The organism is Rothia mucilaginosa, assembly GCF_901875305.1.
Lineage (GTDB): Bacteria > Actinomycetota > Actinomycetes > Actinomycetales > Micrococcaceae > Rothia.
The window spans coordinates 461,374-518,457 of the sequence record NZ_CABFLY010000001.1 but is presented as its reverse complement, the minus strand read 5'-3'; the positions used below and the strand labels follow the sequence as shown (position 1 = coordinate 518,457).

Sequence of the window (57,084 nt, the reverse complement as noted above, 5' to 3'; positions counted from 1 at the left end):
AAACAGTATTCGGTTTACGGCGGATAGTCTCCACCGCCGGGGAGTTGCTTCCAATGCCACAGCCAGCCAACCCAGCCCCACTGCGCGCACGCACCCGCCACCAGCAACGCCCAGCGATAAGCCCGCGAACGACTCAGCGCCGCAACCACCACAACCAGCGGGAACAGCGGCAACAGCAGACGGAACGTCGACGACTGCGGGTTCAAAAACAGAATCAAGTAGGCAAAGTAGCATGCGCACCACAGATTCAGCGGAGCGGCCAAAACACCCCGAGCCACCGGGCTCAAGCACAGCGCAACAAAGCCCAGAATCAGCAAAACCAGCAGAATCGGGGCCGCGTACCCAAAGTAGATGTACCCCTGCGTCAGCCACGGCTCAATCGGCGCCAGATGCGTGCCTCGCCAAGCCGTCTCGGTGGCCGTGTAAGCATCCACACGGCCGGTAGCCCACCACGCAATCGCGGGCCATACCAGCGCGCACGCACACACCAGCAAGGCGCTCACCAGCTGCCCCGCGTGGCGCACAAAGGCCGTACCGATACCCATAACGCGGCTCGACCGAGCCCAACACGCAAACCACCACAGGCCCGCAACCGCACCCAGCGGAACACCCACCGGGCGGGAAAGACACGCCAGGGCCGCAACCGGCACCAGCCAGCCGTAACGCCCCTTCACAAGGCACAGTAGCGCACCGGCCAGGAACACCAGGTTCAGCGACTCGGCGTAAGGCGCCTGAAGCACGGGAGCCACCGGCAGGAACGACACCAGGGCCACACCCCACAAAGCCAGCGTGGAGGCGAGCTCCGCATCAGCGGAGTCAGACCCGGAACGCGCGAGGCGAACCGCCTTCACCGAAGCATCAAAAAGCAGGTAGATAATCCAGGCTGCCGCAAAACCGGCCAGCAGAGCGACAGCGGCGGCCACCGGGTAGTAGGCGATGCCCGTCAAGCGGCTGATCCCTTGAGAGAGCAGCGGAAAGATGGGATAAAACGCCCACTGATTCTGTTGAACAGCCCCCATCGCGTTGATCGGCAGCTCGCTCGGGTAGCCGTTGAGCGCAATCTGCTCGTACCAGCCGGCATCCCAGGTGCTGATGAAGGAGAGGTAGCTCAGGTGCTCGCCCCAGGGGCCGCGCAGCTGCTGCTGTCCGACCACGGCGAACACTACGTAGCCCCACACACGCGAAATCCCGTAGATGAGCAGCACCGAAAGCCAGGCGGGCAGGGCGCTCAGGCGCTCCCCCGCTCGGCGCAGACGCTCGGCAGAGGAGGTGTACATCCATGTCAGGGCTTCGTCGAAGGATTCGGACCGGTTCTGCTCGGCGCGGGATGCGGTATGCTCCGCCGGCTCGCTCGGCTCAGTGAGCTCGGCGCGTGCGCTCATCGGGCCTCCCCGCTCTGCAACTTCTCGGCGGAGGAGACTACAGAAGCGCCCGTGGGCTTCTCCACGTGGTGTTCCACGAAGTCGTGGGCGCTCAGGGTCCGCTCAACCTTACCGGTGTGCGGCACGGCCAGCGGGAGAGGCTCCGGCTCTTCCTGCACGGGGCGGGGGCCCTCGGCGGGTACGGCCTGCGGCGCGGGGGCCATGAAGGGCTTGGCAATAACACCCAGGTCGTCGACAGTGTCGAAGACTCCCAGGCCGTCACGGCCCACGGCGTTGAAGAACGCGGCGCCTGGTACGGCGCGGTGACCGCCGAGCGCAATTACCGTGAGCGAGGCGATAACCAGCAGAATCAGGGCGAGCAGAATCAGAAGAATATTCAACTCTGTCCTCTCGAATAACGTGTATGGGTACTCTCCATCTTAGAAGAGAGATGCGTCCTCTCCCCTTCTATGACGCAGTGACTATGACGCGCCGGGTTCGGCACGTAGCGGGGATGCGCCGATTAGTCCTCGTCGTCCTGATCGCTCAGTAGCCAGGCACGCAAATCAGCGTGGCAGCGGGTCAGCTGACTAAAGCTCACATGCTCATTATCGGTGTGGGCCAGCAGGGCGTCGCCGGGGCCGAAGTTCACGGCGGGGATTCCGATTTCGCTCAGGCGCGCCACGTCCGTCCATCCGTACTTCGGCTGGGGTTCCTGTCCCACGGCCTCGATTAGGGAGGCGGCCAGCGGAGTGTCCAGGCCGGGGCGGGCCGCCGGGGAGAGATCCACGAAGTCCAGCTCGTACCCGGCGAACACCTCATGCACGTGGGCGACCGCCTCGTCCAGGGTCTTATCGGGGGCGAAGCGGTAGTTCACGTGCATTGCCGCCGCGTCGGGAATCACGTTACCGGCCACGCCACCAGAAATCTGCACAGCGTTCAGACCCTCACGGTAATCCAGGCCCTCCACGGCGATAGTTTTCGGCTCGTAGGAGGCGAGCGCCGCCAGCGCGGGCGCCAGGGCGTGAATCGCGTTCTTGCCGCGCCAGGCCCGGCCCGAGTGGGCAGCCAGGCCGCGGGTGCGCACGAAGAAACGCATGGTGCCGTTGCAGCCGCCCTCAATGGTGCCGTTGGTCGGCTCGAGTAGCACGCCGAAGTCTGCGTCGGTGATGAGCTCGCCATGATTGCGAATCAGGCGTGCCAGCCCGGAAAGTTCACTCGCGACTTCCTCGTGGTCGTAGAAGATGTAGGTCAGGTTGTAGTCGGTGTCCCGCGCGGTCAGCTCGGCGGCCAGCTTCAGCTGGACGGCCACGCCGCCCTTCATGTCGGTCGCGCCGCGGCCGTAGAGCACGTACTCGCCGTCTTCCTCGCGGACGGTGGCCGGCACGGTGCCGAGGGACCCCTCGACGGTGGGCAGGGGCACGGTGTCCAGGTGACCGGCCAGGATAATGCGGGTGCGCTCCCCCTCTTCGCCGGGCAGCGGCGGGAATTCGGTGCGGGCGATGATGGCGTCCCCATCACGGGTCAGGTGCAGATGCGGGTAGGCCTCGAGCGCCGTGTATACGGCGTCGGCCAGGTCCTTCTCGTGATCGGATACCGATTCATAGTCGAGCAGGGTACGGGTCAGCTCGGGCGTGGATACGTTCAGGTCCAGGGGTGCGTGGTGATTCGGGGAAACAGTCATCCTTCCACGATACAGGTTGGGGGCGCCCCGCATCCCCGACGCCGCCCTTCTGTTCGTGAGACGAACGCCTGCGGTTCTGACGCCCGGTGTGCTACGGCCCATATAATGGTGTGCATGTCTGAAAACACTCCCCGTTACGCCTCCGGCGTCGCACTGGTTAATGTTGTTGTCTCTGGCGAGCACGCCGGCACCGTCCTGGATGCCTGGTTCCCCGCCCCTTCCCTCACCCAGACCCCCGACCTGTCCATCGCGGACGAGCTGGAGGAGCTGGCCGCCGAGCATCCGGCGCGTAATGCCCGCACTGAGGTGCGCACCGCATCCATCAACCTGGATGAGGCTCCCGAGGATGCCGTGGACGCCTACCTGCGTCTGCATCTGCTCTCCCACACTCTGGTCCGCCCGAACGAGCTGAACCTGGACGGTCTGTTCGGTGCCCTCGCAAACGTGGCGTGGACTAATCACGGCCCGGTGCTGGCTGCCGAGTTCCAGAAACTCGCGATTGGCCTGCGCAAGCTGGGCCACCTGAGCGTGAGCCACATTGATAAGTTCCCGCGCATGGTGGACTATGTTGTTCCTGCTGGTGTGCGTATTGGTGACGGCGACCGTCTGCGTCTGGGCGCGCACCTGGCGTCCGGCACGACCGTGATGCACGAGGGCTTCGTGAACTTCAACGCCGGCACCCTGGGCACCTCCATGGTTGAGGGCCGTATCTCGCAGGGCGTTGTGGTGGGCGACGGCTCGGATGTGGGCGGCGGCGCCTCCACGATGGGCACCCTCTCGGGCGGTGGCAAGAAGCGCGTGTCCATTGGTGAGCGTTCCCTGCTGGGTGCGGAGTCCGGCATCGGTATTGCTCTGGGCGATGACTGCGTGGTTGAGGCGGGCCTGTATGTGACGGCCGGTTCGCGTGTGAGCGTTCTGCTACCCGGTCAGGAGCCTCATGTGGTGAAGGCTGCGGAGCTGTCCGGTGTGTCGAACTTGCTGTTCCGCCGTAATTCGCTGAGCGGCGCGATTGAGGTTTTGCCGCGTGCCACGAATAGTGTGGAGCTGAACGAGGCGCTACACCTGAACTAGCCTGTACCTGGACTAGTACTGGTTGCCCTAGCGAACTTTTAGGGGCCGGGATGTGTGAAGCATCCCGGCCCCTTTTCCGTCAGGGCTTACGCTCTGCCTCTGGGGGGGGGCACGGCCTGAAACCCTTGATATGCCGTCACGTGGGAACATCGGAGTGCACAAACGCACAGCGCGTAAGGCCCCTCTGTTGCTTCGGCCCCTGTACCATTAGATACAGCTCAACAGCACTAGCCCTGTCCGGAGTCCTCCGGAACTTTTGCTCGAAAGGACATCATGAAGGTACTCGTTACCGGCGGTGCCGGTTACATCGGCTCGCACACCGTACTTGAACTGCTCAAGGCAGGCCACGACGTTGTCGTCATGGATAACCTCGCAAACTCTTCCGAGGAGTCCCTCAAGCGCGTCGCTGAACTCGCTGGTCGTGCCCCCGAGTTCCACAAGGTTGACCTGCTCGACCTTGAGGGCATGAAGGCTCTCTTCAAGCAGGTTCGCCCCGACGCTGTGATTCACTTTGCGGGCCTGAAGGCTGTGGGCGAGTCCGCTGAGAAGCCGCTGTGGTACTACCAGACCAACGTGGCTGGCACCCTGAACCTGCTGTACGCCATGGATGAGACTGACTGCCACTCCATCGTGTTCTCTTCCTCCGCTACCGTCTACGGCGAGCCCGAGTCCATGCCGCTCATCGAAAAGATGAACATGGATGCGCAGTCCTGCTATGGCCGCACCAAGGAACACATCGAGGATATGCTGGTTGACCTGGCTGCTTCCGATTCCAAGTGGAACATTGCTCTGCTGCGCTACTTCAACCCGGTGGGTGCGCACGAGTCCGGCCGTATCGGTGAGGACCCGGCGGGCATCCCGAACAACCTGGTGCCCTTCATCGCACAGGTTGCTGTGGGTCGCCGCGACCACCTGAACGTGTTCGGCAACGACTACCCGACCGTTGACGGTACCGGCGTGCGCGACTACATCCACGTGGTTGACCTGGCTGACGGTCACCTGAAGGCACTGAACTACATTGTCGAACACGGCGGCCTGCACACCTGGAACCTGGGTACCGGTAACGGCTACTCGGTTCTGCAGGTTCTGCACGCGTTCGAGGAAGCATGTGGCAAGGAGCTGCCGTACAAGATTGTGGATCGCCGCCCCGGTGACGTTGCGGTCTCTTACGCTGATCCTTCCTCCGCCTTGGCTGACCTGGGTTGGAGCGCTACCCGCGACATTAAGACCATGGTTCGCGACCACTGGAACTGGCAGAAGAATAACCCCAACGGTTACGAAGCTTAATCTGTTGTAGCCCCGCCCAGCGGGGTGTTGATGAGTGCCCGATAGGTGTCGTCTCACCTATCGGGCATTTTTATGTGCTTTTTCAAATTTTTTAGTGGCCTACGTTTGGCCGCCCGAAGAAGGGTGATGCCTCGTGGATGTGTACGATACGCTCAGAACGTTTCCCCTAGTCAGAACGTTCTGAGGGAATAAAGTGTGCCCCAACCGTATTTTTACGTCAAAAATACTATAACTATGCATTAAAGCTCAAAAATTCACAGTGTTTCACGAGGGAAACGAATAATTTACACGGGTGTTACATGGAGCACGTAAGCTGAAAACTCACCATTTTTGCAACCCGCATCATAGATACATCTCACATGAAAGGGTTAGTGATGTCCGCACAGGCAACCCCCGCATCGCCGAAAAACCTCGTTGAAATTCATGATGTCAACAAGTACTACGGCACGAACCACGTTCTGAAGAACATTAACCTTTCCGTGGGTAAGGGCGAGGTCATCATCCTCCTCGGCCCGTCGGGTTCCGGCAAGTCAACCCTCTGCCGAACCATCAACCGCCTCGAAACCACCTCCAGCGGTTCTATCAAGATTGACGGGCAAGAACTGCCCAAGGAGGGTCGCGCCCTCGCCAAGCTCCGTGCCGAGGTCGGCATGGTATTCCAGTCGTACAACCTCTTCGCCCACAAGACCATCCTGGACAATGTGACCCTCGGCCCCCGCCGAATCCGCAAAATCTCCAAGTCAGAGGCAGAAGCAGAGGCCATGAAGCTACTCGCAAAGGTGGGCGTTGACTCGCAGGCCCACAAGATGCCGGCTCAGCTTTCGGGCGGCCAGCAGCAGCGTGTCGCCATCGCCCGCGCCCTCGCCATGAAGCCCAAGGTCATGCTCTTCGACGAGCCCACCAGCGCCCTCGACCCCGAAATGGTCAACGAGGTGCTCGACACCATGGTCTCCCTCGCAAAGGAAGGCATGACCATGATCGTGGTGACCCACGAGATGGGCTTCGCCCGCAAGGCCGCCGACCGCATCGTATTCCTGGCCGACGGCGAAATCGTCGAAGAAGCCCACCCGGACGAGTTCTTCACCAACCCGAAGAGCGAGCGCGCCAAGGACTTCCTGTCCAAGATCATCGACCACTAGTCCGGAGGCTGACATGAAAAAATATTCACGCAAGCTCGCCGCATTGGCGGCAGCCGCCTCCCTCGCGCTGACCGGCACACTCGCCGGCTGCTCCAGCAGCGGTAGCGACCACAAGATTCGCATCGGCATCAAGTTCGACCAGCCCGGCCTCGGTTACCAGGACGGTAGCCAGTACACCGGCTTCGACGTGGAGGTAGCCCGCTACGTCGCCGGCAAGCTCGGCTATTCCGAGAACCAGATTGAGTTCGTCGAATCCCCCAGTGCCAACCGTGAGAACATGCTCAATAACGGCCAGGTCGACATGATTTTTGCGACCTACTCCATCACCGACAGCCGCAAGAAGAGCGTGGACTTCGCTGGCCCCTACTACACCGCCGGGCAGGATTTGCTCGTGCGCGCCGATAACACCGACATCAAGGGCCCGGACGACCTCAACGGCAAAAACCTCTGCTCCGTAACCGGCTCCACCAGCGCCAAGAAGGTTCAGGACAAGTTCGCTAAAAACGTGAACCTCGTCAAGCAGAACAGCTACTCCGACTGCGTGGTCGCCCTCAACGGCGGCGTGGTGGATGCCGTCACGACCGACGACATTATCCTCGCCGGCCTGGCGGCCACCAAGGCCAACAAGGGCAAGCTGAAGGTGGTCGGTGCCCCCTTCACCACCGAACGCTACGGTGTGGGCCTGCCCAAGGGCACTGACAAGTGCGAAGCCGTGAACAAGGCCATCAACGAGATGGTCGCCGATGGCACCTGGGAGAAGCTCGTCACCAAGTACACCGAGGGTACGGGCTACCACTACAACACTAAGACCAACCCGCCGTCCCCAAGCGCCTCCTGCGCCTAGGTTGAGAGAGGTATACGAATGTCATTCTTTGACCAACTCGGCGCCCTCCTGGCCAAGTACGATGTGCTCGGCGCCTTCATGACCAATATTGAGCTGACCTTCTGGGCGGCTATCGGTTCCTTCGTCATCGGTAGCGTGCTGGCGCTCATGCGTATCAGCCCCGTCCCGTCCCTACGGTGGGTAGGTACCGCCTACGTGCACCTGGTGCGTAACACTCCGCTGACCATTCTGATGACCCTGGCAATTCTGGGCGTGTGGACGCAGTTCCAGCTGTCCTTCTCGCACGATTTCGACACGAACTTCTTCGTGTACGCGGTGATTGTGCTGTCGATTTACCACGCAGCATTCGTCTGTGAGGCAATCCGTTCGGGTGTGAACACCGTGCCGAAGGGCCAGGCAGAAGCAGCCCGCGCTATCGGCCTGGGATTCTTCGACACCGCCCGCTTGGTGATTTTCCCGCAGGCTCTGCGCGGTTCCATCACCCCGCTCGGTAACACTCTGATTGCTCTGGCGAAGAACACGACCGTGGCTTCTGTGGCGTCGGTGGCTGAAGCCTCCGGTTTGATGAAATCCATGATTGAATTCGACGCAAATATGGTGCTTGCTATCTTCATCATGTTTGCTCTCGGCTTCGTCATTATTGTTGTCCCCATTGGTCTGCTGACCACTTGGTCATCCCGAAAGCTGGCGGTGAAGCGATGAAAAACCCTTTTATCAGTAATGAAACCCGTGCCGCTTCTTCGGTGCTTTTCGATGAGCCGGGCCCCATTGCTCAGCGTCGCACCCGCATCTTCAATATTGCGGCTCTGGTCGTCTTCGCTATTTTTGCGGTGTATGTGCTGATCGTGATGGGTGAGAAGGGCCAGCTGGAGGCAGAGAAGTGGACCGATTTGTTCACCGCTCGCGCCTGGACCTCCTACTACCTACCGGGCCTGGTTTCGACCCTGTCGGCGGCAGCGATTTCGGTGGTCACCTCCATCGCATTCGGCCTGGTCTTCGGCGTCGCACGTCTGTCGCAGTACCGCGTGTTCCGCTGGATTGGCACAGTAGTCGTGGAGTTCTTCCGTGCCGTGCCCGTGCTGATTATGATGATTTTCTTCTGGCTGTTTTTGGGAAAGTACAGCGGCCTTCCGCCGGCTCAGTTGCCCTTTATCGCTGTGGTGGTGGGTCTGACTCTGTACAACGGTTCGGTGATTGCCGAGCTGCTGCGTTCGGGTGTGAAGCAGCTTCCCCGTGGCCAGGGTGAGGCGGGTCTGGCAATTGGTCTGACCCCCAGCCAGACGCTGATTCAGATTCTGATTCCGCAGGCATTCACCGCGATGATGCCCTCCATGCTGAGCCAGTTCGTGGTGATTCTGAAGGACACCGCACTCGGTTACATCATCTCCTACCCGGAGCTGCTCGCTTCAGCACGCCGTATCGGTTCCGGTGATGGCAACGTGCTGCAGACCCTGCTTCTGGCGGCTGCACTGTTCGTGATTGTGAACTTCATCCTGACGGCTGTGGCAACCGGCATCACTGACCGCCTGGCATCGCGCACCTCTGCGAAGGTGACCCGCGAGCTGATCCCCGGCGAGTTGGACAATCCGAACCCGCCGACCGTTCAGATGTTCGTTCTGCCCGGCGGCCGCAAGTAGCCACTCCCCTTTGTCGTTCAGGCACTCCTGCCATTGCGACAAGCAGATACAGCAAGGCCCCCGCGTTTCCTCCCTAGTGGGAGGGCGCGGGGGCTTTTGCTACCCGGATTGAGTTGTTTACCGGGCTTACTTAGCGGCGGCCTTGAGGCGCTCGGCGGCCTTCGCCACGGCCTCGTCAGAGGCGGTCAGGGCGATGCGCACGTAGCCCTCACCGTCCTCGCCGTAGAATACACCGGGGCCCGCAATGATGCCCAGCTCGGCCAGGCGGCCGATGGAGTCCCAGGTGGACTCGCCGAAGGTGGTCCACAGGTACAGGCCAGCCTCGGAACCCTCGATGCGTCCGCCGGCGGCAATAATCGCCTCTTCAAGTACCTCGCGGCGGGCACGGTACAGGTCCTTCTGCGCCGCAACGTGCCCCTCATCACCCAGAGCGGCAATCATAGCGGCCTGCACGGGTGCGGGAACGATCATGCCGGCATGCTTGCGGCTATTAATCAGGTTCGGCATCAGTTCGGGGGCACCAGCAATGAACGCGGCGCGATAACCGGCCAGGTTCGACTGCTTGGACAGCGAGTACACGGCAAACAGGCCGGTGAAGTCGCCGTCGCATACGCGCGGATCCAGGATGGAAGGCACGGACGCACCGCCGCGGGCCTCATCCCAGGCACCCCAGCCAAGCTCTGCGTAGCATTCGTCAGAGGCCACCACGGCGCCGATTTCGCGGGCCTGCGCCACGATGTCACGTAGCTGCTCCACGGTGCGGACCGTGCCGTTCGGGTTGGCCGGAGAATTCACCCAAATCAGCTTCACGCGGCTACGGGTGTCTGCATCCAGCTCATCCAGGCTGTCGGCGGGCACGGACTCGGCGCGGGCGAAGCGGGCACCCATATCGTAGGTGGGGTAAGCGATGCGCGGGTACACGACCACGTCGCCGGGCCCCAGACCCAGCAGGAAGGGCAGCCAGGCCACGAGTTCCTTCGAACCAATGGTGGGCATGATGGCCTGCGGGTCCAGGCCCTTCACGCCGCGACGGCGCTCAAACCATTCGGCAATGGCCTCGCGCAGGGCGGGGGTGCCGTGGGTGGCCGGGTAGCCGTGGGCGTCAGAGGCCTCGGCGAGCGCGTTACGGATAAGCTCGGGGGTGGGGTCCACAGGGGTGCCGATGGACAGGTCCACCGGGCCGTCGGGGTGGGCCGCGGCGGTAGCGCGGTAGGGGGCGAGCGCCTCCCAGGGGTATTCGGGCAGGTTCAGGCCGTAAGTCATTGTGTCACCTGGTTATTTGGGGATTTTTTCGTCATTTCAGTCTATCGCCCGGGGCTTCGGGCTGACTAGAGGAAGAGCCCCCATCCCAGCGCCTAGACAGTTCGTCCAGGGGCTCACCGTGTACGGTGGGCGTTGGCTGGGTGGGGGCTCGCGCATCCGGTGACGCCCGGTTACGATGCGGACGGCGGATACTTCAAGTGTGGGGGTTTAGTTGCCCTGCGGGGGCAGTGCCGCGATGAAGGGCACGTCCTTGCCGGTGGGGCCGAGCTTTGCGGCACCGCCGGGGGAACCCAGGTCGTCGAAGAAGTCGGCGTTGGCGCTCACGTATTCGCTCCACTCTTCGGGAACGTCGTCTTCGTAGTAGATGGCCTCAACGGGGCAGACGGGCTCGCAGGCACCGCAGTCCACGCACTCGTCGGGGTGGATGTAAAGGGTACGGTCACCTTCGTAGATGCAGTCCACGGGGCATTCTTCAACGCAGGCGCGGTCTTTGACGTCCACGCAGGGAAGCGCGATAACGTAGGTCATGGGTCGGTGCCTTTCTCGATGCTGTGCGCCCTGTGCCCGCCGGTCTGCGGGTCGCCTTCTCCAGGGCAGGGTCTGCAGAGTAAACCGCCGAGCGTGTGGTACCCGGCGGGGAAGTCTTTGTATAGTCTATCGCGCGCTCGGTGTTTTATCGTATTTTCGTGGCGCATTAGACAGTGAATGACGGCAGGCAGGAGCCTATTTTTTAGGCAAGCCTGGCCTGCCGCCATTCATTATTTCCCCTAGTCAGCAAGATATAAAAATACCCAACTCATAAAAATGAAATCTTCGTCACATTAATATACGGGTGGGTACATCCCTTTTTCCACCTGAGGAGAAACACGCAATAACGCATACTTTTTCTTCGCTATTTATCCCGGCTCTCAGCCTTAGCACGCGCACGCTGATGCGCCGAACGGGCCGAGAAGTAGCGCGCATCCTTCACCCGGTTACGCGTGTACGCAAACATGCCCAGCATCGCCGCAACCGGCGCACCAAACCACCACAGCGCACCATACAGGCCGATGGCCGAGTGCCCCGGATTCACGAGCACGAAGGGCGAATCCGGGCGGCCGTAGGCCAGCCAGTACACGGTCACGAAGGCCACGGAACCCACGATAGCCGCCGTCATACCGCGGCGCAGTGCAAGCGCACTCCACAGAGATGCAAAGAAAATCGTCAGGTACGCGATGAACAAACCCACAGGCAGGGCAACATCACCCGCGTACACGACCCATGCGTGGTAAATAGAACCGGCCACAGCCGCCACGGCACCCAGAATTACGCCGGTCAGCACCGTGGAGACAAGCCCCGCCTCCTGCGGCTTCGGGTTGACGGTGCGGGTGGGGTCGCCGTCGAGCACGCGGTAGGTCTCGACGGCAGAAATCTTCTGCGGCACTTTATTCGAATACTCGAAGGTCTTATCATCCAGCACCGTAATCTGAGTGCGGTGCGCCTCCATGGCCTTTCGTTTGGCGGTGCCGTCGCCGAAGATGGCGGCCTGCACACGGGTATCCTTGGGGTCATACTCACCCTCGATGCCCCAGGTGAGCAACGGCCGGTCCTCGTCATCACCCAGAATCTCCAGAGCGCGCTTCACGATCTCGTACACGCGCACGTGATCGGGGTGGCCGTAGCCGCCATCGGCGTCGTAGGTGACCAGCGCATCCGGCTGAATCTCGTGAATCGCGGCAACCAGGGCCCGAGCCTGCGGCTCGAGAGGCTGCGCAGTCAGCGAAGAATCGCTCGAAACAGGGTTAGCGATGGGTTTGCCGTTCGGTCCCCAGGCCATGCCGGAGTCGCGGTAGAGGGCCGGCACACCCTCAGCGGTGGCCGGTTCCTGACCGAGGAAGAGGTGATGGTGCACGCCCAGGGCCTCAAGGGCGCCGTTCAACTCGCCCACGCGGTACTCCCCCAGTGCCTCGCCGTTGTCGGTGCATCCGGGTTTGCCAACCTCCAGGTGCTGCAGCTGCGGCGGGATAACCTCGCCCAGCTCACCGCGGGTCGCGGTGATGAGGTACACCTCAGCGCCCTTCTGGGCGTAGTGGGCCATCGTCGCGCCGGTTGAGGAGGTTTCGTCGTCGGGGTGCGCGTGCACAAAGAGGATGCGCGCCTGCTCCGGGGCATAGTTCTTGGGCAGTAGGTCGCGCTTGGCGCCGGATGCGATGCGCTCACCCTGCGTGGGGTAGCTGGGGGTCGCGGCTTCCTGCGGGCTGTTGTCGGATGCGGACACGGGAATTCCCTCTCATAACGCACGGACTGGGATGTGTCTAGGATTCACGCCTCACCCCGCGCGAAGGGCGCCTACTGGGGTGTGCGCTGTCTCAGCACACGGTTTTATCTTACATGGCGGTGGGGGTTGAGGAAGGCTTGCTTCAGCCTTGAACGGTCTCTTCTTCGCACTCCGACCTGCCCGAATACGCCAAGCCGCCGCCCTCTTCCTTCCAGAAGGTGGCGGCGGCTCTCCGAAACGCTACAGCCCGTAGGCTGTATCGTCAGCGCAATTAGTTGGCGCGGGCGCGGCGGCGGAACTCGCGCACACGCTCGTTGGAGTCAAGGATGACCTTACGGATGCGGATGGCCTCAGGGGTCACCTCAACGCACTCGTCTTCACGAGCGAACTCGAGTGACTCTTCCAGGGTCAGCTTCTTCGGCGGGGTCAGGTTTTCGAAGTTGTCTGCGGTCGAAGAACGCATGTTGGTCAGCTTCTTTTCCTTGGTGATATTCACTTCCATGTCGTCGGCACGGGAGTTCATACCAACGATCATGCCCTCGTACACCTCGGAGGTGGGCTCCACGAAGAAGGTGCCGCGCTCCTGCAGGTTGATCATTGCGTAGGGGGTGACAACGCCGGCGCGGTCCGCAATCAGCGAGCCGTTGGTGCGGTACTCGATGTCGCCAGCCCAGGGCTCGGGATCAATCGAGTAGGAGGAAGAAATGCCGGCACCGCGGGTCTCAGTCAGGAACTGAGTGCGGAAACCAATCAGACCACGGGCGGGAACGGCGAACTCCATGCGGACCCAACCGGTACCGTGGTTTGCCATGTTCTCCATGCGGCCCTTACGGGAGGCCATCAGCTGGGTGACGGCACCCAGGTACTCCTCGGGCACGTCAATAATCATGTGCTCCATGGGCTCGTAAACCTTGCCGTTGATGGTCTTGGTGACCACCTGGGGCTTACCCACGGTCAGTTCGAAGCCTTCGCGGCGCATCTGCTCCACGAGGATGGCCAGGGCGAGCTCGCCACGGCCCTGAACTTCCCAGGCGTCCGGACGCTGGGTGGGCAGAACCTTGATGGACACGTTACCGATGAGCTCGCGGTCCAGGCGGTCCTTCACCTGACGTGCGGTGACCTTTGCGCCCTTGACGCGGCCAGCCAGCGGGGAGGTGTTAATACCGATGGTCATGGAGATTGCGGGATCGTCCACCTTGATCAGCGGCAGGGGCTTGGGGTTCTCGGCGTCGGTCAGGGTCTCACCGATGGTGATGTCCTCGATACCGGCCACCGCCACAATTTCACCGGGGCCGGCAGACTCTGCGGGCACGCGGTCCAGTGCCTTGGTGGCCAGTAGCTCAGAGATGCGAACGTTCTTAATCTCGCCGTCGTGACGTGCCCAGGCGACGGTCTGGCCCTTCTTCAGGGTGCCGTTGAAGATACGGACCAGTGCCAGACGGCCCAGGAACGGGGAGGAGTCCAGGTTGGTCACGTGCGCCTGCAGGACCTCGTTGGGGTCGTAGGTGGGGGCGGGCACGTGCTCGATGATGGTCTTGAACAGCGGCTCGAGGTCGTCGTTGTCGGGCAGCTGGCCGTCTACGGGCTGGTTCAGGGAGGCGGCGCCGGCCTTACCGGATGCGTACACCACCGGAACGTCCAACACGGCGTCGAGGTCCAGGTCGGGGACCTCCTCGGCCAGGTCGGAGGCCAGGCCGAGCAGCAGATCCATGGACTCGCTGACAACCTCGTCGATGCGGGAGTCGGGGCGGTCAACCTTGTTGACCACGAGGATCACGGGAAGCTTAGCGGCCAGTGCCTTACGCAGCACGAAGCGGGTCTGGGGCAGCGGGCCTTCGGATGCGTCCACGAGCAGCACAACACCGTCAACCATGGACAGGCCGCGCTCCACCTCGCCACCGAAGTCGGCGTGGCCGGGGGTGTCGACCACGTTGATGGTGATGGTGTGACCGTTCGCGGAGGGGCCGTTGTAGAACACGGTGGTGTTCTTCGCCAGAATGGTGATGCCCTTTTCCTTTTCGAGGTCGCCGGAGTCCATGACTCGGTCTTCAACATCTGCGTGGTCAGAGAAGGCGTGGGTCTGCTGCAGCATCGCGTCGACGATGGTGGTCTTACCGTGGTCAACGTGTGCCACGATAGCCACATTGCGGAGGTCGGGGCGCGAAGCGGTGTTTTCAGACATGCGTAAAGTTTCTCGCTTAAATCTAGGGGATAGTCCTGCCAACGGCTGATGCGCTCGGAGCGCGAGGGTGCTTGGGACAATCTTCAGCTGGAAAAATCTACCCTGTTCGCTTCTGCCGACTGTACCTTCAGGTGTGAAACCCCCGCTGTATGCGGGCACGGCAAAAGGGACCCCCTCCGTTGGGCTTAGCTACCAGTGTAGCACTAGGGCTTTTCTGCGAGCCACTCATCGAGCATGCGGCGGGCGACCGCATTCGTGCCGGGTAACTCCAGCTTGGCGGGTTCGTCCTGCCCACTGTTGCCGTGTTCCTCCGAGATGGCTATCGCCTCGCGCAGCTGCTCGGCGGTGAACCAGCGGGCGATGCGAATTTCACCGTCGTGATGGACAATGGGCTCGTTCTCATCCACGGTCACTCGGTAGCCGATCATGAGCGAGCGCGGGAAAGGCCATACGTCACTCATGCGGTACTCGGTGCTGAGAGTGTGCAGGCCGGTCTCTTCGTAGACTTCACGAGCGATTGCCTCCTCAAGGTTTTCGCCCGGATCGACGAACCCGGCGATGAGGGCGAAACGATTGGGGTGCCACTGGCGGTTATTGGCCAGCAGTACGCGTTCGCCGTCGCGGCTCATGACCAGGCCCATGACGGCGGGTTCAATGCGGGGGAACACCATTTCGCCGGATGCGGTGCGGCGGATTCCCCGGCGACCGATGGGGGCTTCTTCACCAGTGTAGGCGGAGTACCGCATTTCGATGAGGTAGTCGCGGCGGGCCAGAGCTGCGGCGTAGCGGGCGCGGCCGAGCGGGTCGCGGTGCACCGGGTAGTAGCGGAATCCGCTGGTGGAGGCCTGCACGGGTCCCTCCGGACGGTTCGGTTCGGCGGCATTGAGCTCCTCGGCGATGGTCTGAAGGGTGTCGTCCTCGCAGTAGAGGGCGTGCACCTCTGCCCCGCTATTCTTCTCCGCGTCAGTGCTGTAAGCAGCAGGGCGAATCACGCTGCGCGCCAAGATAGCGTCCTCAGCCAGCGGCTCGGCAGTATCGCTACCGGTCAGGTAGTGCAGGGTTCCGGCATCGTTGAGGAGGGTTTCCCCTTCGCGGGAGATGAGCAGGTAGCGCGGTGCGTGAGTGTCAGCGGGCGTGTGTTCAGGTGAAGAAATCATAGGTTTCACTCTACATCTTGATACTGCAAGGCCCACAATAGCGTGCCAGGTTTCAATTTTTTCGCCGTATCGTCCCATATCACTCTCAAAAGAGGTGACAGAGGCACCCGAAAATAAGAGAATGGAACCATGACTACTTCTATTGACCCCACGACCACCTCTGCTTGGTCGGCTCTGTCCGCTCACCACAAGGCTCTCACTCCCAATCTGCGCGAGTGGTTTGCCGCCGATTCTGCCCGTGCAGAGAAGTTCAGCTTCACCGCTGACGAACTGCATGTCGACCTCTCCAAGAACCTGATTACCTCCGAGACCGTTGAGCTGCTACTCAAGCTCGCCGAAGAGGTCAAGCTGGAGCAGGCTCGCGAGGCAATGTTCTCCGGTAAGCACATTAACGTCACCGAGGATCGCGCCGTACTGCACACCGCGCTGCGCCGCCCCGAAGGCTACACCCCCGCGCTGACCGTTGACGGCCAGGACGTAGACGCAGACGTTCACGCCGTACTGAAGAAGATTTACGCATTCGCTGAGCGCGTGCGCAACGGCGAGTGGACCGGCGTGACCGGCAAGCGCATCGAGACCGTCGTGAACATCGGTATCGGCGGCTCCGACCTGGGCCCGGTCATGGTGTACGAGGCTCTCAAGCCCTACGCTGATGCAGGCATCACCGCACGCTTCATCTCCAACATTGACCCGACCGACGTGGCCGAGAAGGTCTCCGACCTGGACCCCGAGACCACCCTGTTCATCGTCGCATCCAAGACCTTCGGTACCCTCGAGACCCTAACCAATGCACGCGTGGCACGCGAGTGGCTGCTTTCCGCACTGGCTAAGGCTGGCGCGCTGGAAGGTAAGGAAGCATCCGAGGCTGTGGCTAAGCACTTCGTGGCTGTCTCCACCGCACTCGACAAGGTTGCCGCATTCGGTATTGACCCCGAGAACGCTTTCGGCTTCTGGGACTGGGTTGGCGGCCGCTACTCCGTAGACTCCGCTATCGGCACCTCCCTGGCTATCGTTTTCGGCCCGAAGGTTTTCGCTGACTTCCTCGCTGGTTTCCACGCAATGGATGAGCACTTCCGCACCGCTCCCCTGGCTCAGAACGTGCCCGTTCTGATGGGTCTGCTGAACGTGTGGAACGTGAACTTCCTGGGTGCTGAAACCCACGCGGTTCTGCCCTACGACCAGTACCTGCACCGCTTCCCCGCATACCTGCAGCAGCTGACCATGGAGTCTAACGGCAAGTCCGTACGCGCCGACGGCTCCTTCGTCAACTACGCAACCGGTGAAGTGTTCTGGGGCGAGCCCGGCACCAACGGCCAGCACGCCTTCTATCAGCTGATCCACCAGGGCACCCGCCTGATTCCCGCGGACTTCCTGGCCTTCGCCAACCCGGTCCACCCGACCAAGGACGGCGAGCAGGACGTTCACGAGCTGTTCCTGGCTAACTTCTTCGCTCAGACCCAGGCCCTGGCCTTCGGTAAGACCGAGGAAGAGGTCCGTGCAGAGGGCACCGCAGAGCACGTGGTCAACGCCCGCATCTTCAGTGGTAACCGCCCCTCCACCTCCATCATGGCACCGCGCCTGACCCCGCGCGTCCTGGGCTCCCTGATTGCCCTGTACGAGCACATCACCTTCGTTCAGGGTGTTGTCTGGGGTATCGACTCCTTCGACCAGTGGGGCGTTGAGCTGGGCAAGAAGCTGGCCCTGGACCTGGTTCCCGCTATTGAGGGTGACCGCGAGGTTCTGGCTCGTCAGGATTCTTCGACCGCTTCGCTGATTGACTACTACCTGAAGAACCGCACCAAGTAGTAGCTTGAGCCTACAGGCGCCGGTTGTATAGCCCGGCTGTGTAGGCCCAGCGCCAATAACTCAGCGCAAATGCATAAACCGCCGGATAGGCTCCCACTTCGGGAGGCTATCCGGCGGTTTCGTTATATCTTCTGAGTTCTGGCTACGCCCCGTGCCGCTACTCCGCTACAGGCAGGGTATCCGAGGCGATCTCGGCGATAATGCGCACCACGGTGGATTCGGGCAGCTGCGGGATGCCCTGCTCGTCGCGGACCACGCCTCCGGCGTCGCGGTGGGCGGTTATCTCAACACCATCGGTCGCATCTTCACCGTCGGCGCGGGTTGCGGGCACGTGCACGAACCCGGCGGGGATGCTCAGCCCCAGCTCGCGGCTGATGCGCTGGCCCTCGTAGAACACGTGGTTGCACACGTAGGTTCCTGCAGTGTACGAGATTTCGACGGGCTCCCCCGCCGCACGCAGACGCTCAAAGCTGGCGCGCACCGGCAGGGAGGAAAAGTAGGCTTCCCGGCCGCCCTGCGCAATCGGCTCATCGCAACGTCGATCGCCGTCGTTATCTTTGATACCTGCGGAATCCAGGTTAATGGCGACCTGTTCGAGGCTCACAGCGTCGCGGCCGACCGCCACGCCCAGGCTGATGAGCGCGTCAGGACGCACCTCTTGCAGGGCGGCGCGTAGGGCGGTGCTGGAGCCATTGTAGCTGACGGGCAGTTCGCGGGCCACGACGCGCAGGTCCGGGCGCATCTGAGCCAATAGGCGCTGCACACCGGCGGCAAGCGCCACAGTAGGGTTCACGGGCACGCCGGGGAACGGCCCGAAGAAGGTCAGTAGCAGGGTGCGGGCCATCTGTTTAGCTTTCTGCGTTGGTCTTCTGAGCGGCGCGACGCTCCAGATCCTTGGCGAGCGCATCCAGAAGCTCTTCGGGGGTGGTGGCAATGATGAGCTCGTTCAGGTAACCCTCATTGAGCAGACCGGTGGAGGCCATGTAATGCATTGCGTCGATGAGCTTATCCCAGTAGCCGTTGACATTCAACAGCGCAACGGGCTTGGAATGGATGCCGAGGAACTGCCAGCTGAACACCTCGAAGAACTCCTCGAGGGTACCGGGACCGCCCGGCATGGCGACGAACGCGTCAGCCTTCTCAATCATGGCGATCTTGCGCTGGTGCATGGTATCCACGATGTCGAGGGTGGTCTGGCCGGGGTAGACGCCCTCCAGGCCGACCAGCTTGTGGGTGACCACGCCGTACACAAAACCGCCAGCGTCGAGGGTAGCACCGGCGACGGTACCCATCAGGCCGGTACGGCCGCCACCGTAGACCACGCCGATATTGTTCTGAGCGCAGAGGGTACCCAGCTCACGGGCACGCTTAGTAAAGAGCGGATCATTACCGGAACGGGCGCCGCAATAGACGGCGAGATTGTACACAGTCTCTTTCATGCTTCTCCTTGAGTCGTGTAGCGGGTGCGCGGCGTTGCGCCCCGCCTTCTACGGGTTGTCTGTTGTTGAGGGTACCGGATGCACCTGTGTACCGCATGTGTACCGGTTAGTCCTGTGGATAGGGCCGATAATTTGAACTACCGGGTCCGCCGCCAAATAAGCTAATCCCGCGGAGCCGGCGTGGCCGCCAGCAGCGGGAAAATCTGCTCGGTATTCAGCGGCGCCTGCGCGGCAACGTCCGAGGGACGAGTCATGGCGGGGTCTACCCAGCGTAGCTCAGCAATCTCCGCGTGGGGGCTCAGGGAGGCCAGGTGAGCGCGCTGCTCCTCGGTGGGGGCGTATTCGAAGGTTTCAGCCCGCACCGTGAAACCGGACTCGTTGAGCGCGGCGGCCTCCAGCGTGCCGAGGTAGTGCATCCGGGTAGGGTCGGGGGTCAGGCCGATCTCTTCACTTACCTCGCGGCAGGCGGTCTGCACGGGGCTCTCCCCCAGCTCGGGCTTGCCTCCGGGCATCATGAACCCGTCACTGCTCTTCTTGCGTACGGTCAGCACATACCCCCGCTCGTCACGGATGGCTACAGCACACACGTTGACGACGCGGTGCACGCTATCAATGGCGGTGTGTTCGGTAACGGCCGGTCGCCCGGTTTGCTGGGCAGTATGCCGGGCGGGAGTATTCGGGGGTATCTGCATATTCTCCACCCTAGCACCTGAACGCTATCAAATTCTTAACCTACCCCTTAGCTGAAAATACTCACATCCTAGATGAGGAAATTTCTGCATAAGATGAGCCGCCGACTCCCCCGTTTAGGGGGAACCGGCGGCTTTTTACGTATCAGCTATTTCAGCTGGCAGAGTCTATCAACCAGCTCAAGCGCGTATTACTTAGAGGGCTTAACCTCAATTCCGCTCACGTCCATTTCCTCTAGCGGAACCAGGCGGTCACGGGTCACGATGCGGTGGCCCAGCCACACGGCCACCACGACGGGCAGACCAATGTAGGAGCTCAGAACGCCAAACCAGTCACCGCTGATGATGGCCTCGTAGTTCTGGCCACCAATAACGACCAGGCACATAAGGAACGCGATAACCGGGCCAACCGGGAAGAACGGCGCCACGTACGGCAAGTCCTTGAGGCTGTGCCCCTGCTTCAGGTAAGCGCGGCGGAAACGATAGTGCGCCACAGCAATACCCACCCAGGTGATGAAGCCTGCCAGACCCGACACGTTCACGAGCCACAGGTACGCACCATCGGGCGAGAGTAGCGCGGCGATGAAGCCGATGGCGCCCACAGCGGCAGTAGCCAGCAGCGCGTTCATGGGCACGCCACCGGAATTGATGCGGGTGAACATCTTCGGTGCCTTACCCTCCTGCGCCAGGGAGAAGAGCATACGAGCCGAGACGTACAGGCCGGAGTTACCCGCCGAAAGCACGGCAGAAAGAATCACGGCGTTCATGACGGCCGCCGCGAAGGCGATGCCTGCGCGCTCAAAGATGAGGGTGAACGGGGAGATGTTCACGTTGCCATCCGCTGCGGTGAGCAGGTTCGGGTCAGTGTAGGGAATCAGGAAGCCGATGACGACCATCGCACCGATGTAGAAGAGCATAATGCGCCAGAACACGCTGGTAAGCGCGCGGGGCACATCGCGGCGGGGGTTCTTGGATTCACCCGCTGCCACACCAATCATTTCGGTGCCTTGGAAGGAGAAGCCAGCAACCATGAAGATGGCCAGCACGGCGGGGGCGCCTCCCACGAAGGGTGCCTCACCCACGGTCCAGTTGGAGACGCCCGGGGAGTTACCACCCAGGACACCAAAAATCATGGCGATACCGGCAATCAGGAAGACGACCACGGTCACGACCTTGATGGTAGCCAGCCAGAACTCGCTCTCACCATAGGAGCGTGCCGAGAGGGCGTTGATGCCGGTCAGCAGCACGAGGAATCCTGCCGCCCAAACCCAGGAGGGCACATCCGGCAACCAGTACCTCATCACTTCACCGACGGCGACGAGCTCGGCGGCCACGGTAATTGCCCAGTTGAACCAGTAGTTCCAGCCCATGGCGAATCCAAAGGACGGGGACACGTAGCGTGCCGCGTAGGTCTGGAAGGCGCCGGGCACGGGCAGGTGTGCGGCCATTTCACCGAGGGACTGCATGAGGAAGAGCACCATGACGCCGATGAGAGCGTAGGCGAGGATTGCGCCGCCGGGGCCGGCGGTGGAGATAGTCTTACCGGAGGCAACGAAGAGGCCGGTGCCGATTGCGCCACCGATTGCGATCATCTGCATGTGTCGGGCGGAGAGGCCTCGTTTGAGCTCACCCTCCGCGGGGATGGCTTCCGATGCAGCGCCGGAAGTCTCTGTAGGCTGTGCCATATCAAGTCTTCTTTCTGAGGCTATTGCTTCGTGCGTTCGCTAGGTGGCTTATCTGCCGACTAGTCAGCCTAGCTTTGCCGCTGGTGCGGCTGCTGAAGGTTGTGCCCGGAGTTAAGAAATCTTCAATCTTAAGGATTTCTTACGTATCGTAAGTTTTCCTAATCTGAGGCTCAATGCTACCCGCTTTCCCCGCCCTTTTCCACCCCAAAACCACAAGAACACAGAAAAACCCTCCCGCGCTGCTTCATCACAAACAGCGCCGGAGGGTTGCACATCAGGCTTTTAGCTCACCCAGCTTATTTAGTCTGCCAGGTTATGGAAGGAAACGTTCGTGGGGTGCTCCACGGTGCGGGAGACGGTGCAGTCCTTCTGCTCGCTGAGCTGAATCAGACGGTCCACCATCTTCTGCGCCTTGGCACCCTGCTCATCCTCAGGGAAGCGCACGTCAAAGTCCACCTCAACGTCGTCGAGGCGCACCGCACCGTCCTCGGTCTGCTTCAGTGCCGAGGCGAGCACCTCGAACACCTCGGGGGTGGAGCGACGGGAGGTGCCCGCGTCCACATCCACGGAGGAGCAGCCGGCAATCGCGGCGAGTAGCAGCTCGACGGGGGTTAGCAGCCCCTCACCCACACCGAATTCGAGGGTTGCGCCGTTGGCGCCGTAGGCACGGTAGCGCAGGCGGTCGATGCGCTCGATCTTGGTCTGACGGTAGTTGTCGAGTTCGCGGCGTTCCTGCTGGCGCTCGTACACCTTCTTCTTCTCTTCGGTGTTCTGGGAGGCGTTGTTCTGCTCAGCCATTGAGGATCCTTTCGGGTTGTCTGCACGGTCGCTAGGTTATTCAGCGCCGCGCTGTTTAGTGTCACTGACTATAAGCGTATTTCTCATATTTTATTCCCAGACTCTTTTTCTCGACGGTCAGCCAAGCGCTCCTATACACTGGAAAACCGCGGCGGAGCTTCGAGGCCTCTCGCGCACACAGCAGATTTTTTGAAGAGCACAACGCACACAAGGAACTCTTTTATGGCACAGACCCCCGGCGCTGAGCGTACGAACACGCAGAATGATATCCGTCTGGCTATGGCGGATTCTTCCGTGGTGATGCTCGGTATCGCGGTGCTGGGTTTGGGTTTGGGTGTTGTTTTGAGCGCGCACCATATGCCTTTTTGGACGGCACCGCTGATTTCTTCACTGGTCTATGCAGGGTCGGTGGAGTTTTTGATGGTGGGCATGATTTCTGGTGGTGCTTCTATTGCCTCAATCGCGTTGACGGTGTTCCTCGTGAATGCCCGCCACCTGGTGTACGGCATCTCCTATCCTCTGCACAGGATTAAGGGTTTCTGGGCGAAGCTTTTCGCCATTCACACTCTCTGTGATGAGGCGTTTGCTCTCAACTCCGGCCCTGACCGCAATGAGCGTTCCGGTGCACGCATCCTGGGGGTGAACGCGCTGATTTACGTCTCATGGATTCTGAGCGTAATCCTCGGGTATGTGCTCGGTGCAAGCTTCTTGAGCGATTTGAAGGGCGTTGATTTTGTGATGGCAGCGCTCTTCACGGTGCTTGCCATGGACGGCTACCGTACCAACCCGGATCGTGTGGCAGCACTATTTGTGGCAATTTCTGCCACGGTAGCCCTAATTTTTGTGCCGTCCTCATTCCTGGTGGTGGCATTGGGTTCGTATGTGGTGTTGCTGTTGGCGCGCTTCCCGGTAGCGAAGCGCCGCGGCACCCTGCCGCATCGTACTGTGTATGGAGAAGCAGCCGAGAGCAGCGACACCACCACTACCGCTGATGCGCCCACTTCCACACAGCAGTAAGAACGTTACATATGTGCTTAAAACCCGTTAGGATAGATGAAGAGCACAGCTCTCCCCTCTTTCTATTTCTAGGATTCGAAAGACGCCTCCACGTGCGAACCTGCACGGAGGCCCCCAGAGGTTGAGGTACCCATGACTCAGATGAAAGACACCGCTAAGGAAACTAGCGACGCAGAACGCTGTGCCGCCCCGGAGTAACACCGCACCGGGAGCGGCATCACCCGAGGTCATGCGAGAACTAGCGACGCGCACAACTAAAATGCCTGCTCTCGCACAGGAGGAACGCCCCTCCGCCTCACTATTCGCGGCTTTCATCAACTCACGTACCTACCGCACTACTTAACGCCTTCTCTATGAGTGGGCTCTCCCTACCCTTTTCTTTCGCGGATGTTTTCGCGGCACCGGCAGAACGGCTCTGGCAGAACGGCAACCGTGCAATTCCCGCCGTTCGCGTCCTGCCACTCGCGACTCCTTGGGGGTAGTGCAGAAAGAGAAAATCTTCATGAACAGTGAAGTAACCACCGAATATATTCTTGCTGCGGTGTTCGTTGCTGCTGGCATTACTTTTCTGTTGCGTCTGCTCCCCTTCGGTCTGAAGAAGGCTCTGGCTGGCTCCGAACTGTTGGATGCGCTCAGCCACTGGATTCCGCTCGGCGCGGTGGCGCTACTGGCCATCTATGCGGTGGCAAAGATCAATTATTCGTCGTTCGCTACGGCGGCACCGTACCTGGCGGGCCTGGTGGTGACCGTGGGCGTGCACCTGTGGCGTAAGAACATGGTGCTGAGCATGGTGGCCGGCACCGTCACCTGCGTTGTGCTCGCTAACTGGGTTTTTTAGGGGCACACGATGAGCATCTCTAAGAATTCTGCTTCTTCCCCCGACGTTTCTTCTCAGCCCGCACCGCAGCAGGCGAGCCAGGCAACACCTCAGCAGGCAACTCAACAACAGGTGGATCAGGTGATTGCTTCTGCGCTTCCGCTGACCGGCATGATTCCCGTGGTTGAGGCGCCCAGGGACTCTTCGGACTCGCAACAGCAGCGTGGGAGTGGCTTCGCTGAGGCGATGCGCGTAGCCGGCGTCATTATGCTGGGTTTGTTCTTTGTCGGTATTGGTTTGGGAGTGCTTGTCCACAGTTACCATCTGCCGTTCTGGGTAGCGCCTCTGCTACCTGCCGTTGTTTTTGCTGGCTCAGTAGAGTTCGTGCTGATCGATATGGTGTCGAATCATGCTTCACTGTTCTCTATCGCCGTGATGACTCTGCTCATTAATTCACGCCACCTCATGTATGGTCTCTCGTATCCGATTGAGCGGGTGCGTGGCGGTTTGGCGAAGTTCTACACCGTGTACACGCTCATCGATGAGGCGTATGCGCTCAATACAGGCCCGGATCGTCACCAGTTGCGCGCCTCCCGTATTTTATGGATTCATGTGGGCCTGCATCTAAGCGTGTTGACGAGTGCAACGCTCGGCTATGTGCTGGGTGCAAGCTTCTTGAGCGAGCTCAAGGGCGTCGATTTTGTGATGACGGCGCTCTTTGCGGTGCTCGCCATCGATGCTTATCAGAGCTCAAAAGACCATACCACCGCGGCTATTGCAGGTGTGTCTGCGGCCGTTGGTTTGGTGTTGGCGCCTCAGTCGATGCTACTGATTTCTATGGTGGTGTACCTGCTACTACTTGTCTCTCGTTTTGTGGTGGCGAAGCGCCGGGGCACCCTCCCGGATCATATGCTCGTAGCTGATGAAGAGGCGTCAGAGTCTCCTTCATCCTAAGCTCGGCCATAGAAAACGCCCCACCCACCCGGTAACTTCGGGTAGGTGGGGCGTTACGCTGTCGCCAGCCGCATGTGTGAGGTGAGACCGTATTCGTACGGTGTAGCGTTCGTATCTGTTGTGTCGTGCACCGCGCGAGAGAAATAACCGCGCGGCGGTCATCACCATTTTAAAGCACCCCGGGCGCAAACCAGGGGTATGCGCGCCGGGGCGTTGGGATTCAATTGCTCATTCGCGAGGCGAACGAAATGGAGGCTACTTGATGGCGGCGAGTGCTGCCTCGTAGTTAGGCTCGTTGGTAGTTTCGGGAACCAGCTCGGTGTAGACAACCTCACCGGCGGGGTTCACAACAACCACGGAGCGTGCCAGCAGACCAGCCAGGGGGCCGTCCACGAGCTTCACGCCGAAGTCCTCACCGAAGGAGGAGCGGAAAGCGGAGGAGGTCTGAACGTTTTCAATACCCTCGGCTGCGCAGAAACGGCCGATTGCGAAGGGCAGGTCGTTGGAGACGCACAGCACGACGGTGTTCTCCAGGCCTGCAGCCTGCTTGTTGAAGGTGCGGACGCTGGTTGCGCAAACACCGGTGTCGACGGAGGGGAAGATGTTCAGCACCAGGTTCTTACCTGCGAAATCTGCGGAGGAAATCTCGGAGAGATCAGCCGCGAGAACCGAGAATTCGGGTAGCTTTGCGCCGACTGCGGGCAGGTCACCGTTGGTGTGGATTACGAGTTCATTCTGTAGAGTTACTTCAGCCATGCCTTCATTGTCCCTTGGATGCGGCGGGTGTGCAAGGGGATACAGGATCTAGCGGGTGGAGTTTCCGCATAGCTGATTTCCCGCTACGATGCTTCGCTTCCTCTGGCTCTGCTGTAGCAGCTGTCTAGCGGGGAGCCCGGTCGGTAGCTCCACGGTAACGGACGGCACTGACCGCGCGCACCACGTGTTTGCCTCTTTTTCCCTATACTGGACAAGTTCACTATTCGCTTCATGACCAGCACCGATGCGCGTTGCCGCGTATCTTCAGGAGTACCCATGTCTTCTACTCGCCGCCGCTTCACCGGCCGTACCGCTTTGACTCTACCCGCGTTGGGTGCCGCTCTAGCTCTTGTGGTGACGTCCTGCTCGGCAAGTACTGACTCTGCTGTTTCGGGCACTGTGGTGTCTTCTTCTGGCAGCGCATCCGCTTCGGCTTCGCCGAGCTCCTCCTCGGCTCTTTTCCCCACGGCTTCGGCTTCACCCTCGCCGAGCGCTTCTGCTTCTGCTTCTTCGCCCGCTCCGGCTCCGTCGGTGGTGACGATTACGGTGAACCCCGAGCCGAGCGTTACGACCGTTCCCGCGAAGTCTGATTCCGCGGGCGATAAGAAGAGCTCCAGCTGCTCCACCGTGTCGGCTTCTTCCACGGTCTCGAAGGCTCTGAGCGAGATGAAGAACAAGAGCAAGTGGGACCAGTGGACGAACGTTTCCCGCACGTATGAAGGCTTCGATCCCTGCGCCGAGCTGTCGTGGATTGATGCGATTCCGGGCTCATCCCCGTCTGATTGTTGCATCTCTTCGATGGCCCACCATATTCTGCTCTTCCACTACGGCAAGTTTATTGGTACGGCAACCTATGAGCCGTACTCGTTCTCGCCTTCCATTACCCGTGTTTCTGACAGCTCGATTAGCGTGACCTACCGCTACATGAAGGATGACGAGAACCCGGCCAACGCGAGCGGCCGCACGACGGCAGAGTTCAGCTGGAGCTCTTCGCAAAACAAGGTTGTGATGACTGGTGAGGTTCCGCCGAGCGAGTAGCCTGTTCACCTCATAGGTTGCGCGCGTCCATAGGTTTACGCGCTTGAGGCGCACAAGCTGGGTATACGAAAAACCCGCCGTCTCGCATATGGTGACATATGTGAGACGGCGGGTTTTCGTTGCTTAAGGATATGTAGAGTGCCCGAGGGCTAACTGTTTAGGCAGCGAACTTCTTGTAGCCGAAGTATGCAGCGCCTGCCAGGATAGCGATGAACAGAATCTTCTTCATGGTGTACTCCTCTGATTGTTCTGAAAACACCCGGTGCTCTACTCATTTCGCCTGTTTTCCCGAGGGGAAAGGCGAGCAGAGTATTGTCCGCGCGCGGTGTTGTTAGTTCCGATTGTACTGTCTTTTGAACATTACATGCCTGTTTTGTTGATATTGTCCGCATTTTAGACTGCCAAACGCGCATCGCTAAAGTAGCTTTGCAGGCAAGAATATGCCCGTGACGGGCGCATAATGGGGGCATGAGTATTTTTAAGAAGAAAGAATATAATGTTGAGCGCTCGGCAACTCGTATGGCTCGCGCCCTCGCATTCATGGGTGCGCTACACTTTGCAGCCCCTCAGCCCTTCGACTCGATCATTCCGAAGTACCTGCCCGGCCCGCCTCACGCATACACCCACGGTTCTGGTGTAGCTGAGCTGGGTACCGCCGCTCTGCTGGCCAACGAGAAGACCCGCCGCCTCGGTGGCTTGGTGGCTGCTCTGCTGTTTGTTGCAGTGTTCCCCGCAAACATTCAGATGGCTGTGGATGCGCGTAAGCAGTCCACTCAGCGTAAGGCTATTGCGTACGGCCGTCTGCCCCTGCAACTGCCGATGATTTGTAGCGCTCTGAAGATTTGGCGTAAGTCGAAGTAGTCGCTTCCTTCGTTGGGAACGGCACCTCAGTGTTTTACACGTAAAACATTGAGGTGCCGTTTACTTTAACATACCTACTATTAAGCTTTCCGTAACGACCATTGCCTACACTGGAACTAACACATCACCTGTCACCGCGGCAGGTGTACAACCTTTGGAGACAACAATGGACGCTCTTATCGGCACCATTATTACCGGCGCGATTATCGGCGTGATTGCACGATTCTTCATGCGAGGCCGCCAGAACATTTCGATTCTTTGGACCATTGTCTGCGGCGCTATCGGTGCGGCTGTCGGTAACTGGGCGGCAGTTCAGCTGGGCGTTGCCGCGACCGCAGGCATCGACTGGATGCGCTGGATTCTTTCGGTCTTCGCGGCGATGCTGACCATTTCCCTGTACCTGGGCATGACCGGCAGGAAGTAACGATTCGACATATTGAGGGCTCGCGGAGTCCCTCATATACAAAGGCGGCACCTCCCCTAGCGTGAGCTAGTGCGGGAGGTGCCGCCTTTTCTGCACCTCACAGGAGGCGTTTTATGTTTTTAGCTTCTATCGCCTTCGCTTATGCCTTCTTGACGACGGAGGACTTCAGGTACATCTGGCCTGCGCCGGGGACCTTCGCCTCAATATCGTGGCCGTTGACGGGGGATTCGAGCAGGCGGATGCCGCGCACCTTGGTGCCTGCCTTGATGTCTGCGCCGCCCTTGACTTTCAGGCCCTTGACGATGGTGACGGAGTCGCCGTCGACGAGCTCGTTACCGACGGAGTCGAGAACCTTGGTGCCTGCTTCTTCTTCGGTTTCGTCTGCTGCGGTGCGTTCCCATTCGTGGCCGCACATGGGGCATGCCCAGAGTTCACCCATTTCGTAGGTGTAGTTTTCGTTGCATTCGGGGCAGGCGGGTGCTTCAATTTCGTTGAGGTTTTCGCTCATGGTTCCTTCTTCGATCTGTGCTGATTCTGTCTGTGCGGATGCGCCGCTCCCCTACGGTGGGTGGCTGCGGCGTGTGGGCGCGCGTCAGCCAGGCAGGGGGTGCGAGGGTGGAGGGTGCGAGGGTTCTCGCGTTCGTGCTGACTATACCATTTGGCGGGTGTGATCCGCATGTGTGGGGCTGGTTTTTGCCGGTCTTTTGGGGTGGGTTTAGGGTGTGGGTGAAGCCGAAAATAAAATTTGCATGGTTTATGCGTAATATTTCGGTTGGAAGGTGCTTCTGAGTGGCGGCGGTGTGTAGAGTGCTTAGAGTATTTGTACGTTTTGAGTAGTGAAAGGCACGACTTCATGAAGCTTTCTGCACGTAACCAGTTCGCTGGCAAGGTTGTTGAAATTACTGAGGGTGCGACTAACGGCATCGTTAAGATTGAGATCGCTCCGGAGGTTGTTATCTCCGCTTCGATCACCAACGAGTCCATTAAGGAACTGGGTCTGAAGGTTGGCGAGACCGCGTACGCAGTGATTAAGGCGTCTAACGTGATGGTTGGTGCTGACGACTAATCCCGGTCGATAAGGCTTAAACTCGGGCGGCTGCCTGTTGTGGCGCGCGAGGATTAATAGGGCGGAGCCCCGCACTACAAACTGTAGTGCGGGGCTCCGCTTTTATGTTTTTACCGCTTAGACGTTGAAGCGGAACTCCACCACGTCATCATGCATCAGTATTGTTTTGTTTTTCCTCAGTTATTTCTTCCGGTGGAGGGGTAAGCCAATCTCTAGCATCCCTAGCTGTTTCGATAAATTGAGGATGCCTATCTACTACACATTTCTGATGCTCGCCAGAGATTTCAAGCTTCTCCAGGACAGCAAGAGTTATAACTGCTCTTGTTACTTTGATTATCGCAAGTAGCTCATCAACCGAATGTTCATCAGTTGTTCCCTCATGAGTAAGTTTATTCCGAGCTTTCACAGTTCTACTCGCCCAATACGGAATATCAGGAATCAACAGCGGTGAAGCATCCTTAATAAACGTCGATGCAAGCTCAACAAGACGCCCTTTCAGATACATCGTATCAGAAATATTGAGGTTTTTATGCAACACTTCAGCGGTTCCAGTAACCATCAGAAGACTATTTTCAACAAATGGCATAGGTGCAAAAATCTGAGCCATAATCATATTAATTGAAACTCGCATATCCCTATAAAGACCAATCCATCTAGGTACTATAAGTTCAAAAGGGATTGATTCGCACGTAAACAGAAAACGGCGAGGGTCAATACATTCTAAATCATATTTCCCAATTCCCATTAGTGAGGAAATCACGTCAACCCGACGAGGGGGTAAAGGCGTACCGTTAGGAAGTTCGCTTTCTGTCCCAGCAACCTCAAGCTGAATCCAGATAACTCCCGCAGCACGACAAGTTGCAAAAGACAATAAGTCCTGAAGTATCTTCACTTCTCCCAAAGCTTTGTCGAGAGAAAATAGCGAAGGCGAGCTAACTTCCCAGAAATCTTGCACGCGCAAATTTCCAGAGCTTTCACCTTTTTTAAAGTCAACAGAAGTACTCACGTCCCCCGATACGATTTGATATATTTTTCCATCAACTTCTACAGGGACAGGATTATTTTTTACGACGAAAACACCGTACTCTTCCGAATCATCGACACTATGCGTTGGGATTCTAGATGAAATCTCAGAAGCTCCATTCCAGCAGTTAGTATCTTCAATCGAAACACGTAACTTACTAAATGCTTCATAGTCCCGATTTTCCACATGAGCTCCAATAATTACAGAATCAACTTTATATGAGACACGATGAGGAAACCTTGCAGGAATAGATTTAAGATTAAGGCCAGCCCTTACACCCAAAAGAGTAATCTCTTGCGCTCCAGAAGTTCCATGTATAACTTCATAGTTTCTGGCTACAAATTCACTATTCCGAGAATCAATATACAGCTCAAGAGTTATACCGCCAGATCCATCATGTTTCAGGCTCCCCAAAACCTTTCCTTCAAAAGCATCTGGTATACTCCATTCGCCTAACCACTCATTTTTCTCCGCGAGATTCAAAGGTTTATCCAACAACATATCCTCCAAATAAATACTCTCAAAATTCTACAATGAAACAATCCAATGCGTTACCTATAAATCTTTCAACTATAAGTCAAAATTGACGACAACGGGTTAACTCATTTTCACCCATTTATTTCATTCGAAAATAATATACCCCGCTTCCCCTAGAACCACCTCAGACAAATCACCTTATTCAATTAGCGGTTTACATTACAATCTAAGGGTACAAAAAATCCGGTGACAGTGAGATGAATTTCGTCATCCCTCCGTCACCGGATTCTCAAAGTCCTATCGACCCGCCAGCTTTAGACGTTGAAGCGGAACTCCACCACGTCGCCGTCCTGCATGATGTAGTCCTTGCCCTCCATACGGACCCTACCGCGAGCCTTCGCCTCCGCCATGGAGCCAGCCTCATCCAGGTCCTTGAACGACACAACCTCAGCCTTAATGAAGCCGCGCTCAAAATCAGAGTGAATCACGCCAGCAGCCTGCGGCGCAGTATCACCCTTGTAAATAGTCCAGGCGCGAGCCTCCTTCGGGCCAGCAGTCAGATAAGTCTGCAAACCCAGAGTCGAGAAGCCCACACGAGCCAGCTGGTCAAGGCCAGACTCATCCTGACCGTTCATCTCCAGCATCTCGCGAGCCTCCTCCTCAGACAGCTCCACCAGATCAGCCTCCAGCTTCGCATCCAAGAACACAGCCTCAGCCGGCGCCACCATGTCACGCAGCTCCTGCTGCTTCTCCTCAGACGCCAGAATGCCCTCATCCGCGTTGAACACGTAAATGAACGGCTTAGCAGTCAGCAGGTTCAGCTCCTTCAAATGAGCCAGCTCCAGCTTCGCGTCCTTCGCACGAGAAATGATGGTTTCACCATCCTCCAGGATATTCTGCGCGGTCTTATAAGTCTCCAGCTGAGCGGCGTCACCCTTCTTAATCTTCACAGCCTTCTCCAGACGCGGAATAGCGTTCTCCAAAGTCTGCAGGTCAGCCAGAATCAGCTCAGTGTTAATGGTCTCCATATCGGAGGCGGGGTCAACCTTGCCGTCCACGTGAATGACGTCCGGGTCATCAAACGCACGCACAACCTGTGCAATAGCGTGCGCCTCACGAATATTCGCGAGGAATTTGTTACCCAGGCCCTCACCCTCGGAAGCGCCCTTCACAATACCCGCAATATCAACGAACGAAACAGTCGCAGGCAGAATACGCTCCGAACCAAAAATCTCAGCCAGACGGTTCAGACGCGCATCCGGCAGGTTCACCACGCCCACGTTCGGATCAATAGTCGCGAACGGGTAGTTAGCCGCCAGCACAGTGTTGCCGGTCAGAGCGTTGAACAGGGTGGACTTGCCCACGTTAGGCAGGCCAACAATGCCGATAGTTAGAGCCACAAGTTTTCCTTCGAATCATGTGCCGCCATACGATCAGGATGCGCCGCGTACGTGGTGCGGCGGGTGCGGGCGGGCACAGGGCGAAAATGGTGCCCGTTTCCAAGCGCGGCACCGTCGGTCTCAAGAAGAAACGGGTGCGGGGCGCCTGCGGGCATAGACACTACCATTCTACCGTGTTCGCGCAGGAGTCGCCCGGGTTGATGAGAGCAGCGGGCTAGAGCCAGCCGTTCTCCGTGGCGATACGCACCGCATCCTGACGAGTCGACGCACCCGTCTTCGCCATCGCCGCCGACAGGTAGTTGCGCACCGTACCCGAGGAGAGAAAAAGCTCCGAGGCAATCTGCTGAGCCGTACCACCCGACGCCGCCTCACGCAGCACCTGCGCCTCACGCTCCGTCAACGGAGAAGCACCCGTCACCAAAGAATCCGCCGCCAACGACGGATCCACCACACGCAACCCCGCATGCACACGACGAATCGCCTCCGCCAACTGGCGAGCACCCGTATCCTTCACCACGAAACCACTCGCACCAGCCTCCAAAGCACGGCGCACATAGCCCGGGCGGCCAAACGTCGTCACAATCAGCGTACGCACCGGCTCACCCGACTCACTCACCGCACCCGCATCACGCAGCGCCGCAGCCGCTTCAATACCATCAGCCAGCAAAGTACCGGGCATCTGCACATCCAGCAACACCACATCCGGCTTCAACAAGGCGACAGCACCCAACACCTCATCACCGTTACCGACCTGACCCACAATCTGCAGGTCAACCTCCAGACCCAGCAGAGCGGCAAGAGCCTCACGGATGAGCTGCTGATCGTCAGCAAGCAGAACACGAATCATAGGAGCCTCCCAAGGGGCGAAGACGGGATGATAACGGCGGGCAGAACAACCGCATGAGGTTGTCTACCACCACCATACAGGGGCGGGTAGCTCCCCCGCCCAGGGCGCGGCGCCAAGTTCCACAATCTACAGCACCTATTTACAGCAGTGAGGTGTCACCGTCCATGCTCACACGGATGCGCGTACCCACCCCACAGGCCGGGTTCGGATTCTCTGCCAGCCACTGCTCGGGCGCCGCCTCAATCACCACGCTACCGCCGGAGGCCGCCACACGCTGAGCCATACCCGTCAGGCCGTTACCGCGCGCATCGCCCACACCCACGCCATTATCGAGGATATCCAGGCCGGTTGCGCTCAGACGCACCCGCGCCGCATTCGCGTCCGAGTGGCGCACCATGTTCGTGACCGCCTCACGCAGAACCCATGAGAACAGCTTCGCGTTCACACCAGCCACCGCGAGCGCGCTCTGAGCCTCCGGTAGCTCGGCGCGGATACCGGCGGTCTGCAGGGCACGACCCGCACCCTCAATCTCACCCGAGAAGTCGGGCACACGCAGGCGCGTCACGGTTGAACGAACCTCCGCCAGGGATGCGCGGGACAGCTGCGCGATTGCTTCCATCTCGGCGCCGGCGCGGGCGGGGTCAATCTCCAGCAGGCGCTGCGCCAGCTCAGCTTTGAGGGTGATGACGGTCAGGGAGTGGCCGAGCACGTCGTGCACGTCGCGGGCGATCTCTTCACGTTCCTCGGAGAGCGCCAGGGAGGCACGAGCTACATCCGCACGTTCGCCCAGCTCGATCAGGTAGGAGAAGCCCAGTATGCCCACCATGGGTGCACCAATAAAGAGGGAAATGCCGCCGTGCGCGGTGACGTCAAAACCGGTGCCCACCATAAAAATTAGCCAGCAGACCAGGGCAATCGTCGCCGCTACACCCAAGCGCAGGGGGTACGGGGCGATCGTGCCAAAAATCCAGAACGCAACAAAGTACATGCTGAACGACAAGAACACCACATACGCCGACTCCAGCCGCAGCGCCGTCAGGCCAGCCACAGGCAGAGCCATCAGTAGCGTCCAGATGACGCTTCGGCGCACCGTGGAGGCGACCGGCACCAGCCACGGCACCGCGTACGCCGAGCAGTTCACCACCGCGAACAGTGCCACCAGGGCCACACCGGCCCAGCGCACCGGCGCCAGCTCCGGGGTGGTGAGGAAGCTGTCCAGCGGCATGAGCAGAAACACCAGCCACGGGGCGCTAAAGCCCAGTGCCAGCCAGTTCACGCTGCCGCGGCGTTCGCGGTGGAGGAAGCGGAAGCGGTGCTTGCCCAGGGTTCGCTTCGCGGCGGAGGGTGCCGCCTCGTTCTCTGCGCTGGTCAGTCCGTTCACGGCGCGGGCCTGGTCAGTGTTGTGCGGGTGGGTTTCGGTCATGGTTCTAGCCTAACGTGCAGGTGCCAGGGGTCCAGGTGCCACGGGTGCAGATACCACCGGTGCGGCGGTGTCAGTAGCGGCAGTGTTAGCAGGAGCAGTGTGAGTGGATACGGCTTCCGCCGCAGCCTCAGGATTCAAGGCTGCGGCAGGAAGAAGCATTTAGCGGCGGGTTGCGCGGCGCATCAGCAGGGCAGAAACACCCAGGAAGATAGCCGCCCAGACGACCAGGCTCACCACTGCGTACCAGAGCGGCTCGGTCACGAACCAGTCCTCGCCGCCCAGAATAATGGTCTGACCTGCGCTGAAGGGGTAGCGGGCAATCTCTGCGGCACCGTACAGCGGGGTGAAGCGGGCATACTTCAGCAGGTCGGTGCTCAGTGGGGAGAACACGGTACCAAAGAAACTCATAATCACCAGCAGACCGTTCGCAATGGACACGGCGTTCTCGTTACGAATCAGCAGACCCATCATGATGCCGTAGAAGGCGAACACCAGACCGCACAGCACCGTCAGCGCGCCGGCGGCAAGCTGCTGGTTCACAGGGATCTCAACACCGGTGAACATACCCACAATGTTCACCGCAATCACCGGCACCGCAGAAATCACCAGGGCGGTCAGCGCCTTCGCGCCCAAGTACTTGCCGGTGGTCAGCGGGGTCAGCGCCAGCTGGCGATTCCAGCCGCTGGAGAGCTCGGTGACGGTGCTGCCACTAATCGCCACGGTGTTCTGCACGGCACCGTACAGCGCCATGCCAATCATGACGTAGGCCGCTACGTTGCCGTCACCCATCTGCTGGGAGGAGTAGTCCTGCATCGCGCCAAAGAGCAAGAAGAAGACGATGGGCAGTGCCACGCCGAAGAAGAAACGGTCGGTCGAGAGGATAGAAGCGCGGATGTCGTAGAGTGCGTAGCGGAGCATGATGTTTTCCTTGAGGTGTGTAGCGGCGGCGTGTGGTGTTAAGGCGGTCTATAGTGTTTAGGCTTCGGATGCCTTGGAGGCGGCGGCCTGTTCGGTCAGCAGGGTGAAGGACTCGTCCAGGGAGGGCTTGGTGACCTCCAGGTCGGTGATGCTGTAGTTGTTCAGCAGAGTGCGCAGTACCTGCTCAATCTCCAGTACGGAGATGCGGTGGCGGTACCCGCCGGACTCTTCAGTCACCTCGACCGGCACATCCAGGTCGGTGATGGGTGCGGGTGCGAGGAAGGAAAGGTGGCGGTGACCGGTCAGGGCGCGAATCTCGTCGGAGGAGCCGTCAGCGATGATGGAGCCGGAGGCCATGAGCACGATGCGCTGGGCGAAGTTCTGTGCTTCTTCCAGGTAGTGCGTCGCAAAAAGAATGGTTGTTCCACGCTCGGCGATGGTTTCCATACGCTCCCAGAAGGTGCGGCGCGCATTCACGTCCATGCCGGCGGTCGGCTCGTCCAGGATCAGCAGTTCCGGCGAGTGCATAGTCGCTAGGGCGTAACGCAGACGCTGCTGCTGACCACCCGAGCACTTGCCAACCTTACGCTTAGCGATATCGGTCAGGTCGGCGCAAGCGAGTACCTCATCCACGTCAATGGGCTTGGGGTACAGCGCCGCAATCATCTCGACCGTGGCGCGAATCGTCAGGTCCTTGAGCAGGCCACCGGTCTGCTGCACCGCGCCGAGTAGACCGGCGCGTGCCGCCTCGGAGGCGCTACGACCGAAGACGCTCAACTCGCCGCCGCTGGGCTGGGTCAGACCAAGAATCATGTCGATGAGGGTGGTCTTACCTGCACCGTTGGGGCCGAGCAGAGCGATGATTTCGCCGCGCTTGACGGTCAGGTCAATCGAGTCGACGGCGACCACGGTGCCTGCCGCACGGGTGGAGAAAACCTGGCGGAAGGAGCGGGCAGAAACAACGGTTTCTGCGGTGTTGTGCTTGCTGTTCTGAAGTGCTGCGGTGTTCATGGTTCTATTACACCGCCGGTTCTCGCGCCGATGCGGTACAGAGTGTCATGACCTGCCCATGACAAATGTCATGAGTTGAGGACATGCGAGCGTCGCGGTCGGTCATGCGAAGCGGGGGCTCCGTCCTCAAGGCGCCCCAGCGCCGCAGAGGGGGCACTCCCCCGCGTAGCGAGACCGTAAAGCTGCGCAAGCATCTCTATTCATGCATCCTCAGGCACGAAAAACCCCGCGTAGCGAGACCACGTAGCGGCGGAGGCGGTCATGCGAAGCGGGGGCTCCGTCCTCGAAGCACCCCCAGCGCCGCAGAGGGGGCACTCCCCCGCGTAGCGTGAGCGCGAAGCTATGCGTCCCCTCTACCCGCGCATCCTGCACAGCAGATACAAAGATCCCCGTATCCGCTCCCAAACGGGAGAAGATACGGGGATCTTAAAGCTCTTGAGCGAACCTTTAGCGAGTCGGCTTAGCGCCGCGGCCACCGAGCTGGCGGCCCACGTTCTCGTCATTCTTCAGGGCGGAGCGCAGTTCCTTCGGCAGGGAGAAGAGGATGTCTTCCTTCGCGGTCTCCACCTCTTCGATGGTGCTGTAGCCGTACTCGGCCAGCAGTGCCAGCACTTCCTGAACCAGAACCTCGGGCACGGACGCGCCGGAGGTCAGGCCCACGGTTGCCACACCCTCGAACCAGGACTCGTCCACCTGGTGTGCGAAGTCCACACGCTCGGCGCGCTTGGCGCCGTATTCGAGTGCAACTTCCTTCAGGCGCACGGAGTTTGAGGAGTTCGCCGAACCCACCACAATCACCAGGTCGGCGCGCGGAGCAATCTCCTTGATAGCGCCCTGGCGGTTGGAGGTTGCGTAGCAGATGTCGTCCGAGGGCGGATCCTGCAGGGAGGGGAAACGCTCACGCAGACGCGCCACGGTTTCCAGGGTCTCATCCACCGACAGGGTGGTCTGAGAAATCCACACGACCTTCTCGGGATCGCGGACGGTCACCTGGTCCACCTCATCGGGCGAGTTCACAATCTGGATGTGCTCGGGCGCCTCGCCGGCGGTACCCTCGACCTCTTCATGGCCGGTGTGGCCGATCAGCAGAATGTCGTAGTCCTGCTTCGCAAAACGCACAGCCTCGCGGTGCACCTTGTTCACCAGCGGGCAGGTCGCGTCAATCGTGTTCAGCGAGCGCTTGCCGGCCGCAGCCACCACCGCGGGGGACACGCCGTGAGCCGAGAACACTGTCACGGAGCCTTCCGGGACCTCGTCCACCTCATCCACGAAGATGGCACCCTGCTTCTCGAGGGTCTCCACCACGTGGCGGTTGTGAACAATCTGCTTACGCACGTAGACGGGCGCACCGTAGTGCTCCAGGGCCTTCTCAACGGCAATCACGGCGCGGTCAACGCCGGCGCAGTAACCACGAGGAGTGGCCAGCAGGACTTTCTTCTCGCCGTTTACGGGCGCGGCGGCTTCGATGTCGGCGCGGCTGCGACGTTCGCGAGGAACGGGCGGCAGGCCCAGGGCAATAGTTTCAGTGGACATGGTTACTATCCTACGTTGTTCGGACTTTTAGTGTGTGATGACTGTGGCATCGCTCGCAGCGGTGCGGCCCAGGTGGACCAGACGCATGAGAATCCCCACCAGTAGCAGGATAACCGTCGCAGCGAGACCGTAGCTCGCCGCAGCCCCCAGATGGGATGTAACCGAGGGCTGGGTCACGTTCCACGCCCCGTCGATCAGCGCGGTTCCAGCAGCACTACGGCTAGTGACTCCCAGGGAGGCGGGGGTCTGGGCACCCAGCCAGGAGGCGGCACCCCAGCAGGCCAGGGCGTACAGCAGGGCGGAGGCGACCGGCACCAGCACGCGGCGGCGAGGCGCAATCAGGACGGCTACGAAGAGCAGGATGGCCGCCAGAACAATTAGAGTTCCGGTGGCCTGCCCGATGGCAGCGACGCGTTTAATTGCCGAGTGGACTACCCAATCACTGTCCTGCGTCGCACTCCCCTGGGCCGCGCCGTCCCGGACCCGGTCAATGTTCAGGGTCTCGGGGCCGATGCGCGTCAGGTCCGGGTCGAAGGAGCCGAATGAGCCGACCTTCTCGTCCAGGGCCCGGTAGAAGGGCGTAAGCACAATGACGGCGGGGCCGTCGTGACTCAGGTTGTACCGTCGAGTCTCTTCCGCGATATCGCGCCAGAGACTTCGGTATTCATCAGTTTTTGAGAGCTCACCGGCGGCGCGGTTGAGCGTGGAGCGAATCCCGTTTTCGGTGGGCTTCACCAGAATGGAGTATAGGCCGCTCGCGCGGGTGCCGTCGAGGAAGGTCGTCATAGCTTCACTCTTCATGAGGTCTTCCACCGCGCCGTCAGCGATACGGGTGGCCAGCTGCTGATCGCGGGCCAGGTTCGCTGAAATCTCTGAAAAACCAATCTCGGAGGCGATATTTGCCTTCACCCAGGCGCCGCCTGTGGCGCCCAGGGCGCACAGCACCGCGAGTAGGCTCAGCAGGAGGGCGAGGACCGTACGCAGACCCGCCGCAGCGGGTGCGTGCGCTGGAGGGGCCGCCACGGGCTGCGGGGCGGGGCTTGGCAACCCGCTAGGGGTCGACGGATAGCCCGATGCAGGCATCACCCGCGTGGGTTGCAGGAGCGAGGTCTCTTCCTCGTCCAGGTTGCGAGTGGCGTTGTGGTGATCTGGTGAACGCATGAGCCTAGCGTACCGTCTCAGCATTATGGGCACGAGGCGACGGGATAAGAATGCGCCAGAAGCTGAGGGATTCGCCCGCTCCCCGTTTCGTTTGCTCGGAGCCCATCACCGGCCGGCGGGCAGAAAATTGGCTTATCGGTAACAATAGGAATATGAATTTCTACAACCCCTCCGCGGCACGGCCGGCGCTCGTGGTGCCGCCCGTGCACGAGCGGCAGCTTCCCGCGAAGTCGCAGGAAACCACCGCCACCAACCCCTGGCCCCTTGCGCTGCTCGCGCAGAACCTCAAAAACTATGTGGACAAGGTTCCCGAGCTATGGGTTGAGGCGCAGGTCGCCTCGCTCAACGGCCGCGGAGGCAACGTCTTCATGGAGCTCAAGGACGTTCAGGAGGATTTTTCCTTCACCCTCGCGCTCTTCGGCCGCGCCGGCAGCGGCCTCGCCGCCGACGTGACCGTGGGCTCGCGCATCGTCACCCGCGCCAAGCCGAGCCTGTGGAAGAACGGCAAGCTCTCCCTCATCGGTAAGGAGGTGTACGCGGTCGGCACCGGCAACCTGCACGAGCAGCTGCAGCGTCTGCGTGAGCAACTCGCCGCCGAGGGGCTGTTCGCCGACGCCCGCAAGAAGCCGTTGCCTATGCTTCCCAACCGCGTGGGCCTGATTACCGGTCGCGACTCCGATGCTGAGAAGGACGTTATCCGCAACGCCTCCCTACGCTGGCCCGGCGTGACCTTCGAGGTGCGCAACACCCGCGTGCAGGGTGAAGGTGCGGCGGCTGAGGTCATTGCGGCCCTCGCGGAGCTGGACGCGCACCCGGAGGTGGACGTCATCGTTATCGCCCGAGGCGGCGGCTCCTTCGAGGACCTGCTCCCCTTCTCTGAGGAGTCCCTCATCCGAGCCGTCGCGGCCGCCGTCACCCCGGTGGTCTCGGCAATCGGTCACGAGGCGGACTCCCCCATCCTCGATGCGGTCGCCGATTTACGTGCTTCCACCCCCACCGATGCGGGTAAGCGTATTGTGCCCGATATTTCGGAGGAAACCGCCCGCATCACCGAGGCGCGCGCCCGCTTGGACCGCGCGGTGCTCGGCTATGTGGGTATGCAGATGAGCTACATCGCGCAGCTGCGAAGCCGCCCGGTGTTCACCCATCCGGAGTCCTCCCTGCTCATGCGTGTGGAGGAGGTGAATCGCCTGCGCGAACGCGCCCTGCGGGCCACCGAGCACCGCCTCGAGCGAGAGTCCGGAACGTTGGAACACACCATTGCGCGCGTGCGTTCCCTCTCCCCCGCCCAGACCCTCAGCCGCGGCTACTCCATCGTGCAGGATTCGGCGGGCGCTATTGTGCGTGACGCTTCATCCCTAAGTGAGGGCGAGCAGATCACGGTGCGTGCGGCGGCAGGTTCGGCGCAGGCGACCGTGACCTCCACGGCTCCCTCAAACATCTCCTAAACCTCGATACCCCTAAGTTTTACCCCAAGTTTTTTATCTCTGAAAGGTTCCTCAATGAGCGAGAACATTAGCTTCAACAGCGCCGAGCTGGGCGCACCCGTCGAAACCCTCGGCTACGAGCAGGCTCGTGCCGAGCTGGAGCAGGTCGTGCGCCAGCTGGAGTCTGGCACCAGCGACCTGGAAACCTCGATTGCCCTGTGGGAGCGCGGCGAAGCCCTGGCCGCCCGATGCGAAGCCTGGCTGAAGGGCGCGCAGGAGCGCCTGAACGCGGTGCGCGGCGAGCAGAATCCCGTAGCCAACTAAGCGCGCTATCCCAGCTACATTTGCACCCATAAAAATGGTCTGCCCCGCAGCTCATCTTGAACTGCGGGGCAGACCATTTATGCGCCAGTAGGGTTAGCTACAGGGTTAGCTACACGGCCAGCGAGAGATACCCCTCGCTAGTGCTTCTGCTTGTAATCGGCCATGAAGTTACCCAGACGCTCCAGGGCGCTGGTGAGGGTCTGCGTATCGGGCAGGAACACCAGGCGGAAGTGGTCGGGATCCTTCCAGTTGAAGGCTCGGCCGTGGCTGAAGAGAATCTTCTGGCTCTTGAGCAGATCGAGCACGAACTGCTCGTCGTCAGTAATATCGAAGCGCTCAATGTCAATCTTCGGGAACAGGTACAGCGCGCCATCGGCGGGAGTGCAGCTGATGCCGTCAATCTCGTTGAGCATCTTGTGGGCCAGGGTGCGCTGCTCATACAGACGGCCACCGGGAGCAATCAGCTCGTTGATGGACTGGTAGCCGCCCAGCGCGGTCTGCACCGCGTGCTGTGCCGGCACGTTAGCACACAGACGCATCGAGGCGAGCAGGTGGATACCTTCCAGATAGCTGGAGGCGTCCTTCTTCGGGCCGGTGATGGCCACCCAACCCGCACGGTAACCGCACACGCGGTAGGCCTTAGACAGGCCAGAGAAGGTCAGGCAGAGCACGTCATCGCCGGTCAGGGAGGCCATGTTGATGGCTTCTGCGCCATCGTAAACAATCTTCTCGTAGATTTCGTCGGAGAACACGACCAAGCCGTGTTCGCGAGCCACATCAACAATCTGCTTCAGAATCGAGCGCGGGTAGACGGCACCGGTCGGGTTATTCGGGTTAATCACCACGATGCCCTTAGTGCGCTCGGTAATCTTCGACTTGATGTCTTCGATGTCGGGGTACCAGTTGTTTTCCTCGTCGCAGAGGTAGTGCACGGGCTTGCCGCCCACCAGCGCGGTGGAGGCGGTCCACAGCGGGTAGTCAGGCATCGGAATCAGAATCTCGTCGCCGGGCTCGCAGAGCGCCTGCAGGGTCATCGGAATCAGCTCCGACACACCGTTACCCAGGTAGACGGAGTCGGTATCCAGGTTCATGATGCCGCGGTTCTGGTAGTGCTGCACGATGGCGGTACGTGCGGAGTACAGGCCGCGAGAATCGGAGTAACCCTGGGTTTCGGGCAGGTGACGAATAATATCCATCATGATCGCGTCCGGCGCCTCAAACCCGAAGGGGGCGGGGTTGCCGATGTTCAGCTTCAGGATGCGGTGGCCCATCGCTTCCATGCGGTTCGCCTCGTCCAGAATCGGTCCGCGAATATCGTAGAGGACGTTGTTCAGTCGGGAGGACTGACGGTACTTCGTCATGATGTTTTACTTTCTAGGGTGATCCAAAATGAATTGCGCTGCGTCGTCATCGGCGATGGGGTTGGATCCGCTGGTGAGCTGCAGCAGGAACGAGAGGTTACCCGTGTCTAGTGTAGATGATACGCGGTTAATCGCGTTACGAGCGCTATCTGGCAAGGTACGACGAATAATCGGCACCAATTGCTGCTGCAACATGGCGCTGGAAGGGTCCTCCAGCACGACCAGACGATTATCGTCAATAGCAGGGTTCACGCTATGTAGCAGGCTCACCTGCACACTGTCATCGGTGAGGGAACGTACACGCTCGGCAGGGTCATTCTGCTGTTTGACGGTGCGGGCCGTGTAGCGATAAAGGCTACGCAACGACTCGATGCCGTAGGTCCCCGTCGAATAACTATCAGGAATGGAAAAGCCCAGGGCGGCGTGCACATCGCGCAGGCCAGCCAGTGAGGTGAGCTTGTGGCGGGCGCTGACAGCGCGGGTGGTGACCAGCACGTCACGGTTGGTGGCGCCGGCACCGTTCAGCAGGTTCAGCCCCTCAGGCAGGATGCGCGAGATGGCATTGGTCATGTCGGTGGTGGTCATGGCGCGCAAATTGATGGGGTCCGTCGAGCGGGTTGCCGATGCGGTGGCCGTTGAGTCGGTCGAAGAACCCGCGGAGGGGCTTGCGGTACCGGAAGCCCCGCCGTTCGTTCCGCTGCCAGAATCCGCGTCGCTGGGGGTAACGCTGGGGTTCTGCGTGGGGGCCGGGGGTAGGGTCACCCCGGCAGCGGCAGCGGAGGCGGTTACCGAGGCTGCCACACGCTCATTCTGCACGGCGGCAGGGCTGAGCTTACCATCATCGGTCAGGTAGAGTAGCAGGTCACCGCTGTAGTCGATGACGATATCCAGCGGTTTGATGTTCTGAGCCTGGCCAGAAGCGGTGCCGCGGTCTGCGGGTAGCGCCTCGTAGGCGGCGGTGGCTTCAACCTTGTTCACTTCGGGGGCAGTCGATTCGGTTCCGGTGTTTTCCGGGCGTCCCGAGGGCGCGAGGAGGGCGCGCAAGGCCTGGCGACGGCTATGGTCCGTTTCAACCAGTTCGACAGTGTAGCCGACCCTCCGCAGAGCCTGAGCGTACACGTGAGCTACGGCGTGCATCTCGCGCAATACGCCATAGCCAATACGCAAAGTACCGTAGGCGGGCGCGGAGGGGTCCACCTGCGGCGTTGCGTCATGGGTGGAGCAGGTGGCTAGCAACGGGGCAAGCGCCACAGAGCCCAGCAAGGCGCGGCGGGTTAGGGCGGGGCGGGTCATGAGGTGAGCTTCCTGGCGTTCTCATCAGCGAGAAATTCGCGGTATTCTCGGGCCCAGCTCGCGGCGTTGGTGTACCCCATCATGGAAGCAACCTCGTCGATGAGCGTGCCGTAGCGAATCGTATCGAGTTCGGCGATGGGCACCCAGCGCGCGGTGTCGGAGGACCCGTTCACCTCGTGGCGCAGTTCACCGGTGACAACGTGGGCGCGGAAAACCACCCGCAGAGCGCAGAAGGGCAACGCATCCGGGTCTTTTTGGGGCGAACGCACCGGAAAATGGCCGGCGTGCACACCCAAGATATCCTCGATAGCGACGCTGTATCCGGTCTCTTCAAGGGTCTCGCGCAGCGCCGTCTCATCGGCCTGCTCGCCCGGTTCCATACCGCCGCCGGGCAGGGACCAGAGGGGGCTGAGATTCCGGTCTTCGGGCACCCAGTGGGTCATGAGCAACTTACCCTGCTCGATGATGACCGCGTAGGCAGCTGGTCGGGTTTCCATTGATAATGCCATGGTTCGATTTTACCGCCTAGCGCTTCTTACCCCGGCGCGCCGAAGCGGCCTGGGAAGTCTGACGGGCGTGCTGTCGGGCATTACCGTTCTTCTTAGCATTGGCTCGCTTCTTATCGCGTGCCTCGCGGCGTGCATTAGCGGCTCGAGCCTTCGCTTTAGCCTTGGCCTTCTCCGCGGCCACGCGTTCAGCGCGGGCCTGGCGGGTTTCGGTACCGCGATCACTGCTGGCGGTACGCCCGCGCACAATGCCAATAAAGTCCTGCAGGAGATCCTCAAGTTCCTCGGGGCGTGGTTCGCCCTTGGGCGCGCGCGGCCAGACCAGGTGCACCGGGTAGGTGTCCAGCTCGGGCACGGGACGGTAAGTGAGGTCCTTGCGGTGATAGAAACGCGCGATAGACATGGGCACGATGTACAGACCCACACCGGCGGCCACCAGCTCGATAGTCTCCTGATCGTTCAGACCCTCGGGCACAATACGGCCGGAGCTTTCACGCCAGGAGCGAGACACCTCCTCATAAGCAGGAATATCGGAGGCGGGCTGGAGCAGGAACTCCTCAGCCAGCTCGGCCACGGGCACCTCATCGAGCACGGTGAGCACATGATCCGTCGGCAGGATAACCACGGGTAGCTCCTCGTAAAGACGGATGCTGTGGTACTTCTCGCCGTCGGTGCTGGCCGGTTCACGATAGGGGCGCAGGATGCTCATGTGGGCGAAGGGGTTCTCGGGAATGTCCAGCCGCTCGAAGGGCGCGGGTTCCGCGTTCTCTGCGGGGCCCGCCGATTCGAGGCTCTCCGCGAGCTCGGGTTCGATCAGCTGCAGGTTCTGGTGCAGGGAGTCCAGGCCGCGCGCCTCGCGCACCGGCACCTCCGCCAGAGGCACGCGGTCGCCATAGCGTTCGTGCCAGCGGTTGAACCACTTGCCGGGCATAATGCCGGGCACGTAGCTCACGCGCAGGGCCGAGCGTTGCAGAACCGGCACGGGCAGAGCCTCCGGGGTCTGAATCATGGCCAGTTGCTCGGGGTGCAGATACACGCGGGTAGGCGCCTCGGAGGGCTTTTCTGTATCGGCCGCATCGAGGAGTACTGCCTGCTCCGCGCGGTCTTCGCGATACTCTGCGGTAGCTACGGGAGGCTGCTCAGGAGTGCCTGCGGTGGAGGTGTCGGTTGAACTCATCCCTCCACGCTAGCACATTCGCCCAGCGAGGTTAGTCGCGCTGGGTGAGGTCTTCAGCTGTACCCTTGCGGTCGATGCGCTTCTCACGCACCACAGAGATGATGACCGCACAAGCCACCACGAAGGCCAGGGCTACAGGGAACATCCAGGGCTCCAGGCCGAGGGCGGCGAGAATGGCGAAGCCAATCGTGGTGTAGATGGCGGCCCACATGAGGGTGCCGATCAGCATCGCGGGGATCCAGCGGCGTAGGGGCATACGGGTAAAACCGGTGGTGATGATGACAGCCGTCTGAAAACCCACGGTCAGAAAGCACAGAGGCACGGCGATAACGCCCCAACGGTTAATGAAGGCGCGAGCCTTGCGGTACAGGGGACGTTCCATTGCCTCGCGGATACGGTGGAGGCGTGCGCTCCCCTTCGCGGTCAGGGCTGCAGCCCAATAGACCAGGCAGGTGCGAACAATTCCCACAATCCACATGAAGAGTAGGGCAACCTCAATCGGTAGAGAGTTAATCCATTCTTTCATCCGGTTATTCTCTCATGAACGGCGTCACCAATTCTCCCAGAGAGTAAACGGGGCTATTTCATGACATGCATTGCCTCGGCAGAGGGTCACACATGAAGCGTGAGCAGATGTCCCATAGCGATTCGGCAATTATTGCTTTCTAGCAAAGCCCATAAGACAAAGCCCATAGCGAAGCCCCCTTTTCTGCCGGGGTCCAATACCTACACACAACGAGTCTCGAGGGGTCTCGAGAGATATCGAAGGGTTTCGGCATGTTTCTCAAAAATTTTTTAAAGATTTTTACTACCCTACAATACCCCGCTCTTCCCAACAACGGCCCGGATTTTATTTAGGGCAACCTTGGTTTAGTGACGGGCTGTCGCCATTTTCGGTTTGTGTACACTCTCGAATTAGGTTATATTTTTATTACCGAATGGGGTTGGCCTTGTGGGAAGGCCTCCCCGATCGGTCTAGAAGACTTTCTTCCTGTGTGTGATGCTGGAAAGGGAGCCCCACGGACGGGGCTCCCTTTCTTTTTGCCCACATCCCCCGAATAGTCACGGCGACACACCCCCGAATACAACGAATGTCCCGAAGGACTCTATCCTTCGGGACATTCATTTTCGGAGATTCTCAGAGGCTTCTCGGCAATGCCCACATCCACATCGCACGCCACCGGAGTCTATCTCACTACTTCTTGGAGTTCTTTTCGTCATTCTCGCGGTGCAGGGCACTCAGAGGCTTCGGCAGCTGCACAGGGTTCCAGGTGTTGCTGACCGCCTCAAACGAAGACCCACCACCGGGATGGCGGCTTCCCGCACGGCCGGATGCACCAAGCGACGAGCCCTGCTGGGTTGCGGGGTTGCTCAACGAGGCGATATCCAGGGCGTCGAACTCAGAATCATCCAGAACGTCCGGCAACGGAATCTCCTCCGGAACCGGGGCGGGAGCCTGCTGAGCCGCAGGGCGCACCGGGGAACCATCACGCAGAGCCGGACGGGCCGCCGGCTGATCCGAACGCACTGCCTGCGGAGCCGGCTGAACCGCCAGGCGCTCCTGCGAAGCGGCAGCAGAACGAGGAGCGGAGAACTCGGTCGGCACATGCGGCTCAGATTCTCGAGCGGGGGCCGCCCGATGCACAGCCACCTGCTCCGCGGATTCGACCCGAGGAGCAACACGCGGGGCCTGCTGAAGTGCTACCTGCTGAGTGGGTTGCACGGGCGGGACGGGCTGAGCTGCCACTACCTGTTCACCCGAAGGCTTGGGCTCAGTAGCACGGGGTGCCGCCTGAGAGGCAGAGCCACTACCGCTCTCCTGATCGAAGAGCACACTACCGCGGCGAATGGGCTGGAATCGGCTCGAACGTTGGGGGCGTCGCCCCGGATGCTGTGCGTGGCGCGTAACCGCAGCGGCAGGGCGCGCCTCCACCTGGCGGTGGGCCGGTGCATCCTGCGTAGAATCAGCGTTCTCAGCGGTTCGGGATTCCTGCACTCGGGGCTCCTGCGTACGGGACTCGGCGACAGGAGCCGGGGGCTTCGGGAACGACTCCTCAGAAGAACCGGCACGGCGGGTAGACTGCGCACCGGAAGCCTTGGGCGCGGAGGCCTGCGCGGGACGCTCGCCATCAACCGGGGCAGACTCTTCGGTTTCACGTTCAAGGGTTTCGCGGTTATGCCGCTCATCATCACCGTCGATGCCAGATTGCTCGTCATCGTTATCATCTTCAGATTCGCGACGATCAAGACGCTGACGCAGGGCATCGGCCAGACCAAAACGACCCGCCCCCCAGGCCACACCACCCAGTACGGCAAAAATCACGAACCATGCCCAAGGCATCAGACCAAAAAGAGCCAAAAGCAGGCACAGCACGGCGGCCACACCGGCTCCAGCAGCCACCAAGTAGGCCACACCCGAAGGGGTCGACGTATCAAGAGAGGAAAGCAGGGATTGCTTGGGCTCTTCTACCATGGGAATCTCACCCGTGTACGGGGCCACAGGAGAAGAATCCCGAATCTGCGAGATGGACGCCGTTTGGGGCGCCGCACTATCCCCCACGGCGTGCGAGGAAGAAGAGGAACGCGGAAGAGCAGAAGAAGGCAGGGAAGTACCCGGCGCTACGGCGTGGTCAGAGGACTGGTACGCCTCAGATTCGTTCAGTAGCACGCCGGCAGAGGCGAGAATATCTTCGGGGGTGCGTTCGGCGCTAATCAGAGGTCGTTCGGGCTCAACCGTGTGGCCGACGGGTGCGCGACGCAGGCTCCTGGGCACAAACCACAGCAGCAAAATCACGGTCAGAATTACCAATACACCCGAGGCGTTCAACAACGTCATGTCAGGTCGCCCTCTATCGTCCCTAAATCCCTAGATTTAAATCATACCCTTATATTCCCGTTTCTTTCCATACAGGGTAAAAACGGGATGGATGAGCGCATATACCCCGGACGGCATACACAACGTTATGCGCAATATTGCGCACGTATTAGTCACTCCATCTCCCCATCAGACAGAGCAACCAAATAAATTGAGGAAGGCGCCCCTACTCGGCAAGCCGACAAGGAACGCCTCCCTCAGCGTATTTGGTGATTGATACCCCCCAACCGGGGTGCATCAGGTGTTATGGAAGAACAGCCTTAGCAGTTCTCGGCCACGAAATCCTTCAGCCAAGCGCGCAGGTCATCGCCAAACTCGGGACGCTCAGAAGCAAGAATCACGTTAGCCTTCAGGTAAGAGAGCTTATCGCCAGTGTCGAAACGACGGCCAGAGAAGACCACACCGTAGACACCTTCACCTTCGCCATCGCCCTGAGCCAGGGTCTGCAGAGCGTCGGTCAACTGAATCTCGTTGCCACGACCCGGAGCGGTATTCTCCAGAACCTCAAACACCTTCGGGCTCAGAACATAACGGCCAATCACAGCGTAGTTCGAGGGAGCCTCATCAGCTGCAGGCTTCTCTACCAGACCGGTGACCTTGACGAAGCCGTCTTCGCCCTCGACTGCCTCAATAGCGGCAGCACCATAAGCCGAAATTGCCTCACGGGGAACCTCCATCAGAGCAACAACGGAACCGCCGGTACGCTCCTGGACCTCCACCATGCGAGAGAGCAAATCTTCCTTTTCATCAATCAGGTCGTCACCGAGCAGAACAGCAAAAGCCTCGTCACCCACGTGACGCTTCGCACGCAACACAGCGTGGCCCAGACCCTTCGGGTCGCCCTGGCGCACATAGTGCAGGTCGCTACCAAGCTCGTTAGTCTCAACAACCGATGCCAACAGAGCGTCCTTACCCTGCTCAGCGAGCTGGCGTTCCAGAACGGGAACACGATCGAAGTGGTCCTCCAGAGCGCGCTTGTTGCGACCGGTAATCATCAGAACATCGTGCAGGCCGGCACGAACAGCTTCCTCCACGACATACTGAATCGCGGGGCGATCAACAACGGGGAGCATTTCCTTCGGGGTGGCCTTCGTGGCGGGCAGGAATCGAGTGCCCAGACCGGCGGCAGGAATAACCGCCTTAGTAACAGACTTAATTTCAGTAGCCATGCCACAAGAATACCCTAAGTTGTAAAGTACTTAGGCCGAATCTATGAAACTATGACATGAAAAATCCTTAACGTGATTAACTACATATAAGCTTGTGCGTATGCCGAAAATATCAAAAGATTAGCACACCGTTCTATGCTTTAAACCGTCCTATACTAAAAGCTGTGCGCCCCTTCACAAATCTTCACTACATGTGAAGTGTGAGGCTCACCCACCAGGATTATGACTCACCCCAAGGCATCTCCTGCCCCCCCCCCGCAACGACGATGGGACCCCCATGCATTTCAACACCGCCATAGCCACCAGCACCTCCGACTCAGGAGCCAGCGCTGAGGACATCTCCCTCGATAAGAACATCCTCCGTTCACAGATCCGCCCGCGTCGCCTCATCGCCCGTAGCGAGCGCGGCCCCGCTGGCCAACAGCAAATGCAGAACCTTTTCACCGAAAACATACTGCGCGAAACACAAAACCGTCTGCACTCCCCCGGCACAGTCGCCGCATACCTCCCCACCCCCTCGGAACCACCCATCACCGAAGCTCTCACCCGCCTGCACGAGGCCGGACACCGCATCATCGTGCCGGTCGTCCGTCCCCGCCGCACCCTCGCTTGGGTTGAGTGGGATCCCACCATTGAACACCCCCGCAGCCCCATGGGAATCCCCGAACCTGAGGGCGAGGAACACGACGTGCAGGCATTCATCGAAGCCGATATGCACCTCATCCCCGCCCTCGCCTACGATGCGACCGGGCGTCGTCTCGGCCAAGGAGGCGGCTACTACGACCGGATTATCCCTCTACTGAGCGAAGAACAACTACGCGAGAGAACCCTCGGCATCGTCTTCGCCGAGGAAATCTACGAAACCATTCCCTACGACCGCTGGGACAGCGTCCTGCCCGTCATCCTGACCGAAGAAGGCACCTACCAGCCGGCAGAACACACCCCACAGAACCCCTCATAATGGAAGCATCGCCCATAGAAGAGTATTTTCTCCTGAGAAGACAACAAAATACCCCCTCACGATATAAAAGCGGTACACTCAAACCACGCGATTAACCGTAATCAACGAAATATCAATGGGCGAAGGAAGTTATGCCGGTTTACGTTTACCAGTGTAAGAATTGCAATCACGTATTTGAACAGCGCCAGTCCTTTAGCGACGACGCCCTGCGAGTCTGCCCCAAATGTGGTCAGGAAACCCTGCGCAAGCGCTACAACACCGTGGGCATTACCTTCAAGGGCTCCGGCTTCTACAGCACCGATAAGAACTCAAAATAGCTATCGCAGAACGCGATAAATCAGCAACACGCTAGGGCGGCGGGCACTCAAATGAGTACCCGCCGCCCTAGCGTGTATCAAGCTACAATTCACGACCTGGGGGCCGACGAAGCCTAGACAATGTTATTACCCCAATGCGGGGGACGCTGCTGGCGCATCCACTCCAGCCGCTCTTTCTCCTCGGGAGTAAGGGGCTGCGCGGCACGACGCGCGGCACGCTTCTTCTGCAATCCGCCACCGGAGCCGGCAGTTTTTGGCGCGGCCGACCGGTCGCCAGGGGCCGCGGCGGTGGACGCCTCCGACAACGGGTCCAGACCCGCAATACGGGGTTCGGCTCCTCCCACAGTTCCGCCCCCGCTCACGCGGCGGTTACCGCGTCGGGGTTTAGGTACCGGCGAATAGCTAGCCACGGACCTCAGCATCCTCATCCATGTCCAGGTAGTGCAGGATGCGCGCCACCACGCCGTCCGGATCGGAGAAGACCTCCAAAGTGCCTAGCGTGATGTAGTTCCAGCCGGTGCGGCTCAGGCGCTCAGGCAACAAACGCGTACGCTCACGCACCGAGGCCCGCGCATAGTTCTGCTCACCGTCGGAACAAGCCACCAGAGGCATCGCGGCGGGGGCACTCGGGCTGGAGGAAACCATGGGAGCCACACCCAGGGCAGGCACCGGCTCAGCCACAAGCTTTTCAGGGGCGTGCGCAATCAACGCGATGTCACCCTCGCCCTGCGTCACGCGTATGCCGCGGGCCTGCAGACGCATCACCAAGTCGTTGAGCAACCAATCGCCCAAATCGGGGGTTTCCTGCTCGTCAGTAGCCAGGAAGGCGTTGCGCGGCAGAGTTTCGGGCACGCGCTGGGCCTTCGCCTCGGCCTCTTCTCGAGCCTGTCGTTCCGCGTGCTCGCGCAGCAGATGGTAGAAGTCGACCGCGCCGTGGTGTAGCTTCTGCGGGTCCAGCTCGGTCGGGTCGATGCACGAGACGATGCGCAGGGCGCGGCGAGCGCGAGTCAGCGCCACAACGAAGCCCTGACGGCCGTGCTCGGCAGAGAGCTGACCCAGGTCATAGGAGGCCTGACCCAGGCGGGCGCGTCCCACGCCTAGCGAGAAGATCACGGTATCGCGTTCAAGGGTCTCGGCACGAGTCAGATCGACCACACGGAAAGACTCCTCGCCGGCGGCAAAGAACGGGGCGAGTTGCGGGTACAGGCTCAGGGCGTGACGTACCGATTCGGCCACGCGCTGAGCGTGCTTGGGGCTGGCCGTCACGACCGCAAGGGAACGGTCCGGGGTGCGGTAGGCATGCTCCAGAACCAGGTTCGTGACGCGCTCGACCTCCACACCGGGCGAATCGAGGTTCGCGTTATCACTCACCTTGCCGCGGGTGTCGATGTATTCCACGGTCAGGGTTGCAGCCGGCTGCGCGGAGGCGCGGCTCACCGGGGCAGCGTGCAGCTGCGAACCATAGAATTCACGGTTCAGGTAATCAAGAATCACCGGGTCCACGCTGCGGTGCAACATGGCCAAGGTGCGGTTCGGCAGTACCGTAGCAAGCACGTCGAAGGTACTGTCCAGCTGCTCATCGGCGGGGTCCGGCGCACCAAAAGTTGGGGCGGACACGATAAACGGCGAGGGGTACCCCGAGTGCGGGTCTCCCAGGGCAATCACCTGGTCAGCGCGGGTAATGGCCGGCAGGTTGGCTGCCAACGGGGTGGATTCAGAATCCAGTAGGATGGCCGCGTCAAAGCGCATCGAGGCCGGTACCTTACGGGCCAGGGCGAAGGGGCTGGCAGTCCACAAGGGCAGCAAAGTGCGTGCCATGACGGGAGCGTGCGTCAGCAACTCCTCGAGCACGAACTCGTAGCCGCGCAGCTGGCTCTTCAGGTACGCCGCCTGATCGTGCTCGGATTCGATGCGGTCAGTCCACACGCGGGCCATCTTCGCCAGCAGACGCGCAGGGGCGCTGGTCATGTGGGCGTAGTCGGCGCGGCGGAAGCGGGACTCGGTGTCTCGCAGACGGTCGCCGTCCAGCAGCTTACCCTCGTGGCGTTCCAGCAGGAACTCCAAAGCAGACTGCCACCAGGCAAGCTCCAGCTCAGCGGCTACCGTCTCGGTGGGTACCTGACGAGCGTACAGGTCATCCAGTAACTCGGACAGGCCGCGCTCGTGCAGCTTCTGCTGGAGAGCATCACGCTCAGGCAGCGTCATGAGCAAGACGCGGTCAGCCATGAGGGCATCCAGGCGGGCGTCTAGGGCGTCCAGGTCGGTACGCACAAAGTCGGTACCTTCGACCGTATCGGCAAGCACGATGCCTAGGCCCGCCAACTCGGACACCAGGGAGTTCAGGGCGTCAGCCAGCTGCTCCAGGTTCTGCGGAATCTGCGGGGTACGGGGCGCCTCGATGTGGCGAATCCACTCGGCCCGTTCGGTCTGCACAATCTTGAGCTGTTCGTGCAGATCCCCGATGTTCACACCGGGCAGGATGTATTCCTTCGCGGCGCGGCGCAGGCGGGAACGCTGCATACTGCTCATCTCGATGCCGTTCTCACGACGCCACGCGCCCGAAGCGGTTGCGGCAATCAAATCGGTCACGGGACGGTCGTACACATCGGCGCGGAAACGCTTAAGCGTCTCACGGATGCGCATCAGAATCGCCAGCTGCGACTCCCACTCTGCAATCGTACGGCCCGGGCGCAGACCCAACATGGCGCTCATGCGGTTCATGGCCTCGCGCAGGTTCAGCAGGGAGGACTTCAGGGTAATGACCAGGGCGTAGGCATCGGCGGCCTCGTCGTCATTGACCAGGCGAGCGCGATACCACGGCGAAGTGCGCGAGGTCGCCGCAAACCCGTCAATCTCACCCAGGCGCACCAGCTCGGCACGCACCTGGTCACGCTCCAGGAGAGAGTCCAGCATGGGGCGGTCAAAGCGCACGCGGGTAGCCGGTCCGTCCTCGGATGCGGTCAGCTCGGCCAGACGCTGCAGGGCGGCGTACACCGAAACCTGCCACTGCGGGTCCTTCGTGAGCAGGGCGTGGGTGTGGTCGATAAGAGTCTGGCGGGTGGTGCGCAGTTCGTCGTTGAGGTCCTCGGAGTTTGGTTCCTCGGCGCTTTCGTTACGGACGATGGCGCGGATAAATTCGGCGCGCTGACCCTCAGAGTCGTGTTCGGCCAGCAGGTCGTAGCGCAAGCTATCGATACCGGTGCGGTTGAGCAGGGCTGAGAACTCGGCAAGGGTGGAGCGCTTCTCGCCCACGACGAGTACGGACTTACCGCGCCCAATCAGGGCGGAGGCAATATTCACGGCGGTACGCAGCGGCTCGGTGCCGGGGGCCGCAGTCACCGTGAAAGAGAAGCCGCTCACCGCGGTATCGATAATGTCCTGAGCGTTTGCGTCCGCATCGAGCAGGAGCATTTCCTCTGCCGGGTCGCGCTGATCCAGAGGCTGCTGCAGGTTGTGGGCGTTCAGCTCGCGCGGCTTCACACCGGGCACCTTCAGCGCCGCCAGGTCACGAACCAGCGGGGTGATGGCGGTATGGGGTAGCTCACCGAGGCTTTCCTTCAGGTCGGCAAAGGTGGAGATGAAATACTTCGACTCAATGGTCATGCCCGGAATACGGCCGGCGGAGGCGCGCATACGCTCGATGACCGGCTCGGGATCCAATCGAGACATGGAGTTCGCCAGCTGGGCCACATCCATGGTGCCCAGGTCGATGCCGTATTCCTGCTTGATCTGGCGGACCATAGCGGGGTTCAGACGCGCAGAACCGGCTAGGCGCAGCTCGAAATCGTCGTCCTTCGGGTGCGGGGTGATGCTCAGCGGCGCCATGAGAATCGGCGCGATAAAGCGCTTCTCGTAGGCTGCGGCGGCCTCGCGGGTGTCGTGCGAAAGCCAGGAGGCGGTACCCGCCACGAAGTAACCGGAGTCCAGTCCGTGGTCGGTGGCAAGCTCGTAAATCTTGGTGCGCAGGGTGCGTGCGGAGCGCATGCCGGCCTCCAGCTGCGACTTGTCGCGCAGAATCGTGGAGAGGCGGGTTTTACGTCCGGCGAGTAGCTGCGCCAGGCCGGAGGGATTCGCATCCGACAGGTCGATGTGCACGTAGTCGACCTGGTTGAAGTCGAGCATCGCGTCGGGGCCGGTGTAGACGTCCATCTGTTCGGCCCAGCGTTCAAGCCCCGTCGAGGGGTCAAAGTCCTCGTGGGCGGGGTTCAGGTGCGGGGGCAGCTCGGTGATGTTCGGCTCGGGTTCGGTCGCTTCGGCGGGTTGCGCCTGTTCTTCGGGGTTCGCCGATGCGACGGGCGCCTCGGCGGTATCGCTCGGGGTTCCGTCGGTGTTCTGCATGTGAACAGAATCAGGAGTGTGATTCACGTCTCGACTATCCTTGTATGTCAGTGTGACGCACGGCTGTGCGCGCAATCCAGGGGTGCTTCGTGAGCGGTCCTCGCGCTCAAAAATTCTTCAACCTACGACGACGGCCTAGCCCAGCGTCATAGAGAGATTAGCCACGGTGAGTACCAGAGCCACCATGACATAAAAAATCATGGCCGCCAGCAGGGCCCAACGGTACCTGGGAGCAAGCTCGCCTTCCAGGTTACCCAGGCGCAGGGAACGGTAGAGGAAGAAAGAGAGGAGCGCACCGGGCAGGTTACCAATAACAGCCAGCAGAATGGCCAGGTACAGCGAATAGGCTCGCTCAGTGCGCTCATTCTCGATTCCCGCAAACTTAAGGGTACCGCCCAGCAGCAGGCTCAGGCACCCATTCATGAAGGCAACCGTGAAGAAGGGAATCTTCATCGCATCTTGAAAGCTCATCTGGGAGTTTGCCGCACCCACGGCAATCCACACAAAGAGGAGAGCGGGAATGATCATGAGGTACCAGAAAAGGTACTTACGCATCTTCTCGGAGTTATCAATCAGCGCCAGGATTGCGGTCACGAAGGTGTCTCTTTCAGGGTTGATTCAGGAAGTAGATTCAGGCCAACGGAAGTAAAAGCGGTGACTCCAGGCAATGTGCGCCCACAGTTACAGAGTGGCACGGTTACGGGGTGGCCCCAGAGCCTCCGTCGAGGACATCCTCAGCCTGCTGCGTGAGAGATTCACGGCGCGCAGTTTCGGAGTACTCAATGTAGCGACGCACCACATAATCCAGCACCACCCAGAGGGCCACAAACGAGTGGTAAGGCTTACGCTGAGTGCTGATGTGGGTGGGGGTCGCCTGATAATGCAAAGAGTATTCGGCGTGCGAGGACATATAGTTCACGCCAATTGCGGTGACCGCGACCATCGGAATGCGCCGCAGCGACAGCATCTTGATGTGCTCGCGCATGTTCTCGGTCTGCCCTGAGAACGACACAATAATCACCACGTCGTCCTGAGTCATGGTGTTCATAGCGCTCTCGAACTCGTTGCGCGCCGGAATCACATGGCAGAATTTGCCACAAGCCTGCATGGACTTAGCGAACTCCTGCACAGCGTTACGCTGGGCGTAACCGGTGCCGAAGCAGTAGACGGTGCGTGCCTCATAGATGCGTTTAAGCAGGCCGCTCAGCTCCATGTGGTCGAGGTAGTCGTAGGTACGCTGAATATCCTCACGGCCACTCTCAATGAAGCGGGGGTTGAAGGGCTCACTACGGCTAAGGGAAGACTTAATGAAGTACTTCAGCTCAGCAAATCCCGAAAAGTTCAGCTTCTTCGTCAATCGAATAATTGAGCTGGTCGAGGTGTAAGTTTTGTGAGCCAAAGAATTGATCGTCGACTCCGCGACAAATTCTTCGTTCTCCAGCATGAAGGCCAAAATTTCCCGTTCAGTTTCACTGAACCGGTGCTGATTCGCATTCACGACGTCTTGTAGGTCCACTCAGAGCTCCTGAATCCGATGGTGAGCAATATATAAATAGTACACGCTTCAGATTCCGCAGCCCGGTTCTGCCGTGATGTTCCCGCTCACGCGAAGCCCTCCACGAGAGACCCGCGTAAGAGCCTGACGGGATGGATATACACAGCTTCGCCGGCGGTACCGGGTGTATCCGGTACCGCCGGCGAAGCGGATTATTTCATTACCCGATGCGTAAACCTACGCGACGAGTATCTATGAGAGGCTCTAGACGTTGGTCTTGGAGCTGTTCACCATGGTCTCGAAACGCTCGCGGACCTGAGGAACATCCATACCAACAATCACCTGGAATGCCTTACCCTTACGAACAATACCCAGGGCGCCAGCGCTCTTGAACTCTGCATCCGAGGTGTTGACCAGAGACTCATCAGCCACGGAGACACGCAGGCGGGTTGCGCAGTTGTTCACGGTGGTGATGTTGTCTGCGCCACCGAGCAGCTCAAGGAAGCCAGCCGCGCGGGGTGCGTACAGGTCGGCGTCTTCGGCGGCGACAGCTGCTGCGCCGCCGTTCTTCTCAGCGGCCTTAGCTGCCTTGTACTCTGCCTTACTGTAGAGCTTGGTCTCGCCGCCGTCCTCTTCACGACCGGGGGTCTTGAAGTCGAACTTCAGAATCATGAAGCGGAAGATCAGGAAGTACAGGACGGTGAAGCACAGGCCCACACCAATCTGCATGAGGTAGGTGCCGGAGTGGTTGGACCACAGCGGAATCCAGTTCTGGAACAGGAAGTCCAACAGACCGCCACCCATGTAACCGACCA

Annotated in this window: 53 protein-coding genes (1 of these 53 only partly in view); 18 read left to right on the top strand and 35 right to left on the bottom strand. The window is 60.3% G+C overall.

The window, feature by feature from the left end; all coding sequences use genetic code 11:
• Positions 1-14 precede the first annotated feature (14 nt).
• From JX292_RS02255 to dapE, 3 genes are all read right to left on the bottom strand, one after another.
• Positions 15-1,382, bottom strand: coding sequence for a hypothetical protein (locus JX292_RS02255; RefSeq protein ID WP_204860883.1), 1,368 nt, complete (start codon positions 1,380-1,382; stop codon positions 15-17).
• The gene (locus tag JX292_RS02250; RefSeq protein WP_204860880.1) at positions 1,379-1,762 is read right to left on the bottom strand and encodes a taurine ABC transporter substrate-binding protein; all 384 of its coding nucleotides are present in this window, start codon (positions 1,760-1,762) and stop codon (positions 1,379-1,381) included. Before JX292_RS02250 ends, JX292_RS02255 begins: the two co-directional genes overlap by 4 nt.
• A 122-nt stretch (positions 1,763-1,884) precedes the next feature.
• A complete protein-coding gene (gene dapE / locus JX292_RS02245; protein ID WP_204860878.1) occupies positions 1,885-3,045 on the bottom strand; it encodes a succinyl-diaminopimelate desuccinylase in 1,161 nt (386 codons plus the stop codon).
• 105 nt (positions 3,046-3,150) lie between these two features.
• Between dapE and dapD the strand changes: the two genes are divergently transcribed.
• From dapD to JX292_RS02215, 6 genes are all read left to right on the top strand, one after another.
• A complete protein-coding gene (gene dapD / locus JX292_RS02240) occupies positions 3,151-4,116 on the top strand; it encodes a 2,3,4,5-tetrahydropyridine-2,6-dicarboxylate N-succinyltransferase (protein ID WP_204860877.1) in 966 nt (321 codons plus the stop codon).
• Positions 4,117-4,389: 273 nt separating this feature from the next.
• A complete protein-coding gene (galE, locus tag JX292_RS02235; protein ID WP_204860876.1) occupies positions 4,390-5,403 on the top strand; it encodes a UDP-glucose 4-epimerase GalE in 1,014 nt (337 codons plus the stop codon).
• 374 nt (positions 5,404-5,777) lie between these two features.
• On the top strand, positions 5,778-6,542 hold the full coding sequence (locus JX292_RS02230; protein WP_204860875.1) for an amino acid ABC transporter ATP-binding protein: 765 nt from the start codon (positions 5,778-5,780) through the stop codon (positions 6,540-6,542).
• 13 nt (positions 6,543-6,555) lie between these two features.
• Positions 6,556-7,386 (top strand): glutamate ABC transporter substrate-binding protein, encoded by an 831-nt coding sequence (locus tag JX292_RS02225; RefSeq protein ID WP_204860874.1) that lies wholly within the window; start codon positions 6,556-6,558, stop codon positions 7,384-7,386.
• 18 nt (positions 7,387-7,404) lie between these two features.
• On the top strand, positions 7,405-8,088 hold the full coding sequence (locus tag JX292_RS02220) for an amino acid ABC transporter permease (RefSeq protein ID WP_204860873.1): 684 nt from the start codon (positions 7,405-7,407) through the stop codon (positions 8,086-8,088).
• Positions 8,085-9,023, top strand: a complete 939-nt coding sequence (locus JX292_RS02215; protein ID WP_204860872.1) for an amino acid ABC transporter permease — start codon at positions 8,085-8,087, stop codon at positions 9,021-9,023. Before JX292_RS02220 ends, JX292_RS02215 begins: the two co-directional genes overlap by 4 nt.
• A gap of 126 nt (positions 9,024-9,149) precedes the next feature.
• Here the strand turns inward: JX292_RS02215 and dapC are convergent, their stop codons facing one another.
• From dapC to JX292_RS02190, 5 genes are all read right to left on the bottom strand, one after another.
• Positions 9,150-10,286, bottom strand: coding sequence for a succinyldiaminopimelate transaminase (dapC, locus tag JX292_RS02210; RefSeq protein WP_204860870.1), 1,137 nt, complete (start codon positions 10,284-10,286; stop codon positions 9,150-9,152).
• Positions 10,287-10,493: 207 nt separating this feature from the next.
• Positions 10,494-10,814, bottom strand: coding sequence for a ferredoxin (fdxA, locus tag JX292_RS02205; protein ID WP_204860862.1), 321 nt, complete (start codon positions 10,812-10,814; stop codon positions 10,494-10,496).
• Between the two features lie 364 nt (positions 10,815-11,178).
• A complete protein-coding gene (locus JX292_RS02200; RefSeq protein WP_204860860.1) occupies positions 11,179-12,543 on the bottom strand; it encodes a PIG-L family deacetylase in 1,365 nt (454 codons plus the stop codon).
• A 271-nt stretch (positions 12,544-12,814) separates the two neighbouring features.
• The gene (gene typA, locus JX292_RS02195) at positions 12,815-14,725 is read right to left on the bottom strand and encodes a translational GTPase TypA (protein WP_204860850.1); all 1,911 of its coding nucleotides are present in this window, start codon (positions 14,723-14,725) and stop codon (positions 12,815-12,817) included.
• A 203-nt stretch (positions 14,726-14,928) separates the two neighbouring features.
• On the bottom strand, positions 14,929-15,882 hold the full coding sequence (locus tag JX292_RS02190) for an NAD(+) diphosphatase (protein ID WP_204860847.1): 954 nt from the start codon (positions 15,880-15,882) through the stop codon (positions 14,929-14,931).
• A gap of 129 nt (positions 15,883-16,011) precedes the next feature.
• Here JX292_RS02190 and pgi point away from each other — a divergent pair, with 129 nt between their 5' ends.
• Positions 16,012-17,688, top strand: a complete 1,677-nt coding sequence (gene pgi / locus JX292_RS02185) for a glucose-6-phosphate isomerase (protein ID WP_204860846.1) — start codon at positions 16,012-16,014, stop codon at positions 17,686-17,688.
• A gap of 157 nt (positions 17,689-17,845) precedes the next feature.
• Here the strand turns inward: pgi and JX292_RS02180 are convergent, their stop codons facing one another.
• The 5 genes from JX292_RS02180 to JX292_RS02160 all read right to left on the bottom strand — a co-directional run bounded on the left by JX292_RS02180 (position 17,846) and on the right by JX292_RS02160 (position 22,299).
• A complete protein-coding gene (locus tag JX292_RS02180) occupies positions 17,846-18,532 on the bottom strand; it encodes a pyroglutamyl-peptidase I (protein ID WP_204860845.1) in 687 nt (228 codons plus the stop codon).
• Between the two features lie 4 nt (positions 18,533-18,536).
• Positions 18,537-19,127 (bottom strand): TIGR00730 family Rossman fold protein, encoded by a 591-nt coding sequence (locus JX292_RS02175; RefSeq protein WP_204860843.1) that lies wholly within the window; start codon positions 19,125-19,127, stop codon positions 18,537-18,539.
• Between the two features lie 161 nt (positions 19,128-19,288).
• Positions 19,289-19,819 carry an NUDIX hydrolase gene (locus JX292_RS02170; protein WP_204860834.1) on the bottom strand — a complete coding sequence of 177 codons (531 nt, stop codon included), beginning with the start codon at positions 19,817-19,819 and terminating at the stop codon, positions 19,289-19,291.
• A gap of 188 nt (positions 19,820-20,007) precedes the next feature.
• Positions 20,008-21,501 (bottom strand): amino acid permease, encoded by a 1,494-nt coding sequence (locus tag JX292_RS02165; protein ID WP_204860833.1) that lies wholly within the window; start codon positions 21,499-21,501, stop codon positions 20,008-20,010.
• Between the two features lie 300 nt (positions 21,502-21,801).
• Entirely contained in the window at positions 21,802-22,299 is a 498-nt protein-coding gene (locus tag JX292_RS02160) for an OsmC family protein (protein ID WP_204860831.1), read from the bottom strand.
• A 222-nt stretch (positions 22,300-22,521) separates the two neighbouring features.
• Between JX292_RS02160 and JX292_RS02155 the strand changes: the two genes are divergently transcribed.
• The 3 genes from JX292_RS02155 (at position 22,522) to JX292_RS02145 (ending at position 25,087) form a co-directional block, all read left to right on the top strand.
• Complete coding sequence (locus JX292_RS02155) at positions 22,522-23,316, top strand: AzlC family ABC transporter permease (RefSeq protein ID WP_204860829.1); 795 nt, start codon at positions 22,522-22,524, stop codon at positions 23,314-23,316.
• Between the two features lie 502 nt (positions 23,317-23,818).
• Complete coding sequence (locus JX292_RS02150) at positions 23,819-24,154, top strand: branched-chain amino acid transporter permease (protein WP_204860827.1); 336 nt, start codon at positions 23,819-23,821, stop codon at positions 24,152-24,154.
• A 9-nt stretch (positions 24,155-24,163) separates the two neighbouring features.
• A complete protein-coding gene (locus tag JX292_RS02145; RefSeq protein WP_204860817.1) occupies positions 24,164-25,087 on the top strand; it encodes an AzlC family ABC transporter permease in 924 nt (307 codons plus the stop codon).
• A gap of 255 nt (positions 25,088-25,342) precedes the next feature.
• Here the strand turns inward: JX292_RS02145 and tpx are convergent, their stop codons facing one another.
• On the bottom strand, positions 25,343-25,843 hold the full coding sequence (tpx, locus tag JX292_RS02140; RefSeq protein WP_204860814.1) for a thiol peroxidase: 501 nt from the start codon (positions 25,841-25,843) through the stop codon (positions 25,343-25,345).
• 276 nt (positions 25,844-26,119) lie between these two features.
• On the opposite strand from tpx, the gene JX292_RS02135 reads away from it, so the two are divergent.
• The 3 genes from JX292_RS02135 to JX292_RS02125 all read left to right on the top strand — a co-directional run bounded on the left by JX292_RS02135 (position 26,120) and on the right by JX292_RS02125 (position 28,166).
• Positions 26,120-26,881: an LppP/LprE family lipoprotein gene (locus tag JX292_RS02135; protein ID WP_204860812.1), complete on the top strand. Its 762-nt coding sequence runs from the start codon at positions 26,120-26,122 to the stop codon at positions 26,879-26,881.
• Between the two features lie 468 nt (positions 26,882-27,349).
• Positions 27,350-27,742, top strand: a complete 393-nt coding sequence (locus JX292_RS02130; RefSeq protein ID WP_204860810.1) for a DoxX family protein — start codon at positions 27,350-27,352, stop codon at positions 27,740-27,742.
• Between the two features lie 166 nt (positions 27,743-27,908).
• The gene (locus tag JX292_RS02125) at positions 27,909-28,166 is read left to right on the top strand and encodes a GlsB/YeaQ/YmgE family stress response membrane protein (RefSeq protein WP_204860808.1); all 258 of its coding nucleotides are present in this window, start codon (positions 27,909-27,911) and stop codon (positions 28,164-28,166) included.
• 139 nt (positions 28,167-28,305) lie between these two features.
• On the opposite strand, the gene JX292_RS02120 is transcribed toward JX292_RS02125, so the two are convergent.
• Positions 28,306-28,674, bottom strand: coding sequence for a zinc ribbon domain-containing protein YjdM (locus JX292_RS02120; protein WP_204860806.1), 369 nt, complete (start codon positions 28,672-28,674; stop codon positions 28,306-28,308).
• A gap of 345 nt (positions 28,675-29,019) precedes the next feature.
• On the opposite strand from JX292_RS02120, the gene JX292_RS02115 reads away from it, so the two are divergent.
• Entirely contained in the window at positions 29,020-29,232 is a 213-nt protein-coding gene (locus tag JX292_RS02115) for a TOBE domain-containing protein (RefSeq protein WP_204860804.1), read from the top strand.
• Positions 29,233-29,380: 148 nt separating this feature from the next.
• Here the strand turns inward: JX292_RS02115 and JX292_RS02110 are convergent, their stop codons facing one another.
• The 8 genes from JX292_RS02110 to JX292_RS02075 form a co-directional block, all read right to left on the bottom strand.
• On the bottom strand, positions 29,381-30,751 hold the full coding sequence (locus tag JX292_RS02110) for a HEPN domain-containing protein (RefSeq protein WP_204860802.1): 1,371 nt from the start codon (positions 30,749-30,751) through the stop codon (positions 29,381-29,383).
• A gap of 296 nt (positions 30,752-31,047) precedes the next feature.
• Positions 31,048-32,133 carry a redox-regulated ATPase YchF gene (ychF, locus tag JX292_RS02105; protein ID WP_204860800.1) on the bottom strand — a complete coding sequence of 362 codons (1,086 nt, stop codon included), beginning with the start codon at positions 32,131-32,133 and terminating at the stop codon, positions 31,048-31,050.
• A 214-nt stretch (positions 32,134-32,347) separates the two neighbouring features.
• A complete protein-coding gene (locus JX292_RS02100; RefSeq protein ID WP_204860798.1) occupies positions 32,348-32,980 on the bottom strand; it encodes a response regulator transcription factor in 633 nt (210 codons plus the stop codon).
• Between the two features lie 139 nt (positions 32,981-33,119).
• Complete coding sequence (locus JX292_RS02095; protein WP_204860796.1) at positions 33,120-34,403, bottom strand: sensor histidine kinase; 1,284 nt, start codon at positions 34,401-34,403, stop codon at positions 33,120-33,122.
• 159 nt (positions 34,404-34,562) lie between these two features.
• Positions 34,563-35,321 carry an ABC transporter permease gene (locus tag JX292_RS02090; protein ID WP_204860795.1) on the bottom strand — a complete coding sequence of 253 codons (759 nt, stop codon included), beginning with the start codon at positions 35,319-35,321 and terminating at the stop codon, positions 34,563-34,565.
• 57 nt (positions 35,322-35,378) lie between these two features.
• Positions 35,379-36,332, bottom strand: coding sequence for an ABC transporter ATP-binding protein (locus JX292_RS02085; protein ID WP_204860794.1), 954 nt, complete (start codon positions 36,330-36,332; stop codon positions 35,379-35,381).
• Positions 36,333-36,779: 447 nt separating this feature from the next.
• On the bottom strand, positions 36,780-37,865 hold the full coding sequence (locus tag JX292_RS02080) for a 4-hydroxy-3-methylbut-2-enyl diphosphate reductase (RefSeq protein WP_204860787.1): 1,086 nt from the start codon (positions 37,863-37,865) through the stop codon (positions 36,780-36,782).
• A gap of 27 nt (positions 37,866-37,892) precedes the next feature.
• Complete coding sequence (locus JX292_RS02075) at positions 37,893-39,026, bottom strand: dehydrogenase (protein ID WP_204860785.1); 1,134 nt, start codon at positions 39,024-39,026, stop codon at positions 37,893-37,895.
• A gap of 152 nt (positions 39,027-39,178) precedes the next feature.
• Between JX292_RS02075 and xseA the strand changes: the two genes are divergently transcribed.
• Together xseA and JX292_RS02065 are read left to right on the top strand one after the other, a co-directional pair.
• Positions 39,179-40,474: an exodeoxyribonuclease VII large subunit gene (gene xseA / locus JX292_RS02070; RefSeq protein WP_204860783.1), complete on the top strand. Its 1,296-nt coding sequence runs from the start codon at positions 39,179-39,181 to the stop codon at positions 40,472-40,474.
• Positions 40,475-40,528: 54 nt separating this feature from the next.
• On the top strand, positions 40,529-40,777 hold the full coding sequence (locus JX292_RS02065; protein WP_204860780.1) for an exodeoxyribonuclease VII small subunit: 249 nt from the start codon (positions 40,529-40,531) through the stop codon (positions 40,775-40,777).
• 137 nt (positions 40,778-40,914) lie between these two features.
• Here JX292_RS02065 and JX292_RS02060 read toward each other — a convergent pair whose 3' ends face one another.
• The 7 genes from JX292_RS02060 to galU all read right to left on the bottom strand — a co-directional run bounded on the left by JX292_RS02060 (position 40,915) and on the right by galU (position 49,158).
• Entirely contained in the window at positions 40,915-42,138 is a 1,224-nt protein-coding gene (locus JX292_RS02060; protein WP_204860778.1) for a pyridoxal phosphate-dependent aminotransferase, read from the bottom strand.
• 6 nt (positions 42,139-42,144) lie between these two features.
• Entirely contained in the window at positions 42,145-43,431 is a 1,287-nt protein-coding gene (locus tag JX292_RS02055) for a glycine betaine ABC transporter substrate-binding protein (protein ID WP_204860776.1), read from the bottom strand.
• Entirely contained in the window at positions 43,428-43,928 is a 501-nt protein-coding gene (locus JX292_RS02050; RefSeq protein WP_239653578.1) for an NUDIX hydrolase, read from the bottom strand. The genes JX292_RS02055 and JX292_RS02050 overlap by 4 nt, the downstream gene beginning before the upstream one ends.
• Positions 43,929-43,956: 28 nt before the next feature.
• The gene (locus JX292_RS02045) at positions 43,957-45,114 is read right to left on the bottom strand and encodes a LysR substrate-binding domain-containing protein (protein WP_204860774.1); all 1,158 of its coding nucleotides are present in this window, start codon (positions 45,112-45,114) and stop codon (positions 43,957-43,959) included.
• Positions 45,115-45,145: 31 nt separating this feature from the next.
• Complete coding sequence (locus JX292_RS02040; protein ID WP_204860770.1) at positions 45,146-45,640, bottom strand: DedA family protein; 495 nt, start codon at positions 45,638-45,640, stop codon at positions 45,146-45,148.
• A 669-nt stretch (positions 45,641-46,309) separates the two neighbouring features.
• Positions 46,310-47,950: a hypothetical protein gene (locus JX292_RS02035; RefSeq protein ID WP_204860768.1), complete on the bottom strand. Its 1,641-nt coding sequence runs from the start codon at positions 47,948-47,950 to the stop codon at positions 46,310-46,312.
• A 299-nt stretch (positions 47,951-48,249) separates the two neighbouring features.
• Complete coding sequence (galU, locus tag JX292_RS02030) at positions 48,250-49,158, bottom strand: UTP--glucose-1-phosphate uridylyltransferase GalU (protein ID WP_204860767.1); 909 nt, start codon at positions 49,156-49,158, stop codon at positions 48,250-48,252.
• A gap of 277 nt (positions 49,159-49,435) precedes the next feature.
• Between galU and JX292_RS02025 the strand changes: the two genes are divergently transcribed.
• Both JX292_RS02025 and JX292_RS02020 read left to right on the top strand, forming a co-directional pair.
• Positions 49,436-50,119 carry a 5-formyltetrahydrofolate cyclo-ligase gene (locus JX292_RS02025; RefSeq protein ID WP_204860766.1) on the top strand — a complete coding sequence of 228 codons (684 nt, stop codon included), beginning with the start codon at positions 49,436-49,438 and terminating at the stop codon, positions 50,117-50,119.
• A gap of 131 nt (positions 50,120-50,250) precedes the next feature.
• Positions 50,251-50,436, top strand: coding sequence for an FmdB family zinc ribbon protein (locus JX292_RS02020; RefSeq protein ID WP_204860765.1), 186 nt, complete (start codon positions 50,251-50,253; stop codon positions 50,434-50,436).
• A gap of 113 nt (positions 50,437-50,549) precedes the next feature.
• Here JX292_RS02020 and JX292_RS02015 read toward each other — a convergent pair whose 3' ends face one another.
• From JX292_RS02015 to JX292_RS01995, 5 genes are all read right to left on the bottom strand, one after another.
• A complete protein-coding gene (locus JX292_RS02015; protein ID WP_239653577.1) occupies positions 50,550-50,780 on the bottom strand; it encodes a hypothetical protein in 231 nt (76 codons plus the stop codon).
• A 58-nt stretch (positions 50,781-50,838) separates the two neighbouring features.
• The gene (locus tag JX292_RS02010; RefSeq protein ID WP_345771430.1) at positions 50,839-54,774 is read right to left on the bottom strand and encodes a DEAD/DEAH box helicase; all 3,936 of its coding nucleotides are present in this window, start codon (positions 54,772-54,774) and stop codon (positions 50,839-50,841) included.
• Positions 54,775-54,909: 135 nt separating this feature from the next.
• The gene (locus JX292_RS02005) at positions 54,910-55,368 is read right to left on the bottom strand and encodes a cell shape determination protein CcmA (RefSeq protein WP_204860762.1); all 459 of its coding nucleotides are present in this window, start codon (positions 55,366-55,368) and stop codon (positions 54,910-54,912) included.
• Positions 55,369-55,471: 103 nt separating this feature from the next.
• A complete protein-coding gene (locus JX292_RS02000; protein WP_204860760.1) occupies positions 55,472-56,290 on the bottom strand; it encodes a MurR/RpiR family transcriptional regulator in 819 nt (272 codons plus the stop codon).
• 243 nt (positions 56,291-56,533) lie between these two features.
• Positions 56,534-57,084 carry the 3' portion of an alpha-glucoside-specific PTS transporter subunit IIBC gene (locus tag JX292_RS01995; protein WP_204860757.1) on the bottom strand. It continues 1,090 nt past the right edge of the window, so 551 of the gene's 1,641 nt are visible here — the last part of the coding sequence; its start codon lies off the right edge, out of view; its stop codon occupies positions 56,534-56,536.

What these genes read in the sequence shown, in the direction of transcription:
- JX292_RS02055 (WP_204860776.1), bottom strand. Translation starts at nt 43,431, where the DNA reads ATGACCCGCCCCGCCCTAACCCGCCGCGCCTTGCTGGGCTCTGTGGCG.
- JX292_RS02125 (WP_204860808.1), top strand. Translation starts at nt 27,909, where the DNA reads ATGGACGCTCTTATCGGCACCATTATTACCGGCGCGATTATCGGCGTG.
- JX292_RS02135 (WP_204860812.1), top strand. Translation starts at nt 26,120, where the DNA reads ATGTCTTCTACTCGCCGCCGCTTCACCGGCCGTACCGCTTTGACTCTA.
- JX292_RS02040 (WP_204860770.1), bottom strand. Translation starts at nt 45,640, where the DNA reads ATGAAAGAATGGATTAACTCTCTACCGATTGAGGTTGCCCTACTCTTC.
- pgi (WP_204860846.1), top strand. Translation starts at nt 16,012, where the DNA reads ATGACTACTTCTATTGACCCCACGACCACCTCTGCTTGGTCGGCTCTG.
- JX292_RS02230 (WP_204860875.1), top strand. Translation starts at nt 5,778, where the DNA reads ATGTCCGCACAGGCAACCCCCGCATCGCCGAAAAACCTCGTTGAAATT.
- JX292_RS02020 (WP_204860765.1), top strand. Translation starts at nt 50,251, where the DNA reads ATGCCGGTTTACGTTTACCAGTGTAAGAATTGCAATCACGTATTTGAA.
- JX292_RS02130 (WP_204860810.1), top strand. Translation starts at nt 27,350, where the DNA reads ATGAGTATTTTTAAGAAGAAAGAATATAATGTTGAGCGCTCGGCAACT.
- JX292_RS02180 (WP_204860845.1), bottom strand. Translation starts at nt 18,532, where the DNA reads ATGGCCCGCACCCTGCTACTGACCTTCTTCGGGCCGTTCCCCGGCGTG.
- JX292_RS02085 (WP_204860794.1), bottom strand. Translation starts at nt 36,332, where the DNA reads ATGAACACCGCAGCACTTCAGAACAGCAAGCACAACACCGCAGAAACC.
- JX292_RS02175 (WP_204860843.1), bottom strand. Translation starts at nt 19,127, where the DNA reads ATGAAAGAGACTGTGTACAATCTCGCCGTCTATTGCGGCGCCCGTTCC.
- dapC (WP_204860870.1), bottom strand. Translation starts at nt 10,286, where the DNA reads ATGACTTACGGCCTGAACCTGCCCGAATACCCCTGGGAGGCGCTCGCC.
- JX292_RS02145 (WP_204860817.1), top strand. Translation starts at nt 24,164, where the DNA reads ATGAGCATCTCTAAGAATTCTGCTTCTTCCCCCGACGTTTCTTCTCAG.
- xseA (WP_204860783.1), top strand. Translation starts at nt 39,179, where the DNA reads ATGAATTTCTACAACCCCTCCGCGGCACGGCCGGCGCTCGTGGTGCCG.
- JX292_RS02065 (WP_204860780.1), top strand. Translation starts at nt 40,529, where the DNA reads ATGAGCGAGAACATTAGCTTCAACAGCGCCGAGCTGGGCGCACCCGTC.
- JX292_RS02025 (WP_204860766.1), top strand. Translation starts at nt 49,436, where the DNA reads ATGCATTTCAACACCGCCATAGCCACCAGCACCTCCGACTCAGGAGCC.
- JX292_RS02115 (WP_204860804.1), top strand. Translation starts at nt 29,020, where the DNA reads ATGAAGCTTTCTGCACGTAACCAGTTCGCTGGCAAGGTTGTTGAAATT.
- JX292_RS02150 (WP_204860827.1), top strand. Translation starts at nt 23,819, where the DNA reads ATGAACAGTGAAGTAACCACCGAATATATTCTTGCTGCGGTGTTCGTT.
- tpx (WP_204860814.1), bottom strand. Translation starts at nt 25,843, where the DNA reads ATGGCTGAAGTAACTCTACAGAATGAACTCGTAATCCACACCAACGGT.
- JX292_RS02080 (WP_204860787.1), bottom strand. Translation starts at nt 37,865, where the DNA reads ATGTCCACTGAAACTATTGCCCTGGGCCTGCCGCCCGTTCCTCGCGAA.
- JX292_RS02100 (WP_204860798.1), bottom strand. Translation starts at nt 32,980, where the DNA reads ATGATTCGTGTTCTGCTTGCTGACGATCAGCAGCTCATCCGTGAGGCT.
- JX292_RS02255 (WP_204860883.1), bottom strand. Translation starts at nt 1,382, where the DNA reads ATGAGCGCACGCGCCGAGCTCACTGAGCCGAGCGAGCCGGCGGAGCAT.
- JX292_RS02190 (WP_204860847.1), bottom strand. Translation starts at nt 15,882, where the DNA reads ATGATTTCTTCACCTGAACACACGCCCGCTGACACTCACGCACCGCGC.
- JX292_RS02160 (WP_204860831.1), bottom strand. Translation starts at nt 22,299, where the DNA reads ATGGCTGAGCAGAACAACGCCTCCCAGAACACCGAAGAGAAGAAGAAG.
- JX292_RS02045 (WP_204860774.1), bottom strand. Translation starts at nt 45,114, where the DNA reads ATGAGTTCAACCGACACCTCCACCGCAGGCACTCCTGAGCAGCCTCCC.
- typA (WP_204860850.1), bottom strand. Translation starts at nt 14,725, where the DNA reads ATGTCTGAAAACACCGCTTCGCGCCCCGACCTCCGCAATGTGGCTATC.
- dapE (WP_204860878.1), bottom strand. Translation starts at nt 3,045, where the DNA reads ATGACTGTTTCCCCGAATCACCACGCACCCCTGGACCTGAACGTATCC.
- galU (WP_204860767.1), bottom strand. Translation starts at nt 49,158, where the DNA reads ATGGCTACTGAAATTAAGTCTGTTACTAAGGCGGTTATTCCTGCCGCC.
- JX292_RS02220 (WP_204860873.1), top strand. Translation starts at nt 7,405, where the DNA reads ATGTCATTCTTTGACCAACTCGGCGCCCTCCTGGCCAAGTACGATGTG.
- JX292_RS02215 (WP_204860872.1), top strand. Translation starts at nt 8,085, where the DNA reads ATGAAAAACCCTTTTATCAGTAATGAAACCCGTGCCGCTTCTTCGGTG.
- galE (WP_204860876.1), top strand. Translation starts at nt 4,390, where the DNA reads ATGAAGGTACTCGTTACCGGCGGTGCCGGTTACATCGGCTCGCACACC.
- JX292_RS02035 (WP_204860768.1), bottom strand. Translation starts at nt 47,950, where the DNA reads ATGACGTTGTTGAACGCCTCGGGTGTATTGGTAATTCTGACCGTGATT.
- JX292_RS02225 (WP_204860874.1), top strand. Translation starts at nt 6,556, where the DNA reads ATGAAAAAATATTCACGCAAGCTCGCCGCATTGGCGGCAGCCGCCTCC.
- JX292_RS02165 (WP_204860833.1), bottom strand. Translation starts at nt 21,501, where the DNA reads ATGGCACAGCCTACAGAGACTTCCGGCGCTGCATCGGAAGCCATCCCC.
- JX292_RS02090 (WP_204860795.1), bottom strand. Translation starts at nt 35,321, where the DNA reads ATGCTCCGCTACGCACTCTACGACATCCGCGCTTCTATCCTCTCGACC.
- JX292_RS02060 (WP_204860778.1), bottom strand. Translation starts at nt 42,138, where the DNA reads ATGACGAAGTACCGTCAGTCCTCCCGACTGAACAACGTCCTCTACGAT.
- JX292_RS02155 (WP_204860829.1), top strand. Translation starts at nt 22,522, where the DNA reads ATGGCACAGACCCCCGGCGCTGAGCGTACGAACACGCAGAATGATATC.
- JX292_RS02095 (WP_204860796.1), bottom strand. Translation starts at nt 34,403, where the DNA reads ATGACCGAAACCCACCCGCACAACACTGACCAGGCCCGCGCCGTGAAC.
- JX292_RS02010 (WP_345771430.1), bottom strand. Translation starts at nt 54,774, where the DNA reads ATGCAGAACACCGACGGAACCCCGAGCGATACCGCCGAGGCGCCCGTC.
- JX292_RS02075 (WP_204860785.1), bottom strand. Translation starts at nt 39,026, where the DNA reads ATGCGTTCACCAGATCACCACAACGCCACTCGCAACCTGGACGAGGAA.
- dapD (WP_204860877.1), top strand. Translation starts at nt 3,151, where the DNA reads ATGGTGTGCATGTCTGAAAACACTCCCCGTTACGCCTCCGGCGTCGCA.
- fdxA (WP_204860862.1), bottom strand. Translation starts at nt 10,814, where the DNA reads ATGACCTACGTTATCGCGCTTCCCTGCGTGGACGTCAAAGACCGCGCC.
- JX292_RS02170 (WP_204860834.1), bottom strand. Translation starts at nt 19,819, where the DNA reads ATGCAGATACCCCCGAATACTCCCGCCCGGCATACTGCCCAGCAAACC.
- JX292_RS02120 (WP_204860806.1), bottom strand. Translation starts at nt 28,674, where the DNA reads ATGAGCGAAAACCTCAACGAAATTGAAGCACCCGCCTGCCCCGAATGC.
- JX292_RS02050 (WP_239653578.1), bottom strand. Translation starts at nt 43,928, where the DNA reads ATGGAAACCCGACCAGCTGCCTACGCGGTCATCATCGAGCAGGGTAAG.